Genomic DNA, 57,653 nt, shown 5'->3' with positions numbered 1-57,653 from the left:
ACCGGATACCGCGCAAAGGTAGGCTTGCAGGTAGGTATCCTCGGGATTCAAAGCCCAAGGTCAGACGTGCAGCTTCCCGCACCGAGAGGTGATGGAACAGCGCCGGTCGAAAAGCTTGCACCAAGCCTCGATGCCGCACGTCCCAAGGACGTGCGGCTATCGGCGCGTGCTTATGAGGACGCCGTCGGCATCGACAGCATCAGGTAAGCGAGCTTCGCCTGTGCCGGCGTCGGCTTGAGCATATTGACCCGGCTCTGCTCGATCGAGGCCAGCATCTGGCTGATATCCATGCCGCCCTGATCGGTGTTGCCGTCCGCCGAATCCGTGTCCGCCGTCGCCATGTCGCCGAAGGCCAATTGGGTCTGCGACAGGTCCGGCGCGCCGGGCAGGGACGGGACGAGGCTGCCGGGCGTAAGTCCCGACGCATTCGCCTGGATCGTCGCGTCGTTGCTGCCGTCGACCGCATTGTCGAGCTTGTGGCCCATGATCGCATAGACGTCGTCGAGCGATCGCGCGCTGCCGTCCTTGCCGTAGAAGATCGATCGGTTGGCGCGCGCTTCCTGCGGGAACATGTTCGCCGCGCACGCCTGGCCGTTGGTGCATTGCGCGCGCAGGAATTTGGTTGCGCCGCCCAGCCCCAGGAAATGGGCCATATAGAGATCGGTGCCGTTGACGTCGCGGCCGAGCGTTTGGCTCAGGCTCGATGCATTGTCGCTGGCATAGGATGCCGCCATCAGCGCCGACGGGCCGGCCTGCTGGCGCAGCGCGAACACCGCCTGGCGCATGTTCGGATCGACCGTGAAGCCGCCGCCCTTCTTCGCCGTGATCGCGTCCGCTGCCCAGCCGAGGCCATGCTCGGCGCCATGCGCCTTGACCACGCCCAGCCAGCTCTGATCGATGAACTGGAACAGGCCCGATGCGCTGGAGCTCGCTGCCTTGGCGTTGGGGTTGAGCCCGCTCTCGCTCTTGGCCTGCGCCATCAGATAGGAGAAATTGACCCCGGTCGTCTGCGCGGCCTGGCCGATCGCCGCGCGCACGTCCGCCGTCGCGCCGGAAACCGAAGAGGGCATACGAAGAAGCGTCACGGGCACTCGTCCAAACTGTGGATATGTCCCGATTATGAAGGCGAAAGGTTAATACGCCGTTATTCTGAATTGACGCGCTCTTAGGCGAGATTGACGAGGGGTTAGCCGGGCCGGATCGGTCTTACCGAAATGCGGCCTTCTCCCTCAGAAAGCGCCGTCCTTCAGAAAGGCGAGTGCCGCCGCGATGACACGGCGGTCATACACCATCAAGGTATGCGTCACCGGCAAGGTCAGATGATCGGCGAGCCCCGCGACATGCGTCGAGGCGATGCTCACCTTGCCGTCATGCGGGCGGGGCAGCAGGGGGAGGGGCAGCGGAAAGAGCGGCCGGTCGCCCGCGATAATGCCAAGTGGGTAGATTATCGATCCCAGCGCCGCCTCATCCGCCGCCATGCGGCCGGTCCGCAAGATGGGGCCCGCTCCGCCGAGGACTAGGCGCGCGAGCCGCAGACGAAACAGCAGATCCGCGAGTTCGCTGCCTTTATTGGGTGGCGCGAGCATCACCACGCGGCCCAGTCGCTGCGGGGGCCGGGCAGCGATCAACGCGCGCGCCACCAGCCCGCCGAGCGAATGCGTGATGATGTGAAGCGGCCCCGTAAACCCTGCCTCGAACGCGGCTACGCGCGGTGCCAGCCAATCCACGATGTCTTCGAGCGGACGACGATACGGATAGTTCGGCGACAAGGTCGCGTAGCCCGCGCGCCGTGCCGCTCGGGCCAGCCGCACCATCGAAGCACCCAGCCGACCGTGGCCATGCAACAGCAATATTCCGCCCCGGTCGCTCACGCCGGATCAGCCCTAATTTTCCGGGCTCGCCACGCGTCCGGTCCGCTCCAGTTTGCCCCAGCCGACCCACGGCCCGCGCACCGCCGCGACCACCGCGCGCACCACCACCGAATACATGATCTGCCGATAGACGAAGCGCTGGGCGAGCAGCAGGAACACCGGGAAGCGCTTCTCGCGCGGCTCGAGCCTGTAGGCGATCCAGCCGCAGATCGCGTCGATGCCGGTGAAGGCGATCCAATAAATCCCCATGCGGATCACGTCCGACTGGGTCTGCGCCCAGCCATGCTGCTGCACGCGCACGAAGGTCGATACGATGCTCACCGCCAACGCGAGATCGATCAGCGGCGAGATCAAGGCGAAGCCGATCTGGAACAGCCACGCCTGCGGGATGCCGACCAATGCCAGGCCGGCGGGATGGCGATCGCGCAGGATCCGGCGATGCTTCCACAGGCATTGCAGCGTGCCGAACGCCCAGCGGAAGCGCTGCTTGGCGAGCGCGCCGAACGTCTCGGGCGCTTCGGTCCACGCGACCGCGTCGACGTCATATTCGACCAGCCAGCCCTTGCGCTGGATCGCGATCGTCAGATCCTGATCCTCGGCGAGCGTATCGTGCGGATAGTCGCCGACCATATCGAGCGCCGCGCGCCGCCACGCACCGACCGCGCCCGGCACCACCATGATCGCGTCGAACCGGTCGAGCGCGCGCCGCTCCAGATTCTGCGCGGTCACATATTCCACCGACTGCCAGCGCGTGACGAGGTTGATCCGATTGCCGACCTTGGCATTGCCCGCGACCGCGCCGATCTCCGGGTCGGCGAACCAACGCGACAGCCGCGCGATCGTCATCGGCTCGAAATGGGTGTCAGCGTCGAGCGCGACGATCACGTCGCCGCTGGCAAGCTTTAGCCCCTGGTTGAGCGCGCGCGCCTTGCCGCCATTTTCGAGCGTGAGCAACTGGACGCGCGGATCGCCGTCGAAGGCCCTGGCGACGATCGCCGAAGTCTCGTCCGACGATCCGTCGTCGATCACGATCACCTCGATCGCCACGCATTCGCTCGCCAGCACGCGCCTGACCGATTCCTCGATAACGCGCGCCTCGTTGAACGCCGGGATCAGCACCGACACGAAGCGGCCTGGGTTGATCTCGGGCGGCACCGCGCGGTTGCGCGGCAGGTTGGAACGGATCGCCAGCGCCGCCAGCAAAACCGCGCGGCAGGTGCCGATGAAGATCGCGGTGAAGAACAGGAATTTCAGTGTCGCGTCGAGCCCGGCGAGGATCAGGAAGATCGACACGTCGAAGCGGACCGCGACCAGATCCGATCCGCTGATCTGCGGATTGACCTGCGCCCGCGAAAGCCCGGCCAGTTGCGATACGGGCACGAACGTATAGCCCATCGCGCGCAGCCGATCGATGATGATCGGCAATGCGGCGACGGTTTCGGACCGGTCGCCGCCGCTATCGTGCAGCAGGACGACATTGCCCGTCTTGCGCTGGCCGGGCTCGTCGTCGAGGGTGCCGTTCAGTTGCGGATCGAACGCCCGCACCTGGTCGATCGTGTTATCGATCACCGCCTGCGTGCCGGGCCGCGTCCAATCCTCGCTGTCGATATGCAGGCCGACGATGGCGTAGCCCGATTGCTGCGCGAGCAAAGCCGGCTCCAGCTCGTCGCTCGTGGTCGGTTCGGCGTCCCCGAAATAGGGCGCGCGGAACAGGCGCATCGAACGGCCAGTATAGGCTTCGACCAGCCGCTGGGTGGCGTTGATCTCGATATGCGCGCCCCGCTGCGAGACCAGAGCAAGGTTGGGGTGGGTGTAGCTGTGGTTCCCGATCTCGCTGCCCTGGTCGAGAATCCGCTTGAGCAGCAAGGGATGCGCGAGCGCATTCTCGCCGATCACGAAGAAGGTGGCGGGCACGTTCTTCGCCTTGAGGATATCGAGGATCTTGGGCGTCCACTGTCCGTCCGGCCCGTCGTCGAAGGTCAGCGCGATCTGCTTGGGCTTGTAGCCGGTGCGCGTGACCACGAACGGCGTCGGATAGCTCGTATAATGTTCGTCGCGGATCAGGTTGCGCTTGTCGGCGGTGACGGTACGCATGCCCGTCGTCGGCACGTCCGTGATGCGCAATATCTCGCCATCGCCCTCGACGTCGTTCTTGCCGACCGAGTTGAGCACGCCGAAGACGGGCGGCTTGATGCCCTGGCGGATCGCGCGGAAATCGTCCCACACGCCCGGATCCTCGCTGCCGAGGCGCCATAACGCCACGCCCGACGCCCCCGAGATCTTGACCGCGCGCAGCTGGTTCCACGCGCTCGCCGCGTCGAGCAGCCAGACGTGGCGCAGCGTGCCGTCGTCATCGTTGTAATCGAAGGTGGCATTGCCGCTGGCGGCGTCGAAGCGGGTCGTGACGTTGTTGTCGTGCGCGGTCAGCCACGCTTCCTGCATCGTGCGGATATCGGCCTCGTGGCCGCCATCGGGCCAGTCATAGGCATAATTGCCGATCGCCACGATCGCCTTGTCGCGGCCGACCTGCGCCATCGCCGAACGGAGATGCTGGACGAACCAGGGCTGCGACGCGATCGGGCCGGCATCGCCGCTGGCATAATGTTCGTCATAGTCCATCAGGATCAGTTTGTCGGCGACGCGGGCGAAGGCGCGCAGGTCCCAATCCTCGTTGTCGACCGGCGCCGCGACCGTCACCAGCAATGGCGAGAAGCGCTTATTGGCTTCGTCGATGAAGCTTTGATAGGCGCGCAGCGCGTCGGGCGGCAGCTCCTCGAAATCGAACACCACGCCATAGGCATGTTCGCCCTCGAGCATCGCCTGGATCTGGCCGAGCAGTTTCTCGCGCGCCGCCTTGTCCTTCAGCAGGCGCCCCATGTTCGCGCCGTCCCACACGCCGCCGCGCACATTCTGCACGACCGGCAGGATCGAAGGGCGATGCGCCGACGCGGCGAGGATCGCGTGCAGCGGGCGATCGTGGAACCATTGAAAGTCGTGCGTCGGGCCGACCACGGTGCCGAGCCCGGGGGCGAGCCAGTTGATCTCGTTGATATGGCGGACCAGGCTGACCCGGCTGCCGTCGTCGTCATGGACATAGAAGCCCAGCATGACCTGATCGGTCGGCACGAACTTCTTGTTGGCGCCCGGCAGCCAACCCGTCAGCGCGCGCGCCTGGCGCCGGACGGTGCGGCCGAGATGACCGACCTGGCCCGGCAGCGCGCGCGGCTGCTGGCGCTCGATGCCTAGCTTGAGCGGATCGGGCGCGGGTACGTTGAGGATGGTCGCGCCGAAGCCGAAGGCCGCGCCGACCAGCACGATGATAAGGGCGAGCAGGATGCGCTTCGACCAGCGGCGGCGTCGTCCGCTCGGATCGTAGAAGACCGGCGCTTCCATGCCTCTGTCCGACATCCTCTCTCGCCCGACGCATCATAGCGATAAGCGGGCGCGGATTGCCGGAGATACGCGCGACGTGCAAGCGGCCCGATCGCGCCTGCGACGGACGGCCTGGGCAGGCTTATTGTTCCGAGAGCGAAAAAATGCGCGGCGCCTCGGTCCATTTGGCGGCGGGATCGGCCCAGGGCAAAGGCCGCTGGACCGCATTCATCTGCGTTTCCCAAGCGATCACGGCGGGATTCGAAGCGTCGGCGGCGGCCTTGCGCGCGGGATCGAAACTGGCGTCGGTTTCCATCACCATCACCAGCCGGGGTCCGCTGCGATAGATTTCCATCGCGACGATCCCGGCATCGCGGATACTGCGCGCGATTGCGGGCGGGATCGCCCCGGCGGCGTGCCACGCTTCATAGCGCGCGATCGCTTCCGCCTCGTCGACCAGGTCGAGCAGCAGGACGTGGCGCCCCATCAGTTGATCCAGCCGCCGTCGATCACGTGGATCGCGCCGGTGGTGAAGCTGGATTCGTCGCTGGCGAGGTACAAGGCCAGCTGCGCGATCTCCTCCGCTTTGCCAAGCCGGCCCATCGGCTGGCGCGCGACGAACGCCGCACGCGCCTGATCGTAATCGCCGGTATCGTGCAGCCTTTGCTGGAGCGAGGGCGTGTCGATCGTGCCCGGGCAGATGGCGTTGCAGCGTATGCCCTGCGCGACAAAATCCGCCGCGATCGCCTTGGTCAGGCCGATCACGCCGGCCTTGGTCGCGCCATAGGCGAAGCGGTTGGGGATGCCCTTCACCGAACTCGCGATCGACGACATATTGACGATCGATCCGCCGCCTTTGGCGAGCATGCCGGGCAGGACGGTGCGGGCGGTGCGGTACATCGCGGTCAGGTTGAGCGCGAGCGACGTCTCCCACGCGGCCTCGTCGCAGTCGAGGATCGACCCCGCATGGACGTAGCCGACGACGTTGAACAAGATGTCGACCGGGCCGACCTCCTCGGCCAGCGCGGCAATGCCCTTCGCGTCGGTGACGTCGAGCGGGCGCTGCTCGCAGCCCGCCAGATCCTCCAGCAGGCGCGGCACGCGATCGGTCGCGATCACGCGCGCGCCCTCGGCCGCGAACAAGGCCGCCGACGCATGGCCGATGCCCTGGCCCGCGCCCGTAATCAGCGCGGTCTTGCCCGCCAGCCGTCCACTCATCCGACACTCTCCTCTTCGCGCAACGCGGTCCACACATCCTCGCCGATATCGGCCGCGGTGCGCGCGATCAGATCGCGCACTTCCTTTGCGTTGGCGACCCCGGCAATGACGGTCGCCACGCGCTTGTCCCGCAACGGGAATTGCAGGGCCGCCGCCGGCAGCGGCACGCCGAAGCGCGCGCACAGCGCCGCCAGCCGCCGGGCGCGCGCGACCATCTCTTCCGGAGCGCGCGCATAATTATAGTGAAGCTGTTCGGCCTGGCCGAGATCGTCCTGCGCGAGAATGCCGCTATTATAGGGTCCACCGGCGATGATCCGGATACCGCGCCGTTCGCATGCGGGCAGCAGGCGGTCGGCGGCGCTGCGGTCGAGCAGGGTGTAGCGCCCGGCGAGCAGGATCACGTCCAGTTCGACCCGCTCGATCACCTCCAGGCAGACCGCGATCTCGTTGACCCCAATCCCGATCGCATCGATCGCACCCGCGTCCCTGAGATCGCGCATCGCGCGATAGCCGCCGTCGAGGAAGGCGCGCAGGTGACGCGGGTGCTCCCCGCCATGCGTCTCGTGGCCGAGATCGTGCGCCAACAGGATATCGACCCGATCGCGCCGCAAGCGGGCGAGGCTCGATTCATGCGAGCGGCGGACCGCGTCGGCGCTATAATCGAACCGCGGTTCGAACGGATCGGCATCGACATAGCCATGGCGTTCGCCGCGCGCATCGGTCGGCTCGAGCAGGCGGCCGACCTTGGTCGAAATCCGGACCGGCACATTCCCCAACACCGCGCCGAGCCGCCGTTCGGCCAGCCCGAAGCCATAGAAAGGCGCGGTGTCGAAATAGGTGATTCCGCCATCGACCGCCGCGCGGATCGCGGCCTCGGCATCGGCATCGGAAACCGGCGCATAGAGATTGCCGATCATGGCGGTGCCGACGCCGAACCGCGGAAGCGTGATGCCGGTCATCCCGCCGGGCGATCGCGCAGATGCAGCATCGAGAAAAGGCCGACGACGGCGAAGCAGCCCGCCGGCACCAGCATCGCGGTCGCGATCGAATGGCTGCTGTCGGAGATCCAGCCCATCAGGGCGGTGAAGGCCGCGCCGCCGATGATTGCCATCACCAGCATCGCCGACGCGCTCTTGGTCAGCGGGCCCAGGCCGCGCAGCGCGAGCACGAAGATGGTCGGGAACATGATCGACATGCAGAAGCTGGTCGCGACCAAAGCCGCGACCCCGATCCCGCCTCCGATCAGCGCGCCGATCAGGCAGAGAACGGTATCGATAGCGGCGAACAGCAGCATCAGCCGGGCACCGCGCACACGCGCCAGCAAGGCGGTGCCGGTGAACCGGCCAAGCATGAACAGGACCAGCGAGAAGGTCAGCAGCCAGGCCGCATTGCGCTGGCCGAGATCGGGCAGGGCCACGCCGATATAACGGATCAGGTAGCTCCACACGCCGACCTGTGCGCCGACATAAGCGAATTGCGCGCACACCCCCGCGAGGTAGCGCGGCTTGCGCAGCAGCGCGCCGAAGTCTGACAGCGGATGCGCGCTGCGCTCCTCGGTCGCGACGGGCGGGAAAGGCGTGCGCGCCAACAGGATCGCCCACAGCAAAACCACGCCCGCAATCAGGCTGTAGGGCAGCAGGACGTTGCGCACCGTCTCCGGCCCCTCGCCGGCGGTGGCGGGCAGGATCAGCGACGCGCCGAGCGCGACACCGGTGATCGCGCCCAGCGGATTGAAGCTCTGCGCGAAATTCAGCCGCCGCTCGGCATCCTCGGGTGGGCCGAGCGTCGCCACCATCGGGTTGGCGGCGGTCTCGAGGAAGGCGAGCCCGCTCGCGAGCACGAACAAGGCGAACAGGAACATCGGATAGCTCAGCGCCAGCGCTGCAGGCCAGAACAACAGCGCGCCGGTCGCGAACAGGCCCAGGCCCGTAACGACGCCGGCCTTGTATCCGAAGCGCGTCATCGTCAGCGCGGCGGGGATCGCGAAGCAGAAATAGCCGAGATAGAAAGCCGACTGGATCAGGCCCGACTGGAAATCTGAGAGCGTGAAGACGTGCCGGAAATGCGCGATCAGGACGTCGTTCAGATTGTTGGCGACGCCCCACAGGAAGAAGAGGCCGGTGACCAGTATCAAAGCCCTTCGGCTCACCACGCGCGCAACCATATGTCTTCCCTCCCGACTTTGCTTGCCGTCTTATGCGGCTATCTGAGAGGGCACGATAACCTCGCCCTCGTCGCTTGTGAAATATAAAAGCAGTTTTCATGGGTGCATAAGCAAGGGCATACAGGCCCAAAGAACCGAAGGGACAGAGGATGATCGGGCTGACGCGGCGGAGCTTACTGGGCGTAGGTTCGGCTATGGTGCTGGCGCCGGTCGCGGCGCGCGCGGCCGAGCTGATGGCGGCGCAGGAGCATGTCCCTTTGTGGCCGGGCAAGATACCGGGCGACATCGGCACCGCGATCAAGCGGCGCGTCGATTCGCGTTCGGGCAACGACGCCAATCCCGACCGCTGGATCTACGGCGTCGCCCATCCCGAACTGATCGTCTTCCGTCCTGCCAATCCCAACGGCGCGGCGGTGTTGTGCATGCCGGGCGGCAGCTACGAATTCCTTGCCTTCGACAATGAGGGGGCCGAGCAGGCACGCTGGCTCAATGCGCGTGGCGTGACCGTGTTCATACTGATGTACCGCCTGCCCGCCGAAGGCTGGGCGCATCGCGAGGACGTGCCGCTGCAGGATGCGCAGCGGGCGATGCGCCTGATCCGGCGTGATGCTTCGAAATATGGCATCGACCCCAAGCGCGTCGCGGCGCTTGGCTTTTCGGCTGGCGGCCACCTCTGCGGTTCGCTCGCCACGCGCCATGCCGAGCAGGTCTATGCGCCGGTCGATGAGGCAGATCGGCTGTCGGCGCGGCCCGATATCGCGGGCCTGATCTATCCGGTGGTCCTGCTCGCCGGGCCCGAGGCGCACAGCGGATCGCGCGATAATCTGCTGGGCAAGAACGCGCCGGAGGCGCTGCGGCGCAGCCATTCGGTCGAGCAGCGCGTCGATGTCGATACGCCGCCGCTCTTCCTGATCCATGCGGAGGATGACGGGACCGTGCCGATCGCGAACAGCATCCATCTTTACCAGGTGATGCTCGATCATAAGCGTCCCGCCGAAATGCACCTGTTCGATCAGGGCGGCCACGGCTTTGGCGCGCGCCTGCCGGCCGACATGCCCGGCGCCGAATGGCCGCGCCTGTTCGCCCGCTTCGCCGCGCGCAAAGGCGTGTTCCCGGCCGACGCCGCATGATCGCGCTGCTGCTCGCCGCCGCGGCGGTCCCGGACCATGTTCAGAGCTCGCCCGAGCGGCAGACGATGGTCGAGCAGCGCCAGTACAACCACTGGGAAGCCGATTATCTGACCAAATTGTGGTCGGCGATGCGCCAGGATTTCGGCGAGAAATATCTCTACGCGCCCGCCGACAAGGCGCTGCCGCCGCCCCGGCCGGGCGAGAAGCGCGTCGTCTTCCTCGGCGATTCCATCACCGATCTGTGGGATCTGGCGCGCTTCTTTCCGGGCAAGCCTTACGTCAATCGCGGGATCGGCGGGCAGGTCACCGCGCAGATGGTGCTGCGCTTCCAGCAGGACGTGATCGAGCTGAGGCCGGCGGCGGTGGTGATCCTTGCCGGCATCAACGACCTCCATGGCGCGCTGCAGCGGGAAAGCGACGAAGGCATCGAAGCCAATTGGCAAGCGATGGCCGACATGGCCGAAGCGCACCACATCAAGGTCGTGTTCGGCGCGATGCTGCCGGTCAATAATTACACCGACAATGCGCGCGACATGCTGGCCGACCGCGATCCCGCGCGCATCCGCCGGCTGAACGAGTGGCTCGCGGCTTTCTGCAAACGGCGCGGTTACGCGCTTGCCGATTATTACGCGGTGACGGTGAACCATGACGGCCTGCTGCGGGCCGATCTGACGCACGATGGCCTGCACCCGCTCACCGGCGGTTATACGTTGATGGCGCCGGTGGTCAGCGCCGCGCTTCAGCGCGCGCTTCACACGCACCGCTAAATCCCTCTTTCGATCAATCCGCGCGCTTCCGGGCGCCACGGCTCGTTGCGCAATCGTCATACTTATCAGTTTGCACAGTTGAATATGATTTTCATCAGTGCTAACGAGTCGGAATGAAGGATCGCCTCAATGGCGGCGTAGGGAGGGGTTTGACATGAAGGTTGCCACGGGGATCAGGATTCACGGCAAGGGCGCGAGACGCGGGGTTTCGACCGCCGCGATCGCGATGATGCTCGCCGCGCCGGCCTGGGCTCAGACCGCGGCTGATACCCCGGCCACCGGCGATCAATCGCTGTCCGCGCAGACTGCCGGCGAAATTGTCGTCACCGGCATCAAGGGCTCGATCCAGAGCGCGACCCAGCGCAAGCGCAATGCCGAGCAGGTGATGGATTCGATCACCGCGCAGGATATCGGCGCGCTGCCCGACCGCTCCGTCGCCGAAGCGCTCCAGCGCATCGCGGGCGTCACGCTCGAGCGAACCAACGACAACCGCGATCCGGCGCGCCTGACCTCGGAAGGCGGCGGCGTGTTCATTCGCGGCCTGTCGTTCGTGCGTTCCGAACTCAATGGCCGCGACGTCTTCTCCGCCAATAACGGCCGCGCGCTGAGCTTCGAGGACGTGTCGTCCGATCTGCTCACCGGCGTCGACGTCTACAAGAACCCCTCGGCCGAACTGGTTGAAGGCGGTATCGGCGGGATCGTCAATTTGCGCACGCGCAAGCCGTTCGATGCGCCCGGCCATGTGATCGCGGTATCGGGCGATTATAACTACGCCGATCTGATGAAGAAGGGCTTCTGGTCCGGCAACGCGCTGGTAAGCGATCGCTGGAATACGGGACTGGGCGAGATCGGCGTGCTGCTGTCCTACAGCCTCAGCAACACCGGCAACCGCACCGACAGCATCAGCGACGGCAAGTTCGTCCAGGGGACGCTCACCGCGCCGCAGGACGGACTGCCCGTCGGCAGCACCGTTTATCTGCCCGCGGGCATGGGCTTCCGCCGCATCGACTGGCAGCAGCGCCGTTCCGCCTTCGACGGCTCGATCCAGTGGAAACCGAGCAGCACCCTGCTAATCACGGGCGAAGCGCTGATCAGCAAGGCGACGCCCCACGATCTCGAATATGCGATGGGCGATTACAACACGCCCGATACCGACAACAGCACCTACCAGTTCGGCAAGCAGAATCAGGTCATCTCCGGGGTGATCCAGAACCGCTTCCTCAATCCGGATACGCGTTACGGCCACCAGACCAACAAGACCCGGGATTTCTCCGGCAACGTGCGCTGGACGCCGACCGACCATTGGGCGTTCGGTGCGGACCTTCAATATGTGAAGTCCAGCGCCAAGGTCATCAGCATGACCGCCTATGATCAGACGCCAACGCTGGCGACGATCGATTTCGATCTCGACGGCAACACGCCGAAGATGGTCATCACGCCGACCAGCGGCGCCGCCGGCGCGGCCGCCTGGCAGCAGCAGAGCGACTATTACTGGTCGTCGGCGATGGACCATATCGAGGACAATGACGCGCACGAATGGGCCTATCGGGCCGACGCCGAATATACGTTTGACGACGACAGCTTCCTGAAGTCCTTCCGCCTGGGCGTGCGCGGTACCGATCGCACGGCGGTCACCCGCCAGACCGGCTACAATTGGGCTTTGCTGTCGGAGCAATATTGGGGCGCGACCGGCCATCCGGTCACGCTCGACCAGACCGGCTTCGACGCCGCCCACCAGAATGCGGGCCTGCCGCAGCAGTCGCAATATTATTCCTACAGCGACTTCTTCCGGGGCGACGTGAAGTCGGGCGGATCCTGGTGGTTTCCGAGCAAGGGGCTGGTGAGCAACGGCATCCAGAACGCCTATAATTATCTGAAGAACACCGAATCCGGCGGCTGGGGCTGGGTGCCGCTCAGCGACGATTATTCGCTCGCGGCGCCTGCGGCCGACAATATCAGCGGTGGCATCAACAACCAGAGCGAAAAGACCAAGGCCGCCTACGCCTTGCTGCGCTTCGGCCATGAAGATGGCTTCCTCGGCCATTTCGACGGCAATATCGGCCTGCGCGTCGTCGGCACCGACACCGGTGCGTCCGGATCATCGGTGCGCCTCGGCGCGCTGACCGCGCCGACGTGCGTGGTCGGTACGCCGATCACGACCGGAACGCGTGCCGGTCAGACCGTAACCCAGGCCGACTGCAATCTGATCACGCAGGCGGTGGCCTTCTCGGCCGGCAATATCGGCGGGCTGACGCAGAGCGCACACGGTTCCTATACCGACGTCTTGCCGAGCCTGAACCTGCGCTTTTACCTGACCGACAAATTGCAGTTGCGCCTGGCCGCGTCGAAGGCGGTGGTGCGGCCGACCTTCGCACAGCTCAATCCGTTCACCCAGCTCGGCTTCTCGTTCGATGCGACGACCGGCATCGCCAACGGTGTCGGTGTCAACGGCGCCACGACGGCGTTCACGGGCACGACCGGCAATCCGTACCTCAAGCCGACCCGGGCCAACCAGTTCGACGGCAGCCTCGAATGGTACTTCTCGAAGTCGAACAGCCTGACGTTCGATATCTTCTACAAGCGGATCAGCAATTATATATTCGCCGGCGTCGGTCAGCAGACCTTCACCAGCAACGGCCAGACGATCACGTTCGATGTGACCCAGCAGGAAAATGGGGCGCACGGCACGATCAAGGGCTTCGAGCTTGCCTACACCCAGTTCTTCGACATGCTTCCTGGCGCGCTCGGCGGCCTCGGTTTCCAGGGCAATTTCACCTACGTCGACAGCACAGGCGGCAAGAACACCGCGGTCAACGTGTTCGACCCCAACCAGACGACCAACGCGGCCACGCCGCTGCCGCTCGAGGGCCTGTCGAAGACCTCGTACAACGCGGCTTTGATCTACGAGAAATACGGCATCTCGGCGCGCTTGGCCTATAATTGGCGGTCGCATTACCTGCTGACCACATCGGCCGCGAACATCAACTTCCCGGTCTGGTCGGAAGCCTATGGCCAGCTCGACGGATCGATCCTCTATTCGCTCAACAAGCACTTCAAGGTGGGTGTGCAGGCGACCAACCTGCTCAACACGCGCACCTATCTCGATGTGGGCGATACCAACTTCAGGCCGCGTTACAGCTGGACCGATACCGATCGGCGCTACGCTTTCCTGATCCGGTCGATCTTCTAGTTCATCCTCCCCTCGGCGTCGCCTTCACCATGACGGCGACGCCGGTTTTTTATCGGGAGGCTTCGCGGTAGAGCGTGTCCATGACAGCAGCGCCGATCAGGAGGATCGTCATCGCCGGCGGGGGTACCGCCGGATGGATGGCGGCAGCGTTGCTCGCACGCTTCCTGCCGCCGCCGCACGCCGAAATCCTGCTGGTCGAATCCGACGAGATCGGCACGATCGGAGTCGGCGAGGCGACCGTGCCGCTGATGGCCCAGTTCAACGGCGTGCTCGGCATCGACGAGAAGGATTTCGTCGCCAGGACAGAAGGCACGTTCAAGCTCGGCATCCAGTTTCGCGACTGGGGCGAGATGGGCAATGTCCATTTCAACGGTTTCGGCGACTATGGCGACGCCATCCAGGGCGTGTCGCCGCACCATCATTGGCTCAAGCTGCATCGGCTGGGCGACGCATCCCCGATCGAGGATTGGTCGATGCCCTATGCCGCCGCCAAGCGCGACCGCTTCGCGCCGCCCGAAATGGTCCATCGCCAGGGCGACGAGGCCGCCTTCTATAAATATGCCTATCATTTCGATGCCGGCCTCTATGCCCGCTATCTGCGCGGCTATGCCGAGACGAGGGGCGTGGTTCGCGAAGAAGGCCGGATCGGCAAGGTCGAGCTCGACCCTGAAAGCGGCCATGTCGCTGCCTTGCTGATGGCGGACGGACGACGTTTCGCCGGCGATCTGTTCATCGACTGCACCGGCTTCGTCGGCCTGCTGATCAGCAAGGCGCTGGGCGTTGCCTATGTCGACTGGTCGGGTCTGCTGCCATGCGACCGTGCGATCGCGGTGCCGAGCGCGCGCCGCGATCCGCTGACGCCCTATACGCGTTCGACCGCGCGCGCCGCCGGCTGGCAATGGCGGATCCCGCTCCAGCACCGCACCGGCAATGGCCATGTCTATTCCAGCGCTTTCCTGTCGGATGACGAAGCGGTCGACCAGTTGATGGCCAATCTCGACTGCGCGCCATTAAGCGAGCCGCGCCTGCTGCGCTTCACCACTGGGCATCGCGCCAAATTCTGGGATCGGAACGTGGTCGCGCTCGGCCTTGCCGCCGGCTTCATGGAGCCGCTGGAATCGACCAGCATCCAGATCATCCAGACGGGCCTCGCGCGGCTGGTCGAATATCTGCCCGACAGGGATTTCGACCCTGCGGTCGCCGATGAATATAATCGCGTCACCGCCAACGAATATGCGCGGATCCGCGACTTCCTGATCCTCCATTATTGCCGCAGCCGCCGTTCCGAGCCGATGTGGGAGCATTGCCGGACGATGGCGATTCCCGACACGCTCGCGCACAAGATCGCGGTGTGGGAAGCGTGCGGGCGGGTGCCGTTGTTGTCCGAGGAATCCTATCAGGAGCCGAGCTGGGTCTCGATCTTCCTCGGCAACCAGGTCCTGCCCAGACGCTATGATCCGATCGTCGATCAATTGCCGATCGAGAAACTGCGCGGCGGCATGAACCAGCGGCGCGCCGCCATCGCCCAGGTCGCGGATCATATGCCGCCGCATACCTTGTTCGTCGATCGCACCTGTCCCGCACCGGTGGCGGCATGAGCAATCCCAAGGCGATCCAATCGATCGTGATCGCGGGCGGCGGCAGTGCCGGCTGGATGGCGGCCGCCGCGCTGTCGACCGCCTTCCACGGTACCGACTGCCGGATCACGCTCGTGGAATCGGAGGAAATCGGCACGGTCGGGGTGGGGGAGGCGACGATCCCGCCGATCCAGGCCTTCAACCAGATACTCGGCATCGACGAGGCCGCGTTCGTGCGCGCGACCCAGGGCACGTTCAAGCTCGGCATCGAGTTCGTGAACTGGTGGCGCGAGGGGCATCGTTATTTCCACCCGTTCGGCCGCTACGGCGACGATTTCGGGATGACGCCGTTCCATCAGCAATGGCTGCGCGCGCGCTTCCATGGCGATCCGACCCCGCTTTCGGCCTATTCGCTGAGCGACGCGGCGGCATTCAAGAACCGCTTCGATCGTCCGCTGGCCGATCCGCGATCGGTCTTCTCGACTTTTTCCTACGCTTATCATTTCGACGCGGGCCTCTATGCCCGCTTCCTGCGCGTGCATTCGGAGGCGCGGGGCGTCACGCGGATCGAAGGCAAGATCGCCGATGTCGCGCTCGACCCCGAAAGCGGCTTCGTCCGCGCATTGACGCTGGAGAACGGGCAGCGGATCGAGGGTGAACTGTTCTTCGACTGCACCGGTTTCCGCGCGTTGCTGATCGGGCAGACGCTCGAAGTGCCTTATCAGGACTGGTCGGGCTGGCTTCCCTGCGACCGCGCGATCGCGGTGCCGAGCGCGCGCATGGCCGATCTGCCGCCTTATACCCGCTCGACCGCGCACAAAGCCGGCTGGCAATGGCGCATTCCGCTCCAGCACCGCACCGGCAACGGCCATGTCTATTGCAGCGGCTTCATGGGCGACGACGAAGCGCAATCGATTCTGCTCGCCGGGCTCGACGGCGCGCCGACCGGAAGCCCACGCCAATTACGCTTCACCACCGGCATGCGCGAACAGGGCTGGGCGAAGAATGTGATCGCGCTCGGCCTCGCTTCGGGCTTCCTCGAGCCGCTGGAATCGACCAGCCTGCATCTCGTCCAGAGCGGCATTACCAAATTGCTCGCCTGGTTTCCCGACCGCGATTTCGATCCCGCCGTCACCGTCGAATATAACCGGCAGGTCGCGCGCGAGTTTGAAAGCGTGCGCGATTTCCTCGTGCTCCATTACCGCGCGACCGAACGCAGTGATTCCGATTTCTGGCGCCATTGCGCCGCGATCGAAATGCCCGAGACGCTCGCCGCCAAGCTTGCCATGTTCCGTCTCAACGGCCGGCTGATCGAACGCGACAAGGATCTGTTCCACGAAGCGAGCTGGCTGGCGGTGATGCTGGGCCAAGGCGTGACGCCGCAGGGCTATGATCCGCTCGCGGACATCGTCGATCCGCGCGAGATGCAGGCGGTGCTGGCGGGCATGCGCAACGTTATCGCGCACACTTCCGACGCGATGCCGGGCCACGCCGCTTTCATCGCGCGCCATTGCCGCGCTCCGGATCTCCGAGCTGCCTGAGGGGAATGCGCATGATCAGAACCTTGTTCGCCGCCGTCTTGATCGCCGCCATGCCGGCGTCAGCCCAGGACATGATCCGCGGCGACGCGAGCGCGGGCCTGGTTTCGAAGACCGCCAAAGCCGAGGTGCATCTGATCGCTGATCCCGCGCTCAACGACCGGCGGCTGGTGCTCAAGATCGTGATACTCAACCTGAGCGGCGCGGCGCAGCCCTTCGGGCCGGACGCGGTCACCATTGCCGCCGGCGACGCGCCGATCGCAATCGCGTCGCGTGCCGCTTTGATCGCCGATCTGTCGGGCGCCGGCAGCGCCAGCGACGAGACCGCACAATCGCACGCCACCGCCGCCTTGCCGACCAATGGCGCGGGCCAGACCGACGTGACCAGCTTCACGGGTGGGATGAATAGCGGCGTCGCGGGCATTCCCAATTCGTCGATCGACCGTGCGCAGCGCCGGCCCGATGCCAAGGCGGTGGCGCAGATCGATGCGATCCTGCTCAAGCCGATGACGATCCGGGCGAATGGCGCCGATGGCGGCCAGCTGCTGACCGAGCGGCTCAAGCGATCGAAAACGCCCGAGGTGACGGTGGCGATCGCCTTCGCCGGCGAGACCCATCATTTCGCGGTCAAGGTGCCGCGATGACGCGCCGGTTGCCGGAAGCCTCCGCCCGCCTGTATCAACCATGCGGCAAGATGATTTGCGCGAGGGGCCGCGGATAGAATGACCAGCGAGGAGGATGATCGCCGCTACAGGGCGCCCGCGCTCGAAAAGGGGCTCGATATCCTCGAGCTGCTCGCCACGACATCGTCGCCGATGACGCTGACTGCGATCGTCAACCAGCTCGCCCGTTCGCATGGTGAGTTGTTCCGCATGGTCCAGGTGCTCGAATTCCGCGGCTATATCGAACAGGATTTGTCGGCGGACGGCTACCTGCTGACCGACCGGCTGTTCTCGCTCGGCATGCAGCGTCCCAAGACGCACAGCCTGGTCGAGGTCGCCTTGCCGGTGATGCGTCAGCTTTCGCAGGAAATCGGCCAGTCTTGCCACCTCGCGCTTCACACGCTGGGAGAGATGGTGGTGGTGGCACGGATGGAATCGAGCGAGCAGCTCGGTTTCTCGGTCCGCGTGGGCTATCGCCGGCCGCTGGTGAAGGCGGCTTCGGGCGCGGTCCTCTACGCCTTTCAGCCGGAGGACGTGCGGCGCCGCTGGGAAAAGATGCTTGATCCGCCGTTGAGCCAGCAGGAGCTCGCCGACTGGCGCGCGCATGCCGACGAAATCCGTAAGCGCCAGGTCGAGTTGACCCCGAGCCGCTTCGTCGCGGGCGTCACCGATATCTCCGCGCCGGTGATGCGCGGCGGTGTCGCGGCGGCGGCTTTGACGGTGCCGTTCCTCGAGAAACTGGGTCCTCAGGTATCGCGGGAGGAGGCGGCCGATCGCGTGCGCGCCGCTGCCGCCAGCATCGCCGATCAATTGCTGGAGAGTGACAGCCGTATTTGATGGCGAAGCGCTTGCTATCGCTACCATTTACACATATGAAAATGGTACTCACCTGCGAACGAACCTTCGATCGAGGTAGTGACCGTAATAAAGGCGGCGTTCCAGCCGCCATGACGGGGGGAGAGGCTGTGGCGCATCGGTTCGAAGCTGACAGGTTGAGGCAGCGCCACGCGTGACGAAGATCACCGGCATCCGGATATTCGATCTGCGCTTCCCGACCGCGATTGCGCGCGACGGGTCGGACGCGATGAATCCCGATCCCGATTATTCGGCGGCCTATTGCATTCTCGAGACCGACAGCGGGCTGACCGGCCATGGCCTGACCTTCACCATCGGCCGGGGTAACGATATTTGCTGCGCGGCGATCCGCGCGCTCGCACCTTTGGTCGAGGGACTCGATCTCGACTGGATCCGCGCCGACGGCGCGCGTTTCTGGCGGCACATGACGGGCGACAGCCAGTTGCGCTGGATTGGGCCGGAAAAGGGCGTGATCCACCTCGCCACCGGCGCGGTCGTCAATGCGGTGTGGGATCTGCTCGCCAAGCAAGCGGGCAAGCCGCTGTGGCAATATGTCGGCGAGATGAGCCCGGCTGAGATCGTGGCGCAGATCGACTTTCGCTACATCACCGATTTCATCACGCCGGACGAAGCACTGGCCTTGCTGGAGGCGCGCGCCGCGGGCAAGGCGGCACGCGTCGCGACGCTCAAGGCCGAGGGCTATCCCTGCTATACCACCTCGGCCGGGTGGCTCGGTTATTCCGACGACAAATTGCGCACGCTCTGCGCCGAGGCGATCGCGCAGGGTTTTCGCCATGTGAAGATCAAGGTCGGCGCAGACGCGGCCGACGATCGCCGCCGGCTCGCGATCGTGCGCGAGGTGATCGGGCCCGACGTCAAGCTGATGATCGACGCCAATCAGGTGTGGGAGACGGACGAGGCGATTGCGCGCATCCGTGACCTCGCCTTCGCCGATCCCTGGTTCATCGAGGAGCCGACCAGTCCCGACGATATCGAAGGCCATCGCGCGGTGCGCGCCGCGGTCGCGCCGATCCAGGTCGCGACCGGCGAGATGTGCCAGAACCGCATCCTGTTCAAACAGTTCATCAGCCGCGAGGCGATCGACATCGTCCAGCTCGATGCCTGCCGCCTGGGCGGCGTCAACGAGGTGCTGGCGGTGCTGCTGATGGCGGCCAAGGCCGAACTCGCCGTGTGCCCGCATGCCGGCGGCGTCGGCCTGTGCGAATATGTCCAGCATCTGTCGATGATCGACTATCTCTGCTTCTCGGGCACGACCGAGGGCCGCGTCGCCGAATATGTCGACCATCTCCACGAGCATTTCGTCCACCCATGCGTGGTGGAGGATGCGGCCTATCAGGCGCCCACCGAACCGGGATTTTCGATCGAGATGAAACAGGCCACGTTGAAGCGCTATCTCCACCCCTCGCCCCGAGCGAGCGCGGCATGAAGGTCGGGCGCCGCGGCTTCCTGGCGGGCAGCGCGGCCGCCGCGATGGCGGCGCGGGCCGGGGCGGCGACCAAGCCCGACTGGGCGTCGCTCGGCGAAGTCTATCAGGCGCCCGACTGGTTCCGCGACGCCAAGTTCGGCATCTGGGCGCATTGGAGCGCGCAATGCGTGCCCGAATTCGGCGACTGGTACGGGCGGCTGATGTACGTCCAGGGCAACCCCTTCTACGATCATCACGTCAAGCATTACGGGCACCCGGCCGATCACGGCTTCCTCGAAATCGAAGGCGCGTGGAAGGCGGAGGCGTGGGATCCGGAAGCGCTGATCGCGCTCTACAAGAAAGCCGGTGCCAAATATTTCATGGCGCTCGCCTGCCACCACGACAATCTCGATACGTGGGCGAGCAGTCATCATGCGTGGAACGCGACCCGCGTCGGGCCGAAGCGCGACATCGTCGGCACGTGGGAGAAAGCGGTCCGCAAGGCGGGCCTGCGCTTCGGCGTCAGCAACCACAGTTCGCACGCCTGGCATTGGTGGCAGACCGCCTACGGCTATGATGCCGAGGGGCCGCGCGCGGGCCAGCGTTACGATGCGTTCAAGCTGACCAAGGCCGACGGCAAGGGCACATGGTGGGAAGGGCTCGATCCGCAGGCGCTTTATACCGGCGCCTGGTATGCGCCGCCCGATGGCATCAGCTCGATCAAGGCGATGAACGCCTGGCACGACGCGCATGACGGCCAGTGGCTCGAAACCGCGCCGCCCGCGCCCGCCGGCTTCGTCGCCAACTGGCTCGCGCGGCAGAACGAGCTGGTCGATAAATATCGGCCCGACATCGTCTATCTCGACGATACCGGTGTGCCGTTCGGCGATACCGGCCTGGCCGCGCTCGCCCATTATTACGACAAGTCGGTCGAGTGGCACGGCAAGGTCGACGTCGTCATCACGGGCAAGCAACTGACCGATATCCAGCGCCGTGCGCTGACCGAGGATATCGAGCGCGGCTATAGCGATCATCTGCGCGAGCAGCCGTGGCAGACCTGCACCTGCATCGGCGACTGGCATTACAACCGCCAGCGCTTCCTCGACAAAAGCTACGTCCCCGCGGTGCAGGTGATCCAGCGGTTGTGCGACACCGTCTCCAAGAACGGCAACCTGCTCCTCTCCATTCCCGTGCGCGGCAACGGCACGATCGACAGCGAGGAAGAGAAGATCGTCGCGGGCATCACCGCCTGGATGGCGATCAATGGCGCGGCGATCCACGGCTCAAGGCCGTGGCGCATCTATGGCGAAGGGCCGACCAAGCTCGGCGAGGGCATGTTCGGCGAACAGAAGTTCAAGGGCTTCCAGCCCGAGGATGTGCGCTTCCTGGTCAAGGACGGCGTGCTGCACATGGCGATGCTGTCATGGCCCGAGGGATCGGTCCGCGTGCCGGCACTTGGGCTGGGTTCGCTAAAGGGCGCCAAGATCGCCCGTGCCACCCTGCTGGGGGGCGGCACGATATCGGTGACGCAGGACGCGGACGCGGCCAACTTCACGCTGCCGGCTGCCGGGTCCGGTCAGATCGTGCCCGTGCTGCGGCTCGACGGCGTGGGGCTAGTCTAGCTCAGGCGGTGATCTTCGCCCGGGCCAGCCGCGGCGACAGCAGGTGGATCGACAGCAAGGCCAGGAAATAGGCGCCACCCGCGACCGCGAAGATCGCGGAATAGGTGCCGAGCCCGTCGAGGATCTTGCCGATATAGAGCGAGAACAGCATGCCGCCGACCGCGCCCACTGTGCCGCCGATGCCGATCACCGATCCGACCGCGTAACGCGGGAAGATGTCCGACGGCAAAGTATAGAGATTGGCGGAGAAGGCCTGGTGTCCCGCCGCCGCGACGCCGATGATCAGCACGTTGATCCATACACTGTCGATATATTGCGTGGTCACGACCGGCAGGATCGCGATCGCACAGATCAGCATCGTGATCTTGCGCGCCTTGTTGGGCGTTGCGCCCGCCTTGATCAGGCGGCCCGACAGCCAGCCGCCGGCGACGCTGCCGACATCCGACAGCAGATAGATCGCCGCGATCGGCAGGCCGAACCCGACCAGGTTCAGATGGTAGGTGTCGTGCAAATAAGGCGGCAGCCAGAACAGGTAGAACCACCAGATCGGATCGATGAAGAATTTGCCGAGCGCGAACGCCCAGGTTTCGCGCGTCGCCAGCAGCTTCCACCACAGCCCTTTGACCCGCACGGCGGGATCGGCCGGATCCTGCTGGATATGCGCCAGCTCGGCCGCGCCGATATGCTTGTGCGCGGTCGGTTCGCGATACAGCGAAAGCCACGCGATCACCCACAGAACGCCAAGCACGCCGGTGACGACGAACGCCATCCGCCAGCCATAAGCGATGGTGATGGCAGGCACGATCAGCGGGGTCAGGATCGCGCCGACATTGGAACCGGCGTTGAAGATCCCGATCGCGAGCGCGCGCTCCTTCTGCGGAAACCATTCGGTCACGGCCTTCACGCCGGCGGGGAAATTGCCGGATTCGCCGATGCCGAGCCCGAAACGCGCCATCGCGAACTGGGTGATCGAATGGACGCCGCCATGCAGCACGTGGAACAAAGTCCAGACGCCCACCGCGACGGCATAGCCCAGTCGCGCGCCGATCCAGTCGACGATCCGGCCGAAGCCGAGATAGCCGATCGCGTAAGCCAGCTGGAAATAGAAGACGAGGTGGGCATAATCGCCCGCCGTCCAGTGGAATTCGGGGCGGAGATAATCGGGCTCGAGCACGCCGATCATCTGCCGGTCGACATAATTGATCGCGGTTGCCGCGAACAGCAAAGCGCAGATCACCCAGCGGTAACGCCCGACCCTCTCCGCGGCGGCCGCTATCTCCGGCTGCTCGGTGCCGCGTGTCGCCATGGCATATATCTCCGCTGCTTATGCGGTCTGCGCCGCTTCGATTCCGCAGGTGATAGACAGATTATCGCCGAAGCGCGCCACCACATTTTGGCCGGGCCGCACTTCGTGCACGCCGGTGATCGCACCGGTCGAGACCCAAATACCGGCCGGGATCGCGATACGGCGCCTGGCGAGCAGTTCGAGCAGGAAACGCACCGCGCCGACTGCGCCGTCGAGCATCGTCTCCGTGGTCGCGCGGCCTATCTCCGCGCCGTCAATCTCCAGCGTCACCGGCCAGCGTTCGAAGCCGCTGTTGCGCCAGTCCGGAATGGCGGGCCCAACGATCAGGCCATTATTGTTGCCGAAATCGGAAATGGTGACGGCAGGGCCGTTGACGTTGATGCCGGGGAAGGGCGAGCTGGCGATCTCGATCCCGACATGGACCGCATCGACCAAAGCGGCCGCCTCGTCCATCGTGTAGCTGGTCTTGTCCGCCGGGACAGCGCCGCCAATCCGCAGCAGGAATTCCGCCTCCGCCGCGCCGAAGCCGTTGGCGAAGACGGGCATCGCGATCGGACGCCCCCGATAATCGAAAATGTGCCGCGAAAAGATCGGACCGGCGAGGCGGTCGACGTCATGATCGGCGATATCGGTCTCACCGATCCGCCCGACCTTCCAGCCGACAATGCGGTCGCCATCCTCGACAATCGCCAGGTCCTGGATTTCATAGGCGGTTTCGAGCGTGTGTGGCATCGGGCCGGGATAATCGGGCAGGGCCTTCGCCGCGCGTCGGGCGGCCACAAAGCGACGGGCAATGTTCAGCAGATCGCTGCCTTCGGCCGTCATCACCCTCCCTGTACTCCCCGTCCGCATTTTTTTGCGTCCTACGGGAAACCGGTGTCAATCGCAAGCGGCTCGCGCATCATATCGGCGCGACAGCGGCGGTGCATGCGGCTATGCTGACCGCCGAAGAGAGTGCGGGGACGGGATGGCCAAGCCTACGATCAACGATATCGCGCGCCTAGCGGGCGTATCGAAAAAGACGGTCAGCCGCGTCATCAACCGATCTCCTCTGCTCAACGACGATACGCGCGAGCGGGTCGAGGCGGTGATCAAGGATACGGGCTACGTCCCCAATCCACAGGCGCGCGCGCTGGCGCTGCGGCGCAATTTCCTGATCGGCCTCGTCCACGACAATCCCAGCGCGCAGACCGTGCTCAACGTTCAGCAGGGTATATTGCGCGCGCTGCGCGATACCGAATTCGAGATGATCGTGCGTCCGGTCGATCGCGGATCGGCGACGATGCTGGTCGACATGCGCGATTTCCTGTCGCGCCAGCGACCGTTCGGCGTGATCCTGCTGCCGCCCATTTCCGAGAATGACCAACTCGCCGACGTCTGCAAGGAACTCGGCTGCCGCTACGTCCGCATGGGATCGGCCGAACTCGACGAACCCCAGCATATGGTTGCGTCGAACGATCGCCAGGCGGTGGTGGAAGCGACGCGCTATTTGATCAAGCAGGGGCATCGCCGGATCGGCCTGATCACCGGCCCGCATGGGTTCCGCTCGGCGCGCGAACGACGAGCGGGGTTCGAGGACGCGCTCGCCGAGGCCGGGATCAAGCTGCCGCGCAGCCTGGTAGCCGACGGTAATTATACCTTCGAGAGCGGGATCGCCGCGACGCAGAGCCTGCTTGACGTCTCGCCGCGCCCGACCGCGATCTTTGCCAGCAACGACGATATGGCGGCGGGCGTGCTGCTCGCGGCGCGCCAGCGCGGGCTGTCGGTGCCCGAGCAATTGTCGATCATCGGTTTCGACGATTCCCCGCTCGCCGCGCGCTTGTGGCCGCCGCTCACCACGGTGCACTGGCCGATGGAATCTATGGCGCGATCGGCCGCGCTCAAGCTGATCGGCGACATGATCGACGAGGATAATGACGTGGAGGAGCCGTCGATGTTCATCTCGACGCTCGTCAAGCGCGGTTCGGTGGCGCCGCCCGAAAACGGATAGACGCTGCCCCTTGCACTGAATTTTGACACCGGTTACCAATCGGCCCTGGAGAGGGACTTATGTTCGAGAAAACCTATTACGCCACGCATCCCGACATGATGGAGTGCGTCGCCAATGAGGAATTGCGCGACCGCTATCTGATCGGCGGCCTGTTCCGCGAAGGCGAGTGCGTGCTCAACTACACGCACGCCGACCGGTTCGTGATCGGCGGCGTCGCCGTCGGTGCGGGCAGCGTGAAGCTGCCCGATCAGACCGAGCCGCCCGCCGCGGCGGGCGATCCCTTTCTCGAACGGCGCGAACTCGCGGTCGTCAATGTCGGCAAGGTCGACGGGACGGTTACAGTCGACGGTGAGGCCTTCACGCTCGGCAACAAGGATTGCCTCTACGTCACGATGGGCGCGAAGGACGTGCAATTCTCCGGCAACGGCGCGCGTTTCTATCTGGCGTCGTGCCCGGCGCATAAGGGCTTCCAGACGCGCAAATTGTCGATCGCCGACGCCAACAAGCTCGAGCGCGGCAGCCTCGCCGAATCCAATGAACGCACCATCTTCCAACTCGTCATTCCGGGTGTGTGCGATAGCGCGCAGCTCGTCATGGGCCTGACCGTGCTCAAGGAAGGCAGCGTGTGGAATACGATGCCGCCGCACATCCACGAGCGCCGCAGCGAGATCTATTTCTACTTCGAGCTCGACGGGCCCAACGACCGCGTCTTTCATTATATGGGTGAGGGCGAGGCGATGCGGCACATCGTGATGGCGAACGAGGAAGCGGTAATCTCACCGCCCTGGTCGGTCCATATGGGCTCGGGCACGCGCGCTTACGCCTTCATCTGGGCGATGGCGGGCGAGAACCAGGATTATACCGACATGAACGTGCTCGACATCTGCCAGCTCGCGTGAGCGCGTTCGATCTTTCGGGCAAGGTGGCGGTCGTCACCGGCGCCAATACCGGCATCGGCCAGGCGATCGCGCTGGCGCTGGCGGAAGCGGGCGCGGATATCGCCGCGGTCGGCCGCACGCCCGCCGAGGAAACGGTCGCGAGGGCGCGCGTGCTCGGGCGCAAGGCGGAGGTGGTCTCGGCCGATCTCTCGACGATCGAGCCGGTCCAGCGTGTGGTCGACGAGACGCTCGAAAAGCTTGGGCGGCTCGACATCCTCGTCAACAATGCCGGCATCATCCGTCGCGCCGACGCGGTCGATTTCACCGAAGAAGACTGGGACGCGGTGATCGACACCAATCTCAAATCGGTCTTCTTCCTGTGCCAGGCCGCAGGCCGCCACATGATCGGGCAGGGTGCAGGCAAGATCATCAACATCGCCTCGATGCTGACCTTCCAGGGCGGCATCCGCGTGCCGAGTTACACCGCGTCCAAATCCGGCGTCGGCGGGCTCACCAAATTGCTCGCCAACGAATGGGCGGGGAAGGGTGTGCAGGTCAACGCGATCGCCCCCGGCTATATCGCGACCAACAATACCACCGCTCTCCAGGCCGACCCGGTCCGCAACAAGGCGATCCTCGACCGCATCCCCGCCGGCCGCTGGGGCGATCCCAGGGATCTGGGCGGCGCGGCGGTGTTCCTCGCCTCGTCCGCGTCCGATTATGTGACCGGCCATATTCTCGCGGTCGATGGCGGCTGGCTGGCGCGATGAGCGCGATGAATGCCGCTGCCGGCTGAACGATTAAATCCGATTCGGTCCGAAGGTCCGATGGCGGTCAACCGGCGGACAATGTGCCAGTCAGAAAAATAAGTCGCTGAAAATAAGCGATAGTTTGTTCAAGCGATAGCGCTCCTGCCGACCTCTTGACATCGGTATGATAAAGGTCATCATCGTAATGACACCGGTGGCAAAGAATCCGCCGGCGATCCGGATCAATGCCGGACGGACAGGGAGGGATGAATGATCAAGGTCGCTTTGCGCGCCGGTGTAGCCACTTGCGCGCTTCTTGCCGCCGCACAGGCGCACGGTCAGAGTTCCGCATCGGCGCCGGAGACCGGTTCGGCGCCGTCCACGGTCGCTGCCGACAAGTCCGCGCCCGGCGCAAACGCCGATAGTGGGGGGGCGTCGGCCGAAGTCGTTGTCACCGGTTTCCGTCGTTCCTACGAGAACGCGCTCAACATGAAGCGCGCATCAGACCAGATCACCGATTCCATCTCGTCAGATGGCCTCGGGCGGTTCCCCGATCTGAATGTCGGCGAGGCGATCCAGCGCATCCCGGGCGTGCAGATCAACCGCGAGGCGGACTCCCGCAACGCGACGATCAGCCTGCGCGGTTTGCCGGGCACGTTCGCACGCACGACCCTCAACGGCGTCGGCTTTGCCGATCCGATCCTGTCCAGCGCCACCAACACCGCATCCACGCCGCTGGGTGCGTTCAACTCCGACATCTTCTCGGCGATCACGATCATCAAGTCGCCCGACGCGTCCGATCTGGCCGGCGGTCTGTCGGGCAATGTCGACCTGAGGATTTCACCCGCCCTGGAGCGCAAGCAGGGCGGCTTCATGAAGGCCTCCTACGAATATGACGATCTCGGCAAGCTGTGGAGCCCGCAGCTGTCGGGCGGCTACAACTGGCATGTGACCGACAATTTCGCCGTGTTCGGCGTGCTCGCCTACAAGCAGGAGAAGTTCCGCCGGGATTCGATCTCGATCAACACCTGGGCCAACAAGCTCGGTGCGGTTCAGGTCGGCAATCAGAAGGCAGCAGGTGCGAACCCGGTCTATGACGCGCTGATCGCGGCGAACCCCGGCGGCGTCTACTATCCGAGCCAGGTTCGCCAGTTCGTGCGCTTCAACAAGGGGCACCTGCTCACCGGCTCGGGCGGCTTCGAATGGCAGGCGACCGACGATCTGAAGATCGGTACGACCGGCTTCTACACCGAGCGCAACCTGTCGAACGGCACCAACCAACTTCTCTACATCGACACGTCGGCGGGCAATGCCACCAACACGGCGCTGAGCGCGACGTCCGCAGTGGCGCATTTCACCAGCCTCGGCACGCCCTATGTCGTGGATACGCCCACCGGGAAGCGCGCTTACATCAACCAATTCTCGGCCGAGAACCTCCAGACCTACGATTCCATCCGGTCCGAGCCAGCCAAGCAGAAAACCTGGGCAATCACGCCGACCGTCGATTTCAAGAACGACCAGTGGCACTTCAACGTCCAGGGCACGATCTCCCGGGCGGAAGTGCTTGCGAACCAGATCGAACTCGACGCGATCGAGAATCCCTATCGCAATCTGGGGCCGGCGGGGCTGAACGGCATCACGACTTCGGTGTTCACCGGCGGTGCGAACCTCGATCAGTTCGAAGCGACCCTGAACACGCCCAACACCTCGCACATCGCGGCCGGCGGCTATGGCATACCGTCCGCCGCCAACCAGGCGACGCAGGCCGGCGCGCAGATGCCGGGCCAGGCCGCGGGCGTCGCGGGCGACAAGTTCGGCGCGACCGGCACCAATGGCGATGGCAAGAACCAGCTCAACGCCATCCAGGCCGACGTGGAACGCTTCTTCACCGGATCGATCCTGTCGGGCATCCAGGTCGGGGCGCGCTACGAGCGGGACAAGTATATCTCGACCGGCTCACGCAACACCTCGCTCGGCGCGAACACGCAGAACATCACCGCCGCGATGTCGTCGCCCAATCCGTACATCTCGGACTTCTTCGGCAACCATGCCGATGGTTACACGCAGGCTTGGCGTACCCTGGATATCCAGCAGATCCTGGGCGCGATCACGCCGGTCAACACGGCACCGAGGACGACGGCCAACCCGAACGGCTTGCCCGGTCAATTCGTCTTCGATGCGAAAAACGGCGTGTTCCTGACCCCCTATGGTTTGGTGAACAATTATTGGGATCCGAACTACTGGAACAACAACTTCACCAACAAGAACGACGTCCTGTCGGTCTACGGCATGGCGAAGTTCAATGGCGAGATTCTCGGCATTCACGTCCGCGGCAATGCCGGCGTCCGCTACGAGCACACGAACAACACGATCAACGCGCTCGACTGTCAGAACTGCGCGAGCGGGCTTTCGACGATCGTCGGCCCGGTCAATCACACGATGGCGGAACGGACGTACAAGAACACCTATAATTACTGGCTGCCGTCCGCCATGATCACGGCGGACCTGACCGACAAGCTGCTGCTCCGCGGCGCCTATTACAAGACGTACGTCCGGCCGCAGCCGCGCGATACGATCCCGATCACCTTCGTCCAGGTGCCCGAGGCCCAGACGCCGCCGGTCGATCCGGTCTACACCGTCCAGATCGGCGCGACCAACCTCAAGCCCTATTCGGCGGACTCGTTCGACGTCTCGCTCGAATGGTATAACCGCCCGGGCGGCTCGTTCGCGGTCGCGATCTATCAGAAGAACGTGAAGGACTATATCGGGCCGATCACCGACCAGAATGTCCTGTGTCCCGCAAACGGCCAGATCAACGGCGTCGACTACGGTCTGGGCAACCTCACGATTTCCGGGCCGAACTGCATCAGCTCCAACACGTTCCCGGGCGCCGCCGGTACCGCGGTGCCGGCCAGGGTGCTGATCAGCGGCCAGACCAACCAGCAGCCGATGCGCGTGCGCGGCGTCGAGCTCTCCGTGCAGCAGAATTTCGACTTCCTGCCCGGTATCCTCAAATATCTGGGTGGGGCCGCCAACTACACGTACACGACGATCCGCGGGCACGATAATGCGGGCAACCCGATCACGCTGCCCAGCGTCTCGCGCGACAACGTCAACGTCATCGGCTATTTCGAGACGAAGAAGCTGGGCTTTCGCCTGGTCTACAATTGGCGCGGCAAATACGATCTCGCGGCCGGCAACAGTTTCGTCGGCGATGCCCGCACGGTAAAGGCGCGCAGCCAGCTCGACGCGTCCACATCCTACAACATCACCGACAGTATCACGGTCGCCGTCGATGCGTTCAATCTGACCAACGCGACGCGCGCCGAATATGAAAATGATCCGATGCTGCCGCGGCGTATCGATTATGACGGCCGGACGTATCAGCTCACGATGCGGGCCAGCTTCTAAGGGCTTCTCCCCTGGCGGAGCAGTTATGCCCGATCGGGCGGAGCTGCTCCGCTCATTTGTGCATTGGCCCTGACAGCATCACCGCGGACCGGCGTCGCCGGATCATTCGGGGCGGTAGCTGATCGTCCACCCCAACTTGATCGGCGCTTCCGACGGCACGCTCTCGCGTTCGCAGCGGACGACGCTGGCGAAAGGGCCGGTCGGCGACCGATAGGCAGGATCGGTCGGGGCAGCGGCGACACAGCGGCCGAGGCCATGCGTGGCGAAGCCGCGCACTTCGCCCGAACGATAGGCGATCGTCGCAGGCCCATTCGCGATCGGCGCGCTTGAGAAGGTCGCGAATTCGAGTTCGATGCGCGCGATCGTCACCGGCCGTTTCGCGATCAGCACATCGTCGCGCGTGATCCGGCCGGGCGCCAGGACATAATGAGTGACAATCGACAGGCTGTCGTCCGTCTTGGCATCCTTTCCGCCCATCAGGTCGAGTGCGTCCTGGCGCCACTCGACCTCGGTGACGGCGCCGTGCCGGGACACTTTCACATCCTTGAACCAAGCCAGCGGCATCAGCACCCGGCCGTCCTGCAAGGTGATGCGCGGCACCAGATTGGGATAAGACGCATCCGCCGAGCCCTGCAGCATCCCCGCCGAAAACGGCACCGGGAAATACGGATTGTGCATATGCTGGCCGTCGGCGCCGTTGATGATCGGCAAGCCGATGACGCGGCCCCGGTCGCGGACGGTGACGAGCGCGCGATCATTTTGCCCGCGTGCGAACCAGGTGATGGTCGAAGCCGGTAGCGTATCGAGCCAATGCGGGTAACCGGGATCGGGCGCGCGGCCCCGATAGCCCAGCCCATTCCAGATCGCGTTGGTGTAGAGGAACTGGCGCGCGAGGCTCAGATTCTCGCCGAAGATACGATGCTTGCCGCGATAGGCGTCGGTCCGGCGGCCATGATCCCACATGTCGACCGAGCCGGTCCCGGAATCGATCCAGAAGTCGGCGTAGCGGGCGGCGATGCGGCAGGAAAAGGCATAGGCCATACGCTGCTCCTGCGGCGTCAGCACGCCCAGCCGCGCCGCGGCGGTCAGCACCTCCAGAAAGGCGGTTTCGCCATAGGTGCCGATGCTGCGGCCATATTCGAAACCCTCGCCGTTCAAATTGAAGCGCGGCAGCATCAGATCGACCGAGCGCCGGAGCCAGATCTTGACCTCAGGCGGCGCGGTCATGCCGGTCTCGACCAGGCGCTGGGCGATCTCGCCGATCAGCAGCACGCTGTAGCGGTCGAACCGGCCTTCGCCCTCGGTTTCGTCGGCGAAGCCATAGGTGCCCGAATAGCGGCGATAATGGTCGAGCATGCGCGCGAACAACGCGCCGCTGCCGGTCGCATCCTCCCAGCCGAGCAGATAGCGCAGACGCGCGATGCTGAACGCCACGCCGGTATAGTTGTTGGGCAGATCGATCAGCGTGAGATCGGGGCGAACGAACGCTCGCCAGTCGAGTTGTGCGCGGAGTTTTTCCAGCGTCGGGGGGCGAACCGCGCGCTCCAGCAGGCCGGCCTGCTTCAGCCGATAGAGCGCCGATATATAATAATAGATGCCCCAGCTGTCATTATGCTCCCCGACCGTGAGGTCGGCGATGTCGGCGAAATCCTGGAGCCGTTGCGCCAGTCGGGGATCGTTCGGCGCAAGATCCAATGTGCGATAGGCCATGGCGGCGGCGATCTTGCCCGGCAGGAACTTGTCGCCGCTTTCGAATATCTTGATGCCGCCCAGCGTCAGATCGCGGCGGTCCTTAAGAAGCTTGTCCAGCAAAGCGTTAGTTTGCGGCGCGATCCGGTTTTCCACCGTCGCGTCCATCGGTGGCGCGGTCCGATATTCGGGCCCGTGCGGATCAGCGCTCCAATCCGGCGGAGAAACGGCCGCAACTGCAGCGGATGCGGGAACCTGCGACGTCATCGCCAGCAAGAAAGCCGCCGACGCTGGAAATCTGCTCCGGATCATCCCCGCCTCTCACCATCTATTTATGACACCGGTATCAATAGCATGCCGCGCGACCGCCGCAAAGCACTGCGCACGGGAGCTTCATGAAGCAGTTTGTTGACAGAAGCAGCCCGTCGGGCGCCAAAAGCGTGCGCGAGGGCAGGCGGTGTGAAGTTCGTTCGGGATCCAGATGGCATGAACTGGCTCGGCGAGGTGGTGGTCACGCTCGCCGCGATCGGCTTCGCCGTAATCGGGCGGGCGGTGATCGACATGTTCGCGCCGGGCGTACTGCCGTTCGCGCTGACCTTTCCCGCGGTGATTTTCGCGAGCCTTCTGGCGGGCGCGCGCGCCGGCGCGGCGGCGCTGATCGTCTGCCAGTTGCTCGTCTGGTTTTTCGTCTTCCCGCCGCGTGGTTCGTTCGCGATCAGCTCCGCGCAGGCGGTGAGCCTGTTCTTCTCGTCCTTTTCGCTCGGCCTGACCGTTTGGATCATCGCTGCCTATCGTGCCGCGCAAACCCGCCTGCAGCAGGAGACGCGCAGTCGGGTCGACCTGCTCTCGCTCGCGCTGCGGGAAGTCGATCATCGCACCAAGAACAATTTCCAGATCGCGGCCTCTTTGCTGCAATCTCAGGCGGCCGCGCAGAGCGATCCAGCGCTGGCCCACGAACTGCGCAGCGCCGCCAGCCGGCTGATCTCGATCGCGACCGTCTATGCCGATCTCGCACTCAGCAGCGCCGACCTCAACCGGGTGATGCTGCAGGATTATCTGCGCGAATTGTGCGCGCGCTTCCGCGAAACCATGCTGCCGCCGACCGTATCGCTCGCGTTCGAGGGCGATGCGGTCGAGGTGTCGACGCAGTCGGCGACGACGATCGGGCTGATCGTCAACGAATGCCTGACCAACGCGGCCAAACATGCCTTTCCGCGCGGCATCGGCGCGATCGACGTTTCGGTGCGGCGCGACGGCGACGCGATCCTGATCGAAGTGCGCGACGATGGCGTCGGCAATGCCGGGGCAGGGACGCCGGGTACCGGCTCGACATTGATCGGAACACTCGCCCGATCGATTCGGGCGACGTTTGCCGCGAGCGAGGACCGGGGCCGTGTCTGCACTTTGCGCGTGCCGTTCTGATCGCGCCGCCCGCTTCCGCCTAGGAAGCGGTTTCCAGTTCGACCACCATCGCCTCGATCGGCTTGTCGCCGACATTGATGTCCTGGTGCATCGTGCCGGGCGCATTGGCCGGGGGCCAATAGGCGTTGCCGGTCTGCCAGTCATGGATTTCGCTGCGCCCATCCTGCTCGCGTATCTCCATCCGCCCGCCCGAAAGCGCGACGATCACGCGCGGATGTTCGTGGCGATGGAGCGGCAGCGGGCTGTTCGGAAGGATCGGTGACTTCCAGACCTTGACCTGATCGTTGGCGAATTGCGGCTCACGGCCGGTCTGGGACCTGACCTCAGCCACCGCGAAGCCCATCGCGAAGGGGACGCGTCAGCGCGCCGAACATGAGGATGCGGATGGATTTGCGGGTCATGCGATTGTGAGTCTCGTCCGGGGGGCAGGGAAACCGAGACAGGTCGGAAAGTGATCGTTGAGCACGGCGCGGCAAGAGAACAAATTTGATCGTCAGAGCCGCGCTAGGTCGTTACTGCGCCGTATCGGTTGCGTTTCGGGGGAGACGATGGACAAGCCAAGTCACGGCTGGACCTATAGCGCGCTCGATCCGACCGCCAACGCGATCCGTTTGATGGAACATCCCCAGTTCGCCGCCGCCGCGCGCGCCTTGGCCGTCGCCACATTGGACGGGGGCGACCGCGATCCGGCGCTCGGGACGGTGTTCAAGGATGCGGGCCGCTACGTCGCGGCGATGTGGGCGCTTTATCTCCATGCCTCGGGCGGGATGACGCTGCCGCAATTGAAGCAGGTCTGCGCGAGTTCCGGCTTTGTCAGCCCCGGCCGGGCGCGGTTGCTGCTGCAGGTGCTCGAACATATCGGCTTCGTCGTGGCGGTGGCACCGCCTCCTGGGCAGCGGGCCAGGGCCTATCTCCCGACGCCGGCCTTCATCGCGGCCTGGTCTGCGCACCTGATCGCGGCGATCCGCGCAGCGGCGCTAATCGACCCGACGATCGCGAAATTGGCCGATCGCCTGGACGAGCCCGCCACCCTTCACCTCTTCCTGCGGATCCAGGCGGCGCGGCTGCACCAGATCGCCGCCGGAATGGTCGAGGCGCCGCCCTTCCAGCGGATCTTCATGCATCGTTATGCCGGCACCCAAATCATATCCTTGCTGGTCTCGGGTGGCGTCGGCGAAGAATTCCCGCCGTCGGGCGCGATGCCGATCACGCTCAACAAGGTCGCGGCGCGGTTCGGCGTGTCGCATCTGCATGTCCGCCGCATGCTGGGCGACGCGATGCGCGACGGCCTGCTCGACCATGCGCCGAACGGTACGGTCACCTTGTCCGAAGAGATGCGGACGACGCTCGGCTTCTTCTTCGCGACGCAACTGGTCGAACTGATCGCCAGCGCGACCCTCGCGCTCGCCGCACTGGAGGGCCGGACCTAACCACCTTTTCGGCCGCTGGCGGTGCAACTGATTCAACTTGGCTGAGTTTCCCTCTGCGCGGCGTCCTTTCCCTGGGACGCCACGCGTCGTCGCGCATGGTGCGCTTCAGATGCCGGCATAAAGCCAATCAACTCGTCGTAAGAATCTCACGCTTCACCGCTAGACGGCGACGTGATTTGCGCGCAGATTGTGCGCAAAGGGAGAGTCGGATGCGCAGGAGTCTGGCGTGGGTTTTCGTCGTTCTGGCTCTTGTGCTGATCGCGTCGCCGCGTGTGTTCGGAGATTCGCCGACCAGCGTCACTAGCGCGATCGTCGGCCGCGATCCGGCCGGCATCACCCGCTTCACCGTGCGCTTTTCGGCCGCGATGGCGCCGCTCGGTCAGGGCACGCCGCCGCTCGCGATGACCTGCCCGGTGCCCGGCGCCGGGCGCTGGATCGATCCGCAGACCTATGTCTGGGAATATGCGCGCCCCTTGCCCGCGGGCCTGTCGTGCAAGGCCACGCTCAATGACGATCTGAAGGATGCGGCGGGCGCCGCTATCGGCGGCACCAAGCGCTTCCCGATCGACAGCGGCGGGCCCGTGGTGCTGGCGATCCTTCCCGATGGCGGCACCGGCGGCGGCGAAGACGACGAGGATGGCGGATCGGTTCAGATCGAGGAGGAGCAGGCCTTCCTGGTTGCGGCCAACGGGCCGGTCGATCGCGCCTCGATCGCGGCGGGGGCCTATTGCGCGGTAGATGGCATCGGCGAGCGCATTCCGGTCGATCTGCTTCCGCCGCAGACGGCCGAACAGGTGCTGACCGCGATCAAGAGCGGCTGGCTCACCCAGAGTTTTCTGCAGAGCGCGGGCCTGCCCCAGCCTTTGCCCGCATCGGCCAAGTTGCGTGCCGCCGCGCTGGCCAATGTCGTCGCGCTCAAATGCCGCCGGCCGCTCCCGCCCGGGCGCGACATGGCGTTGGTGTGGGGCGCGTCGATCCGGTCCCCCAGCGGGCACAAGGTCGGCGAGGACCACCGCTACGACTTCAAGGTGCGCAAGGAATTTTCGGCGCGGCTGACCTGCTCGCGCGCCAACGCCAATGCCGGCTGCGATCCGATCGAAGCGATCGCGGTCGAATTCTCCGCGCCCGTCGCGCGCGCTGACGCGATGAAGCTGCGGCTGGAGGTCGCGCCCGGACGCGCGCTCGCGCCCAAGCAGGATGCCACCGACCACAGCGCCACGGTCAGCCAGATCAGCTTCGTCGCGCCATTCCCGCCCGCGATCACCGCGCATCTGCTGATGCCCGCCGGCCTGCGCGACGAAAGCGGCCGCACGCTCGCCAACGCGCGACGCTTCCCGCTCGATGTCGACATCGCCGACGCGCCGCCGTTGGTGAAGTTCGCCGCCCCCTTCGGCATTCTCGAGGCGCGCGAAGGCGGGGTGCTGCCGGTGACGGTGCGTAGCGTCGAGCCGCGCCTGATGGGCCAGGTCGCCGCCATTTCGGGCGTCAAGGCACGGATCGACAATGACGACGATGCGACCATCGCCGACTGGCTGCGGCGCGTTGCCAAGTCGCAGGCCGACGACATGCGCGACGAGAAAAATGGCGGGAAGACCGTCACGATCAACCATACCGGCGATCGGCCCGTGCTCGGCGGCGAGGACGGTGGCACGCGGATGAATCTCGGGCTTCCCGGCGGCGGCCACAAGATGGAAGTGGTCGGCATCCCGCTCGAGAAACCCGGTTTCTATGTCGTCGAACTCGCCAGCCCCCGGCTCGGCCGCGCTTTGCTGGGACGGCCCGCGACGCGCTACGTCGCGGCCTCGGCTCTCGTCACCAACATGGCGGTCCATTTCAAATGGGGGCGCGGCGCCTCGCTCGCCTGGGTGACCGCGCTCGACAGCGGCAAGCCGGTTGGCGACGCGCTGGTCGCCGTGACCGATAGCTGTTCCGGTCACAAGATCACCTCGGGCCGGACCGATGCGAGCGGGCGGCTCACGCTTCGCGGCCTGCCCGATCCGTCGAACATCGACGGGTGCGAATCGAGCGGGGCGGATTCGCCGCCGTTGATCGTCTCGGCGCGCAAGGATGGCGACATGTCGTTCGTGCTGACGAGCTGGGGCGAGGGCATCCAGCCGTGGAATTTCGACCTGCCTTATGGCTGGCAGGCGCCCGAGCCGATCTTCCACACGATCTTCGACCGCACGTTGCTGCGCGCGGGCGAGACCGTTCACATGACCCACGTCTATCGCCGGCCGGTGCTCACGGGTTTCCGCTCGGGCGGGGCGCTCAAGGGCGTGCTCCAGTTCAAGCATCGCGGATCGGACATGGAGTTCGACGTGCCGGTCACGATCGACCGCGCCGGCATGGGCGAGAGCAGCTGGACGCCGCCCAAGGGTGCGCCGACCGGCGACTATGATCTGACGCTCCAGGTCGGCGACAAGACCCAGATGACCGGCCAGTCGATCCGCGTCGACGAATATCGCCTGCCGACGATGCGCGCGAGCGTGAGCGGGCCGCGCGAGCCTGCGGTTCGGCCCAAGCGGCTGCCGCTCGATCTCTATGTCGGCTATCTGTCCGGCGGCGGTGCGGGTCATGCGCCGGTCCGGTTGCGCGCGGCTTTCGCGCCCCTCAGCAGCGTCCCTTCTGGCTGGGAAGGCTGGACCTTTGGCGGCGCGGCGGTGCGCGAAGGCACCGTCCCGCTCGACGAGGATCAGAACGACCTGACCGCGGCGGCGCCCCCGCCCGCAATCACGCTGCCGGTCGCGCTCGATGCGCATGGCGCGCTCCGCACCGCGCTCGACATGCCCGCGCTCGCGGATGCGGCGCAGATGACGGTCGAGATGGATTATGACGACGCCAATGGCGAGACGCTGACCGCATCGACCGCGATCCCGATCTACACCTCGGCGGTCCGGCTCGGCCTCAAGCCCGACGGCTGGATGCAGCGTGCGGGCGCGATGCGGCTCAAGGTTGCCGCACTCACCGCCGACGGCAAGATCATCGCCCGCCAGCGCGTTTCGGTCGCGCTCTACACACGCGAAATCCTGTCGGCGCGGCGGCGGCTGATCGGCGGTTTCTATGCCTTCGACAACAGCGCGAAGACGACGCGCATCGCCGCCCATTGCAGCACGAGCACCGACTCGCACGGCATGGCCGATTGCGATCTCGATCCGGGCGTGTCGGGCGAAGTGATTGCGGTCGCGACCACCAAGGACGCCGACGGCAACGAGGCGCGCGCGGTGACTTCGGTCTGGCTCGCGGGCGACGACGATTGGTGGTTCGGCGGCGACAATGGCGACCGGATGGACATCGTCCCCGACGCCAAGACCTATCGCGCGGGCGATGTCGCCCATGTCCAGGTGCGGATGCCGTTCCGCAGCGCGACCGCTTTGGTGACGGTTGAGCGCGAGGGCGTGCTGTCGTCCTTCGTCACCACGATCTCGGGTAAGGACCCGGTCGTCAACGTGCCCTTGCCGGGCGCCTATGCGCCCGACGTCTTCATCTCGGTGATGGCGGTGCGCGGCCGGATCGCGGGCTGGCGGCTGTGGCTCGCCGATTTCGCGCGGCGCTGGCATCTGCCTTTCTTCAGCCAGGACGGCGCTTACCCGACCGCTTTGGTCGATCTCGCCAAGCCCGCTTACCGGATCGGCATCGCCAAGGTCGCGGTCGGGTGGGAGGCGCACCAGCTCAAGGTCGCGGTCCAGACCGACCATCAGCATTACCCGGTGCGCGGTCATGCGCGTGTCGGCGTGCGCGTGCTCGGACCCGACGGCAAGGCGCCGCGCCAGGCCGAGATCGCCTTCGCCGCGGTCGACGAGGCTTTGCTCCAACTCTCGCCCAACGACAGCTGGGATATCCTCGACAAGATGATGGGCGAACGGCCCTTGTCGGTGCTGACCTCGACCGCGCAAATGCAGGTCGTCGGCAAGCGCCATTACGGCCTCAAGGCGGTCGCGAGCGGCGGCGGCGGGGGCGGCGATCTATCCTCGCTCACGCGATCCGATTTTCGGCCGGTCCTGCTGTGGCGCGGACGCGTCAAGCTCGATGCGCAGGGCAGGGCCATGCTCGACGTGCCGCTGGCGGATTCGCTGTCGGCTTACCGGCTGGTCGCGATCGCGACCGCGGGCGGCGATCTGTTCGGAACCGGCAGCGCATCGATCCGCACCGTCCAGGATCTGACGATCTATGCCGGCGTGCCGCCGCTCGTGCGCTCGGGCGATTTCTATGGCGCGACCTTCACTTTGCGCAATGGCACTGACCGGCCGATGAAGGTCACTGCCAATGTCACGCTTGCGCCTGCCATCGCGCGCGGCGCATCGCTGACGGTGACGATCCCGGCGGGCGGCGCGGCGCCGGTCACATGGCGGCTAACCGCGCCGCTCGGCCTGGACAAGCTCCATTGGACCGTGACCGCACGCTCGGCCGACGGCCACGCCAGCGACCGGATGGCGATCGACGAGCAAGTCGTGCCGGCCGTACCCGAACAGGTGTGGGCGGCGACTTTGCTGCATGTCGGGCCCAGCAGCAGTATTCCGGTCGGCCCGCCGCCGGGCGCGCTGCCGGGCCGGGGCGGGATCGACGTGGCGCTGATGGCCTCGCCCGCGCCGCCACTGACCGGCGTACGCGCATATATGCTTGCCTACCCTTATGGTTGCTTCGAACAGCGCCTGTCGAAGGCGGTCGCGCTCGACGATCGCGCCGCCTGGGCGAAGCAGATGGACGCGCTGCCGACCTATGTCGCGGCTAACGGCCTGCTCCATTACTGGCCGATGCCCGACGAGCCCGGCTCGATCGCGCTCACCGCTTATGCCTTGTCGCTCACCGCCGACGCCAGCCTGCCCTGGCCCGACACCGCCAAGGCCGGCCTGATCGAGGCGCTGCGTGGCGTGGTCGATGGCCGCATCACCGAGGAGGGCAATGGCCCCGGCGATGCGCGGCTGCTGCGGCTGGCCGCGCTGGCGGCGCTCGCCCGCAATGGCGCGGCAACCCCGGCGATGGTTGATCAGCTTGCCATGCCGCTCGGCGATATGCCGACCGTGACGTTGGCCGACTGGCTGATCACGCTCGATCATGTCGCGGGCGTCGATCCGCGCCGGATCCAGGCGGCCGAAGCGGCCTTGCGCAGCCGGATCGTCTATGAAGGCACGCGGCTCGACCTCACCGACAATCGCAACGCGCCGTGGTGGATGATGGTCAGCGACGACGAGATGGCGTTGAAGGCCTTGCTCGCCGTGTCGGGCCGTCCCGGCTGGCAGGCGGACGCGCCGCGAATGATGGTCGGTATCGCGCTCCGGCAGATGCAGGGCCATTGGGATACGACGCCCGCCAATGCCTGGGGCACGCTCGCGGTGCGCCGCTTCGCCGCCGCTTATCCCGGCAGCGCGACCGGTCTCACCACGGCAACCCTGGGTGGGAAGACCATGACCAGCAACGCACTCCAGCCGCCCGTGCTGCATCTGCCCTTGCCACGTGTCCCGGGCGCCTTGCTGTTGAAGCATGATGGCGATGCCGGGCCGTGGGCGACCGTGTCGGTGCGCGCCGCCGTGCCGCTGACCGCGCCGGCTTTCGCGGGCTATCGCATTAGCCGCGAGGTCTCCTTCCTCCAGCGGCAACGGCCCGATCGGATCAGCCGTGGCGATGTGGTGCGCGTGCGGATCACGGTCGATGCGCCGGTCGACCGGACCTGGGTCGTGATCGACGATCCGATCCCGGCGGGCGCCTCGATCCTCGGCGCGGGCGGCGGGCAGTCGGCTCTGCTCGCGGCGCAGGCCGGGGGCGGCAACGGCTGGCCATCTTATGTCGAGCAGGGGCTCGACGCGTGGCGCGGCTATTTCCGCTGGATGCCCAAGGGCAAGACGACGGTCGAATATGCGGTGCGCCTCAACGGCACCGGCCGGCTGCAATTGCCGCCGACGCGGGTCGAGGCGATGTACTCGCCCGAAATCCACGCCGCTCTGCCCAACGGCACGCTGACGATCGTCCCGTGACCGATCGCTTGCGGACCTGGCTGGGCTGGCTGCGCCGTCGGCCGACTTTGTGGCTGGTGGCGCCGCTGCTGGCGGTGGTTGCGCTCGCCTTGTGGACGGCGCCGCCGGCGATGCCGGATTACGCGAAGGCGCGGGGCGACTGGCGATCGAGCGAAGCGTGGCTGCGCGACCGCGACGGGCGGTTGCTCGATATGGTGCGCGTCGATTATTCGGTGCGGCGGCTCGACTGGGTGCCGCTCGACCAGATCGCGCCCGCGCTGCGCGACGCGGTGATCGCGGGCGAGGACAAGCGCTTCCGTTCACACAATGGCGTCGACTGGACGGGGCTGGCGGGATCGGCCTGGGCAGGGCTGCATGGCCGCCATGCGCGCGGCGCAAGCACGCTGACGATGCAGCTCGCCGGCTTCCTCGCGCCGGAACTGGGCGATCCGGGCACACGCGGCCTGCGCGGCAAGCTTCGCCAGATGCGCGCGGCGTGGACGATCGAAGATCGTTGGTCGAAGGATCAGATCCTTGAAGCCTATCTCAACCTCGCCGCCTTCCGTGGCGAAAGCCAGGGCGTGGGCGCCGCGTCGCGCGCTTTGTTCGGCAAGAAACCCGACATGCTCGACCGCGATCAGGCGTTGCTGCTCGCGGCTCTGCTGCCGTCGCCGCAAGCCGATCCCGGCCCGGTCGCGCGGCGCGCCTGCCGCATCGGCCGGCTGCCCGATTGCACGATGATGCTGGCAGAGGCGGAGGCGATGACCGCGCCCGCGCAGGCCCTGGCCGACGATCCCGATCTGGCGCCGCATCTCGCCGTGCGCCTGCTGACGCAGCCCGGCCAGACTGTAACGACCACGCTCGACGTACGCGTCCAGACGATCGCCGCGACCGCGCTCCGCCATCAATTGCTCGGCCTCGGTGCCGAGCGCGCACGCGACGGCGCGGTGGTGATCGTCGATAATGCGACTGGCGACGTACTCGCTTATGTCGGCGGGGTCGGCGGCGCGTCGACCGCGTCGCACGTCGACAATGCCGATGCGCCGCGTCAGGCCGGATCGACGCTCAAACCCTTCCTCTACGGCCAGGCGATCGAGCGCGGTTACCTCACCGCCGCCTCGATCCTCGACGACTCGCCCGTCGAGCTCGACACCGCCTCGGGCCTCTATGTGCCCAAGGATTACGACCATGATTATAAAGGGCCGGTCAGCGTGCGGACCGCGCTCGCGGGCTCGCTCAACGTGCCGGCGGTGCGCGCCTTGCTGGTCGATGGCGTCGAGGATTTCCGCGATCGGCTGTGGGACATGGGCTATCGCGGCCTGACCGAAGACGGCGACTATTACGGCTTCAGCCTCGCGCTCGGGTCGGCCGAGGTGACCTTGCTGCAGCAGGCGGCGGCCTATCGCGCTCTGTCCGACGGCGGGCGCTATCTGCCGCTGCGTCTGCGTGCCGACGACCCGATCGGACAACGTCGCGCCGTAATGGCGCCGGGCGCGGCCTGGATCGTGGACGATATTCTCGCGGATGCCGATGCGCGCGCAGTCACGTTCGGGCTCGATTCCGCGTTGCGCCTGCCTTTCTGGGCCGCAGCCAAAACCGGCACGTCCAAGGCGATGCGCGACAATTGGTGCGTCGGCTTCGCCGACCGCTTCACCGTCGCAATATGGGTCGGCAATGCGGAGGGCGACAGCATGACGCGTGTCTCCGGGACGAGCGGCGCTGCGCCGGTATGGCGCGAGATCATGCTCGCGCTCCACCGCGACCGGCCCGGCCGCGCGCCCCCGCGCCTGCCGCAGGTCGAGGCGCACGGCGTTCGCTTCGTCGGCAATGTCGAGCCGCCCCGCATTGAACACTTCCTCGCCGGCACCGGCCAGGCGATGCTCGAACAGGCGCCGGCGGCGGCGCGGCGGCCGCATATTGTCAGTCCCGTTTCAGGCAGCGTCTATGCGCTCGATCCGGATATCCCGCCCGCACGCCAGCTGATCCGCTTCGCTGCGATCGGCGCGACCGCGGGCGAACGCTGGCGGCTGGACGCGCGCGATCTGGGCGATGCGGGCTCCAGTCCCGCGATCCTGCCGCCGCCCGGCGCGCACCGCCTTGCCCTGGTCGGGAGCGACGGCCGCGCCGAGGATCAGATATTGTTCACGGTGAAGTGAGGCCGCCGGACTTGCCGATTCGCGCAAATCGCCGTAGAGGCGCCCACCCGCCGGGCGAGTCTCGCCCGGCCAAGGAGACGATCATTGCTGGACTATACCGCCATCACGGGATGTCTGTCCCGCGGCGTCCGGCCCCAGTCGTAACGCGCTACCCGTAGCGCTGCGGCCGGGTCCGAACCCGCCCGCAGAATTCCCAGAAGAGATTTGAAGATCGGCCGCGCGCCGTGGCTTTGCCGCGCTTGCGCCGCGTCCGACGGGATACGGGACTATCATGGACGAATTTTCGATCGTCCGGAGCAGCTTGCTCCGGATCGGACATGGCGTGCGGCCGTCGTCGCCGCTGGCCGAGGCATTGCTCGAATGGGCTTTGCCGCATCAGGAGTGGCTGACCGGCACACCGCCTGGTGAGGCCGCGCCGGTGCTCGCGGATTTGCTCGCGGCGGTCGCATCTGCGCCGGCGCGGGACGAGCCGCGCCCGCATGTGCTGCAGCTTGCCGATGCGCTCGGCGAGGTGCTGGCGCTCGCGCCGGACGATCTGGCGTTGCTGGTCGTCATGATCGCGGCCGACCGCTTCTCGCGCCTGAACACGTTGTTGCGGGTCGCGACCGGGCACGGCTTCGATCTGCCCGAGCTGCTGGGTGAGCTTGCCGGCTTCGCGCCGCACGAGGCGGTGCGCCTCGTCCGGCGCAGTGCAGCCTTGCGCCTGGGGCTGGTCGGCTTCCATGCCAATCGCCAGGGCCAGATCGAGCTGGACATCCGCTGGACGCTTGAGCGCTTTCTCGATCGCGCGCCGACGGTTGGGGACGATATCGTCGATTTGCTGGTCGGGCCGCGCCAGGAAGCACGGCTGGGGCTGGACGATTTCCCGGCGGCGGCGGATGTGGATTTCCTGGTGCGCCTGCTCAAGGGTGCGCTCGGTGATGGCGCGCAGGGCGTCAATATCCTGATCCACGGACCACCGGGCACCGGCAAGACCGAGCTTGCGCGCACGCTGGCGGCAGCGGTTGGCGCGCCGCTCCATGCGGTCGGCGAGGTAGACGAGGACGGCGACGAGCCGACCCGCTGGGAACGGGTCGCGGCACTGCAATTGGCGCAACGAATCCTTGCCGGCCGCGGCCAGACGATCCTGCTGTTCGACGAGATGGAGGATCTGATCGGCGAGGCGCGGCCCAGCGGCGGCGACTGGTTCGCCAAGCGCGACGGGAGCAAGATCTTCGTCAATCGCCTGATCGAGAATAATGCCGTCCCGATCATCTGGACCAGCAATGCGATCGGTAATGTCGATCCCGCGATCCTGCGGCGGATGAGCTTCGTGCTGAAGCTCGATCTGCCGACGCCGGCGGCCGCGCGCCGCATGCTGGATCGGATCGCAACCGACGAAGGCGTCGTGCCGGGTGCGGCGTTCGATACGTTGCTGGCGGCCGCGCCCGAGACCGCGACCGTGCTGCGCGTCGCCGCCCGCGCGGCGCGGCTGGCGGGCGATGCGGATGCAGGCGCACGATCGGCGGGAGCACTGGTGCGCGCCTTGCGCGATGGAGAGGTACGCCTCGATCCGATCGAGCCATTCGATTCCGATCTGTTTGAAAGCGACCTGCCGCTGCAGCCTTTGCTCGATTCGATCGTGGACAGCGGCGTGCATGACGTGTCGCTGTTGCTGTCGGGGCCGCCGGGCACGGGCAAGACCGCGCTCGCGCATCATCTGGCGCGCGCGCTCGATCGGCCGCTGGTGGTGAAGCGCGGATCGGACCTGTTGTCGCGATGGGTCGGCGGCACCGAGGCGGCGATTGCCGACGCCTTTTACGAGGCGCGGCAGCGCGGTGGCGTATTGCTGTTCGAAGAAGCGGATTCGCTGCTGTTCGACCGCGCCACCGCGCAGACGAGCTGGGAGGTGGGTCAGGTCAACGAGCTGCTCACCTGGCTCGACCGCCATCCCTTGCCGGTGGTGGCGGCGACCAACTATGCGCGGCGGCTCGATCCCGCCACCTTGCGCCGGTTCGTGTTCAAGCTGGAATTGCGGGCACTCGGCCCCGCCAAGACGGCACGCGCGTTCGAACGCTTCTTCCACATGCCGGCGCCGTCGGATTTGCGGGGGCTGCTCAATCTGACGCCGGGCGATTTCGCGCTGGTGGCGCGCCAGCTACGCCATCGTCCCGCGGCCAACGCGCAGGTGATCGTCGATCGGCTTTACGTTGAATCGCAGGCGAAGCCGGAAGGGGGCGGCACGATCGGGTTCGCCATAGCGGGATAAGGGCGGATGGTCGGGGAGACAGGATTCGAACCTGCGGCCCCCTGGTCCCAAACCAGGTGCGCTACCAGACTGCGCCACTCCCCGACGCCGTTCGCGCTCTAGAGCCTGATCGCGGGAGGGGGAAGCGCTTTGCGCATGTCGGCGTGACGCTCGTTCACGGCGAGAGAGTTCGAATAAGTTAAAGTAATGACCGTTGGATATATATCCAAAGATTGTTAATTATAGTTAATTGTAACTTCCATTTGACTATTTACCGGGTTTGCTAAGACTCAATTGACCTAGGCAACACGAAAAAAATCCAGTAACGCAAATTCATGGCCGATAAGGCTGTGGGGTTTGTGGGGATCGACTATGTTGCGTTTTGCTTGGGTTGCGTGTGCTGCGCTTGCTGCTTTTTCTGTTCCGGCGCAGGCGGTTACCTATACCACGGCGGGGCCGTGGTTGACGGATTGGGCAACAATGTCGATCCCGGCCTTGGCGCGGGCGAGGTGCTGGTTACCGGCTTCGACGGCCATGACATCCTCAGCTATGATCCGGCGCAGTCGTCGGGCTTCGGTCTTTATACCGGCAGCTATTCGGGCGTCGCGGCAGCGCCTGCGGGCGACACCAGCCAATATATGGCGATCAGCACCGGCGGCAGCGTGCTGTTCGATTTGCGCAGCCTCGGCTCGATCCACAGCGCGAGCGTCTATCTGGGCTCGATCGATACCTACAATTTCATCGACGTGATCGGCCGCGATGGCGCCGGCAATCTCGATTTCTCGCATGCGCTGCTGACGATCGGTGGTGCGGATCTGCCGCCCAGCAATGGCGACTGGTATGACGCGCAGACCAATCGCCGGCTGACGCTGAACTTCGGCGCCTCCGACAATGTCGGCGCTTTGGTGTTCCGCTCGAACGGGGTCGCCTTCGAATTCGATTCGCTGGGCGTGGCCAGCCATCACGATGTGCCGGGCAATCACAGCACGGCCGCCGTGCCGGAGCCGGCAAGCTGGGCGATGATGGTCGGCGGTTTCGGCCTGGTCGGCGCTGCGATGCGCAGCCGCCGCAGCAAGCTTTCGTTCGCGCGTTCCTGAGCCGGGGGGCTTCCCCGTCGCGCGAGGTTTTGATCTACCGCATTTTCCGAGTCGTCCGGTGACTTCACCGGACTAGAAAATGCTCAGTGGAAATCGCGCGATGGGGGCAGGATACGCACGTTGCGGGGATGGCTGCCGCGCGGCACCGCATGGCGCGGCATTTGCGGATGTTCGAACACGTCGGCGCGGCTGAGCTGCACGCGCGTTGGATGATCCTCCGACAGGCGTTCGAGTTCGGCGGTGCGGTCGACGACATGCGCGCCCATCAGATGGACGACGCCCTCGTCGCTCTTCTGGATGATGCCGTGCACCTCCATCAGCCGCGACGCCATCACCGGACGGCGATATTTCTCGAAGTCGCGCGCCCATAGCAAAACGTTGGTGACGCCGGTCTCGTCCTCCAGCGTGATGAAGATCGCCTTGCCCTCGCCCGGCCGCTGACGGACCAGCACCACGCCCGCCACCTTGGCGCGCGTACCGTCCTTCGCCTCGCGCACCTGCTTCGAATTCAGGACGCCTTCCGTCGCGAACAGGGTGCGCAGGAAGGACATCGGATGCGCCTTCAACGACAGGCGCGTCGTCTGGTAATCGGCCGCGACATGTTCGCTGAGCGGCATGGCGGGAAGCTGGGGATCCTCTTCCTGGCCCAGCTCGCGCGCATCGGCGGCGGCGAACAAAGGCAGCGCATCGGCGGGCGTACGGCGCACCTCCCACAGGGCCTCGCGCCGGTCGTGGCCGAACGACCGGAAGGCATCCGCGTCGGCGAGCAAGCGTAGCGCACGCGAGGGCAGCGTGCCCGCCCGGGCAAGCGCCTCGATCCGCTGGCCGGCATTGCCCGGTGCGACCGCACCGCGCGTCGCCATGATCTTTTCAGCCCACTCCTCCTTGAACCCGTCGATCTGGCGGAAGCCGAGCCGCACCGCCGGCGCGCCGTCGCCCGGTTCGAGCTTGTTGTCCCAATCGCTGAACGCGGCGTCGATCTCGCGCACCTCGACGTCATGATCGCGCGCGCAGCCCACGATCTGCGCGGGCGCGTAGAAACCCATCGGCTGTGAATTGAGCAGGGCCGCGCAAAAGGCGGCCGGGTGGCGCTTCTTGAGGAAGGCCGAGACATAGACCAGCAAGGCGAAACTCAACGCATGGCTTTCGGGAAAACCGTAGCTGCCGAACCCCTTGATCTGATCGAAGCAGCGCCGCGCGAACTCCTCGGAATAGCCGCGTGCCGTCATCCCGCCGACCATCTTCTTCTCGAATTTCGGCATCGTGCCGACATTGCGGAAGGTCGCCATCGCGCGGCGCAGCTGGTTGGCCTCGCCCGGCGTGAACGCGGCCGCCACGATGGCGAGCTTCATCGCCTGTTCCTGAAACAACGGCACGCCCAGCGTCTTGCCGAGAATGCCGCGCAGTTCGTTGGGATCGTGCGGGGGAGCAGGGGAGGGATAGTCGACCTTCTCGATCTTCTGGCGCCGCCGCAGATAGGGATGGACCATATTGCCCTGGATCGGTCCGGGCCGGACGATCGCGACCTGAACGACAAGGTCGTAGAGATTTTCGGGCCTGAGGCGCGGCAGCATGTTGATCTGCGCGCGGCTTTCGACCTGGAAGACGCCGACGCTGTCGCCTTTCTGGAGCATCGCGTACACGTCCGCCTGATCCTCCGGCAGGCTGCGCAATTCGTAATCGGTGCCGTCAAAATCGCGGATCAGGTCGAACGCCTTGCGGATGCAGGTGAGCATGCCAAGCGCGAGCACGTCGACCTTCATGAGGCCGATCGCGTCGATATCGTCCTTGTCCCATTCGATGAAGGTGCGGTCCTCCATCGCGGCGTGATGGATCGGCACGGTCTCGTCGAGCCGATGCTCGGTCAGCACATAGCCGCCGACATGCTGCGACAGATGGCGCGGAAAGGGCGCCTCCAGCAATTTGGCGACGAAATGGTTGAGCCGCTCGATCTCGGGATTGTGGAGGTCGAAGCCGGTCTCCTTGAACCGTTCCTCCTCCATCTGCGTCGCATAGCTGCCCCACACCGTGCTCACGAGCCGGGTGGTGACGTCCTCGGTCAGACCCAGGGCCTTGCCGACCTCGCGCACGGTCGAGCGCGAACGGTAATGGATGACGGTCGCGACGATCCCGGCACGGTGGCGGCCATAGCGGCGATAGACATATTGCATCACCTCCTCGCGCCGTTCGTGCTCGAAATCGACGTCGATATCGGGCGGCTCCTCGCGGTCGGCCGACATGAAGCGGGAGAAGAGCAGATCATGCTTGGCCGGATCGACCGCGGTGATGCCGAGCAGATAGCAGACCATCGAATTGGCCGCCGATCCGCGCCCCTGGCAGAGGATGCCCTGCGAACGGGCGAAGCGCACCAGATCGTGCACGGTCAGGAAATAATAAGGCAGGTCCGGACGCGTGCCGAGCAGCGCGAACTCTTCCTTGAGCATCGCGCGCACATTGTCGGGCAAGCCCTTGGGCCACCGCTTCGCGGCGGCTTTCCCGACAAGCTGCTTGAGCCATTTGAAGGGGAGTTTGCCCCTGGGCACCGGCTCGTGGGGATATTCGTATTTGAGGTGCGCGAGATCGAACTGGATACGTTGGTGGAAGCGCAGCGTCTCCTCGATCGCGCCAGGATGATCGCGGAGCAGGCGCGCCATTTCCGCAGGCGCCTTGAGGTGACGCTCGGCATTGGCTTCGAACCTTTTGCCGCCCTCCCGCACGGTGATGCCGAGCCGAATCGCGGTGAGCACATCCTGCAGCGGCCGATCTTCGGGCGCGGCGTAAAGCGCGTCGTTGATCGCGAGCAAAGGCACCTGCGTTTCGCGCGCGAGCCTCGCCAGCCTGGCAATGCGTCTGTGGTCGGCGCCCGAGCGTCGCATCGCCGCACCGAGCCAGATGCGATCGGACGCGGCGGCGCGCAGGATGGTCAGCGTGCGCGTCAGCAGGTCAGGCGCGGCCCGGGTGGGGAAGGGGATGACATTGTCGCCGCCCGCACCGTCATTCACGCGCACGCGGGAATCCCGCTTTTCTTCACCGTGGGCAGGAAGCGGGATTCCCGCTTTCGCGGGAATGACGTTGGAAAGGAGAGAAGGCTGTTCCGCCTCATCATCCGGCAGGTGGGTTTGCTTATCCTCCTTGCGCGCAATGCCTTCGCCTTCGCGGCGCGTGCTGGCGGGCAGGACGATCAGCAGCAGGCCATCGAGATGCGCGAGCAGATCGTCCAGCTTGAGCACGCAATCGCCCTTGTCGGCGCGCAGATTGCCGGTCGACAGCAGGCGGCACAGCCGGCCCCAGCCATGCCGCGTCTCGGGGTAGGCGATGATGTCGGGCGTGCCGTCGGCGAAGATCAGCCGCGCGCCGGTGACGAGCTTGAAATCGCGCAAGGGCTCGCCGGTTTCGACGAGCGCTTCCTCGCGTTTGTCCTTGAGCGCTTTCCATACGCGCACCACGCCCGCGACCGTGTTGCGGTCGGCGATTCCCAGCCCGGCGTGGCCGAGCGCCAGGGCGCGCGCGAGCATGTCGCTGCCGTGGCTCGCGCCATGCAGGAACGAGAAATTGCTGGCCGCCGCCAGCTCGACATAGGCCGCGCTCATGCGAACAGCCCGTGGATATACCAGCCAGGCTCCTCGTCGCCGGGCGTGTGCTGGCCATGGCGGAACAGCCAGAAACGGTGGCCGTCCGCATCCTCGACCCGGTAATAATCGCGCGGCTTGCCGCCGCGGTCGCGCCGGTGCCACCATTCGGCGGCGATCCGTTCGGGCCCTTCCCAACGCGCGATGCTGTAGGCCCGGCCGCACCAGGTGAAGCGCATCGGCGGTCCGTCGGGCACCTCCGACATGACCGCGCCGACCGGCTGGGGCGGATCGAGCAGGCGCACGGGGCGCATCGGCGGCTCGCCTTCCGGCGCGGCCTCCCACGATGGCGATTGCGATGGCGCGCAGGCGACGGCGGCGCATTCGGGGATATGCGTGTTCTCGGGCCGCGCGCGATAGATGCGGCGTGCGCCCAGCCGTGCAGACAGACGATCGACCAGTTCGGCCAGTTCCTCCTTATGGCGTGCGGTCGCGAGATGATCGTCCTGGCGCGCCACCAGCTTTTCGGTGCCGCCGACATCGAGCCGGATCAGGTCGAAGCCGAAACCGGGGTCGATCGGGTCTGACAGCGCATCGATCCGCTCGCGGAACAGGCGGATCAGCAGGGCCGGGTCGCGCGTCGGCTGGCCGGTGGTGACCTCGACCATGGCGACCGCGCCATCGCTGCGGAACAGGCGGGCAAGGAAGCGGCGGCCGCCTTCATGGCGTTCGAGCAGGGTTTCGGCGGCGTCCCGGCCCAGGTCCTCAAGACAGGCGAGCGCGTCCTCGACCCGGCCGATCGGCTCGGCGAAGCGGCGCAAGGCGAACACCGGCGGCAGCGGGCGCTCGGGCGTGATGTGACGATCCTGCTCGCCGAGCAGGCGGCCGAGCCGGATCGCGAGATCGCCGAACCGCGCGGCCAGCATCTTGCGCGGGCGGCGAGCAAGCGCGCCGATCGTCTTGAGCCCGGCGCGGCGCAGCGCGAGCGTGACCGGCGCTTCGGCCTCCAGCGCCTCGACCGGCAGAGCGAACAGGTCGCACTTGCCCCGCCCGAAGCGCGCAAGGGCGCGCGCCTGTTCGGGTGTGTCGCCATAGTCGAGCAAAGCGGTGACCCCGCCCTGAGCGAGGCGTGCGGCGAGATCCTGGCCGAGACCCGCTTCTCCGTCGAAAGCATGGGTGCAGCCGGTGATGTCGAGGATCGCGCCGTCGGGCGGCGCGGCCGCGGCCATCGGCGTGTATCGCGCGCAGCCCGCGACGATGCGGGCGAGCAATCGTGCCTCACCGCCATGATCGCGGTCGTGTACAACCAGCTCCGGCACCCGCGCACGGGCATCGGCAAGCGTCAGGTTGGGCATGAGCCCCAAAGCGAGCGCCGATCGCGACAAGGCGGTCAGCCGCATCGCATTGTTGATCTTCTCGACGAAGACGGTCGGCGGTTCCTGCCCGCGTGGGCGTGCCGCCGGATCAGCCAGCCGCCAGATATCCTCCGCCAGCATCGGCAGCCAGATCGCGAGATAGCGACGCGAAGCGGGCGCGGTCACGATCCCACTCCAGCCGCCAGCCGGAGGACGGCGCGCCGCCGCGCTGGCGCACCAGATCGAGCAGGAAAGCGGGGTGACCGGGCGCGTCCGCCTCCAGCGCAACCGAGAGTGCCGATGTCACCCGCCAGCGCGTGATCGCGGCCGAGGGTCCTTGCGGATCGGCGGTGCGCAGCAGGATCGCGGTGGTGCCCGATCGCTCGGCGAACAGGGTCAGCCGCCGGCTGGCGGTGAGATCGAGCGCGGACGCCGTCCCCGCCGGTTCGATCACCACGGTTCCGGCCGCGGGCGAACGCACCACATCGCCCGCCGCGCGCAGCAGGGCTTTCTCGTCGGGCGCCCGCACGAACAGGATGCGCGCCGGATCCACCCCCAGTTCGGCGAGGCCGGGCGGGTAGAGCGGGCCGCGCCGCCGCTCGCCTTTCTCCTCCGCGATCCAGACGATCGGGCTGTCCTTGCCGCTCGCCCGCAACGCCAGCATCAGCGCGAAGCCGGCCGCGCTCGCGCCGTCCGCCGCCTCCGCCGGCCACACTTCGTGCAGTCGCCCCTGGGCGAGGCCCCCGCCAAGGATCGTGTCGAGCCGCTCCACGCCCAGCGCAAAGCGCGCGGGCGGGGCCGCCGGTTCGTAGCCGGACAGGCGCTCTCGGAGCGCGGCGGGGAAAGGCGACTCGCACGTCATTCGTTCTCTTTATGTTCTTATGCCACAACACCCACAACCCGAGTCAAGCGGAGACGGTTCCCCGCTTGCGCCGCACGCGGCAGTCGCGTCAGATGCGCTCTTCGAAATTCGGGGGAGTCGCGCATGAAACGTCGGTCCTTTCTGGCGGCTATTCCCGCCGCTGCGGCGGCGGTGCCGTTATTGGCGCAGACGCGGCCGGGCGATCCGGCGCCTGCGCCGCAACCTGGTTTCCAACCCGCCGATGCGCCTTCCTTCAACCGCCCCGACGTCCACGCCGGCGACCGGCCGTTCGGCGCCAGCTTCGGGTCGCGCTCCGCCGTCTATGGCCGTTCAGGCGCGGCCGGTACCGCGCATCCGATCGCGACCCAGATCGGGATCGAGATCCTCAGGAAGGGCGGTTCGGCGGTCGACGCCGCGATCGCGATCAACGCGGCTTTGGGCTTCCTCGAACCCACATCGAGCGGGATCGGCGGCGATTGCTATGCGTTGATCTGGGACCCGAAACTCAACAAGGTCGTGGGCCTCACCGGATCGGGCCGTTCGCCGCAGGCGCTGACATTGGAAATCGCCCGGTCGCGCGCGAAGAACGGCGCGCTGCCGTCTTTGGGTGCGGTGACCGTATCGACTCCCGGTGCGCTCGATGCCTGGTGGACGCTGCACCAGCGTTACGGGAAGCTGTCCTGGGCGGACGTGCTCGCGCCCGCGATCGACATTGCCGAGAATGGCGTGCCGGTGCCGCCGATCATCGCCAATTATATCCGGCTCAACTTCGTCGCCTTCCGCCGGCCCGGCGCGGGTATCGAGGATCTCGCCAATGCGCTGCGCACCTACGCGCCCAACGGGGAGACGCCCGCCGTCGGCGCGGTGTTCCGCAATCCCGATCTCGCGCGCACCTACCGCATGATCGCGCAGGGCGGCCGCGACGCTTTCTACGAAGGCCCGATCGCACGCACGATCGACGCTTATTTCAAGCGGATCGGCGGCTGGCTGTCTTATGCCGATCTCGCGCGTCACCACAGCGAATGGGTCGAGCCGCTCTTCACCACCTATCGCGGCGTCGGCGTCCACGCGATCGGTGCCAACACGCAGGGCTTGGCGACGCTCCAGATGCTCAACATCCTGGAGAATTTCGATCTCAAGGGCGCGGGCTTCCAGTCGCCGCTGTCGATCCACCTCCAGGCCGAAGCCAAAAGGCTCGCCTATGAGGATCGCGCGCGTTTCTATGCCGATCCGCATTTCTCGAAAGTGCCGGTCGAATGGCTCGCGTCCAAGGACTATGCCGCCCAGCGCGCGAAGCTGATCCGGCCCGACCGCATCCTCGATCCGGTCTATCCCGGCCAGGCGCCGAGCCATGGTGACACGACCTATTTCACCGCCGCCGACAAGGACGGGATGATGGTGTCGATGATCCAGTCCAACTTCCGCGGCATGGGATCGGGGCTGGTGGCGGACGGACTCGGCTTCATGTTCCAGGATCGCGGCCAGCTCTTCTCGCTGCAGGACGGCCATCCCAATATCTATGCGCCGGGCAAAAGGCCGTTCCAGACGATCATCCCTGGCTTCGCGACGCGCGACGGCAAGCCCTGGCTGTCGTTCGGCGTGATGGGCGGCGACATGCAGCCGCAGGGCCAGACCCAGATATTGCTCAACCGGATCGATTACGGGCTCGATGTCCAGGCAGCCGGCGACAGCCCGCGTTACCATCATGAAGGCTCGTCGCAGAGCATGGGCGAGGATTCGCCCAGCCTGCCCAAGACCGGCCTGCTGCGGCTGGAGAGCGGCGTGCCAGATGCGACCAAGGCCGCGCTCGCCGCGATCGGCTGGACGATCGGCAAGCCCGACGGCGGGTTCGGCCGTTACGAATGCGTCGAACTTACTGCGCCCGGCGGCGAACGCGTCTATGCGGCCGCCAGCGAGATGCGCGCCGACGGATGCGCGCTGGCCTATTGAGGGAGATACCCATGTTCCGCACGCTCGACCCATCCATCTCGGTCTTCGGACAGATCGAGCCCGAGGATGTCGCCGCGGCCAAGGCGCAGGGCTTCACTACGATCGTCAACAACCGCCCGGAAGGTGAGCAGCCGGGCCAGCCGGCGGGTACGGAGATCGAGGCGGCGGCGAAGGCCGCGGGGCTCGATTATGTCGCGATCCCGGTCGATCATTCTGGCTTCGCGGACTGGCAGGTCGCGGCGATGGCCGATGCGCTGGAGACGGCGAAAGGCCCGGTGCTGGCCTTCTGCCGCTCGGGCACGCGCTCGACTTTCCTGTGGGCGCTCGCGCGCAACCGGCTGGGTGATGACGGTGAGGCGCTGATCGCGAAGGCAGCGGGTGCGGGCTACGATTTGAGCTCAATCCGTTCGGTGCTGGGGGCGTAGGCCCCGTCATTCCCGCGTTCGGGGGAATGACGGGATAGGGAGGTGCGCCCTCCCGGTCAGACGAATTGCGCGCGCTGCTTCTTGAGGGCCTCGAGCTGCTGTTCCAGCTCGGCAATACGATCCGACGATCTGTCCTCATCGCCCGCGCCCGAATAGGCGGCGGCCTGTTCGGTGAGGGTATGGAGATTGTCCTCAAGGAGGGCGATCTGGTCTTCCACTTCGGCGAGGGTCGGGTTGGTGTCGGACACGGGACGATCTCCTTGAAACGCCGATGGGCTCGGTGGGCCATAGCTTGCTTCCGGCGCCCGCGCACAAAAAAGAGGCCGGCGGATCTCTCCGCCGGCCAGTCGTTCGCAGGAGGAACCCCTGGAGGGATGGGCCTAGGCACATCCCGAACTTTGGAACTCTGGGGTGAGCCGAAGCCCACCCCGAACTTGTCAGTAGTGGTAGGCCCGCTCGCCATGCTCGGAGATGTCGAGGCCCTCGTTCTCGGCTTCGGGGGAGACGCGGAGGCCCCACACCTTGTCGATCGCGAAGTAGAGGATGAACGAGATTACGCCGGACCAGAGCAGGGTGAACCCTACTGCCTCGGCCTGCACGGTCAGCTGGTGGACCCAGTCATAGGTCGCCACGACCAAAGTGCCCGGCTTCGAGGCGTAGTCGGCGATGCCCTGGCCGCCCAGCGCCGGATTGGCGAGGATGCCGGTGCCGAGCGCGCCGGTGATGCCACCGATGCAATGGACGCCGAACACGTCGAGGCTGTCGTCATAGCCGAACTTCGACTTCACGAAGGTGACGAAGAAGAAGCAGATCGGCGAGACCGCCAGGCCGAGGATGACCGAGCCCATCGTCCCGGCATAACCCGAGGCGGGGGTGACGGCGACAAGGCCGGCGACCACGCCCGAGGCTGCACCAAGCAGCGACGGCTTGCCCTTCACGACCTGCTCGACGAGCAGCCAGGAGAGGCCGGCGGCGGCGGTGGCGATCATGGTGTTCATGAAAGCGACCGAAGCCACGCTGGAGGCTTCGAGGTTGGAGCCGGCGTTGAAGCCGAACCAGCCCACCCACAGCAGGGAAGCGCCGATCATGGTCATGGTTAGTGAGTGCGGAGGCATCGGCTCCTTGGGGTAGCCGATCCGCTTGCCGATCACGAGGCAGCCCACCAGGCCGGCGATGCCGGCATTGATGTGCACCACGGTGCCGCCGGCGAAGTCGATCGCGCCCTTGGCGAACAGCCAGCCTGCATCGGCATTGGCCGCATCGAGCGCCGCGGCACCCTTGAGAGCCGCTGCCGCGATCGAGTCCGGACCTTCCCAATACCACACCATGTGCGCGATCGGGAAATAGACCAAGGTCACCCACAGCGCGATGAACAGCATCAGCGGCGAGAATTTAACCCGCTCGGCGAAGCTGCCGACGATCAGCGCAGGCGTGATCATCGCGAACGTCATCTGGAAGAGGACGTAGGTCAGCTCGGGGATATAGACCCCGTTCGAGAAGGTCGCCGCCAACGCGTTGGCGTCCACACCCTTCAGGAAAAGCTTGGTGAGAGGATTGCCGAAGAACTGGGTCGGGCCGGCGGTGAACGCCTCCGAATAGCCCCAGCACACCCAGATCACGCCGACCATGCAGACGATCATCAGCACCTGGGTAAGCACCGACAGCATGTTCTTGGTGCGGACGAGGCCGCCATAGAACAGGGCCAGGCCCGGGATCGACATCATCAGAACGAGCAAGGTCGACACCAGCATCCAGGTGTTGTCGCCCTTGTTCATCGTCTGCGGCGGAATCGGAGAAGCGGCCGCGGCCGCCTGCGCAAGCGCGGGATGGGCAAGGAGGGCGGTTACGCCCACCGTGCCGAGCCCGGCCAATATCTTGGTCGAAAGCTTCATGTTTCCCCCTTGAATCTTAGAGAGCCGTCTCGTCGGTCTCGCCGGTGCGGATCCGCACGACTTGACCGAGATCGAGCACGAAGATCTTGCCGTCGCCGATCGCGCCGGTGTTGGCGGATTGCTGCACCGCCTCCACGACACGCGGCGCCAGATCGGTGCTGCACGCGACCTCGACCTTGATCTTCGGCACCATGTTCGTGCTGTATTCAGCACCACGGTAGATCTCGGTCTGGCCCTTTTGGCGGCCGAAGCCTTTGACTTCGGTGACCGTCATGCCCTGAACGCCGAGCGCGGACAGAGCCTCGCGCACGTCGTCGAGCTTAAACGGCTTTATGATAGCTATGACGAGTTTCATTCCACCTCCCTGTTCAGCGCCCGCTGCTGCATCGCAAAAAGCGTGCCAGTGGAACCAAAGAGCGGAGAGGACGTTGCGGCGGCGTTTCTTTCGCCCGCCGCTTAGGCAATTATGAGCTTATGCCTTCTTTTTAGGCAAGCTTTGCGGCAAATTGGCCTCTTTACCAGCTCGCACTTGCAGCGATGGCCTTGGTTTCGCCGGAGCGGTCGGGCCGGCCGAGCGCGGCGTTGCGCGCCGGAAAGCGGCCATAGTGCGCGATCATGTCACGATGCTTATGCGCATAGTCGATCTGCTCGGCCCGACCGAGTGCCTCGAACAGGGCGACCGCGCGATCCTGCATCGCCAGATACTCGCTGTGCTGGAACGGCATGTAGAGGAACATGCGTTCGTCCGGACTCAGCCGTGCGTCGAAGCCGCGATCGATCGCGTCCTGGGCAATAGCAAGCGCCAGAGGGTCGGTCGCGAAAGCGCGCCCCTCACCGCGGAACATGTTGCGTGAGAATTGATCGAACAGCACGACCGCCGCCAGCGCCTTGCCCGCCGTGCCGAGGAAATGATCGGCCGGCCGGCTCCGCCACTCCTCCCACAAAAGAAGGAAGCGATCGCGGATCGCGGCGTCGGTTTCAGTGGAGTGTGTCCACCATCCGTTCGGCCCGACTTCCCGAAACCAGAAGTCGATTATGGCGCGCGCGCCATCGGCGCTCGCGGTCATGCAAAGGACTCCAGCACGCGGCGGGCTTCGGCTTCGTCCTCGTCGAGAACCATGATCCGCGCGGGCACGAACAACACGGTCTCCCGGTCGAACATGACGCTTTCGATGCCTTCCTCGGCGAGCGCGGACTGGACGATGGAGGCCAAAGCGCGATCGTAATAGCGCTCCAGTTCCACCAACGGCATCAGGCGGCGGTTCCGCCCACGGTAAGGCCGTCGATCAGCAGGGTCGGCTGGCCGACGCCGGCGGGGACCGATTGGCCGCCCTTGCCGCAAATGCCGACGCCTTCGTCGAGCGCCATATCGTTGCCGATCGCGGCGACCTTGGTCAGCACGGTCGGGCCGTCGCCGATCAAAGTCGCGCCCTTGATCGGCGCGCCGAGCTTGCCGTTCTCGATCTTGTAGGCCTCGGTGCAGCTGAAGACGAACTTGCCGCTGGTGATGTCGACCTGCCCGCCGCCGAACGACTTGGCGTAGATGCCGTTCTTGACGCGGCTGAGGATCTCGTCGGGATCGTCGTTGCCGCCATACATGAAGGTGTTGGTCATGCGCGGCATCGGCGCATGCGCGAAGCTTTCGCGGCGGCCGTTGCCGGTCGGAGCGACGCCCATCAGGCGCGCGTTCAATCGATCCTGGATATAGCCCTTGAGGATGCCGTCCTCGATCAGGACGTTGGTCTGGGTCGGCGTGCCCTCGTCGTCGATGGTGAGACTGCCGCGGCGGCCCTCGATCGATCCGTCGTCGACCACGGTCACGCCCGGGGCGGCGACGCGCTCGCCGATCCGGCCGGCAAACGCGCTCGTTCCCTTGCGGTTGAAATCGCCTTCAAGGCCATGGCC

The 57,653-nt window shown here is 65.9% G+C and carries 42 protein-coding genes and 1 tRNA gene; 22 read left to right on the top strand and 21 right to left on the bottom strand.

The annotated features are described in order from the left end of the window. Positions 1-207 (top strand): hypothetical protein (locus VK533_RS04880; RefSeq protein WP_324375533.1); only part of this gene is annotated, 207 nt, incomplete at its 5' end. On the opposite strand, the gene VK533_RS04875 is transcribed toward VK533_RS04880, so the two are convergent. The 7 genes from VK533_RS04875 to fucP form a co-directional block, all read right to left on the bottom strand. Further along, positions 171-1,085 (bottom strand): transglycosylase SLT domain-containing protein, encoded by a 915-nt coding sequence (locus VK533_RS04875; RefSeq protein WP_324375531.1) that lies wholly within the window; start codon positions 1,083-1,085, stop codon positions 171-173. The genes VK533_RS04880 and VK533_RS04875 overlap by 37 nt on opposite strands. A 144-nt stretch (positions 1,086-1,229) precedes the next feature. Further along, positions 1,230-1,871 (bottom strand): esterase/lipase family protein, encoded by a 642-nt coding sequence (locus tag VK533_RS04870; RefSeq protein WP_324375529.1) that lies wholly within the window; start codon positions 1,869-1,871, stop codon positions 1,230-1,232. Between the two features lie 12 nt (positions 1,872-1,883). Beyond that, on the bottom strand, positions 1,884-5,264 hold the full coding sequence (locus tag VK533_RS04865; RefSeq protein WP_324375538.1) for a polysaccharide deacetylase family protein: 3,381 nt from the start codon (positions 5,262-5,264) through the stop codon (positions 1,884-1,886). Between the two features lie 121 nt (positions 5,265-5,385). After that, positions 5,386-5,730 carry an L-rhamnose mutarotase gene (locus tag VK533_RS04860; RefSeq protein WP_324375527.1) on the bottom strand — a complete coding sequence of 115 codons (345 nt, stop codon included), beginning with the start codon at positions 5,728-5,730 and terminating at the stop codon, positions 5,386-5,388. Further along, positions 5,730-6,461, bottom strand: coding sequence for an SDR family oxidoreductase (locus VK533_RS04855; protein ID WP_324375525.1), 732 nt, complete (start codon positions 6,459-6,461; stop codon positions 5,730-5,732). The genes VK533_RS04860 and VK533_RS04855 overlap by 1 nt, the downstream gene beginning before the upstream one ends. Beyond that, positions 6,458-7,420, bottom strand: a complete 963-nt coding sequence (locus VK533_RS04850; RefSeq protein ID WP_324375523.1) for an aldo/keto reductase — start codon at positions 7,418-7,420, stop codon at positions 6,458-6,460. Before VK533_RS04850 ends, VK533_RS04855 begins: the two co-directional genes overlap by 4 nt. Then, positions 7,417-8,595: an L-fucose:H+ symporter permease gene (fucP, locus tag VK533_RS04845; RefSeq protein WP_324375521.1), complete on the bottom strand. Its 1,179-nt coding sequence runs from the start codon at positions 8,593-8,595 to the stop codon at positions 7,417-7,419. Before fucP ends, VK533_RS04850 begins: the two co-directional genes overlap by 4 nt. Before the next feature lie 179 nt (positions 8,596-8,774). Here fucP and VK533_RS04840 point away from each other — a divergent pair, with 179 nt between their 5' ends. The 9 genes from VK533_RS04840 (at position 8,775) to VK533_RS04800 (ending at position 21,392) form a co-directional block, all read left to right on the top strand. Then, positions 8,775-9,755: an alpha/beta hydrolase gene (locus VK533_RS04840; protein ID WP_324375519.1), complete on the top strand. Its 981-nt coding sequence runs from the start codon at positions 8,775-8,777 to the stop codon at positions 9,753-9,755. Continuing rightward, positions 9,752-10,522: a GDSL-type esterase/lipase family protein gene (locus VK533_RS04835; protein WP_324375517.1), complete on the top strand. Its 771-nt coding sequence runs from the start codon at positions 9,752-9,754 to the stop codon at positions 10,520-10,522. Before VK533_RS04840 ends, VK533_RS04835 begins: the two co-directional genes overlap by 4 nt. A gap of 154 nt (positions 10,523-10,676) precedes the next feature. Then, entirely contained in the window at positions 10,677-13,712 is a 3,036-nt protein-coding gene (locus tag VK533_RS04830; protein ID WP_324375515.1) for a TonB-dependent receptor, read from the top strand. A gap of 80 nt (positions 13,713-13,792) precedes the next feature. Then, entirely contained in the window at positions 13,793-15,310 is a 1,518-nt protein-coding gene (locus VK533_RS04825; RefSeq protein WP_324375513.1) for a tryptophan halogenase family protein, read from the top strand. After that, complete coding sequence (locus VK533_RS04820) at positions 15,307-16,830, top strand: tryptophan halogenase family protein (RefSeq protein WP_324375511.1); 1,524 nt, start codon at positions 15,307-15,309, stop codon at positions 16,828-16,830. Before VK533_RS04825 ends, VK533_RS04820 begins: the two co-directional genes overlap by 4 nt. A gap of 11 nt (positions 16,831-16,841) precedes the next feature. Then, positions 16,842-17,471: a hypothetical protein gene (locus VK533_RS04815; protein ID WP_324375510.1), complete on the top strand. Its 630-nt coding sequence runs from the start codon at positions 16,842-16,844 to the stop codon at positions 17,469-17,471. A gap of 78 nt (positions 17,472-17,549) precedes the next feature. Next, complete coding sequence (locus VK533_RS04810) at positions 17,550-18,326, top strand: IclR family transcriptional regulator (protein WP_324375508.1); 777 nt, start codon at positions 17,550-17,552, stop codon at positions 18,324-18,326. Positions 18,327-18,498: 172 nt separating this feature from the next. After that, positions 18,499-19,791: an L-fuconate dehydratase gene (locus VK533_RS04805; RefSeq protein WP_324375507.1), complete on the top strand. Its 1,293-nt coding sequence runs from the start codon at positions 18,499-18,501 to the stop codon at positions 19,789-19,791. Further along, a complete protein-coding gene (locus VK533_RS04800) occupies positions 19,788-21,392 on the top strand; it encodes an alpha-L-fucosidase (RefSeq protein ID WP_324375506.1) in 1,605 nt (534 codons plus the stop codon). The genes VK533_RS04805 and VK533_RS04800 overlap by 4 nt, the downstream gene beginning before the upstream one ends. A gap of 1 nt (position 21,393) precedes the next feature. On the opposite strand, the gene VK533_RS04795 is transcribed toward VK533_RS04800, so the two are convergent. Both VK533_RS04795 and VK533_RS04790 read right to left on the bottom strand, forming a co-directional pair. Continuing rightward, positions 21,394-22,698, bottom strand: coding sequence for an MFS transporter (locus VK533_RS04795; protein WP_324375505.1), 1,305 nt, complete (start codon positions 22,696-22,698; stop codon positions 21,394-21,396). Between the two features lie 18 nt (positions 22,699-22,716). Further along, positions 22,717-23,523 carry a 2-keto-4-pentenoate hydratase gene (locus VK533_RS04790; protein ID WP_324375504.1) on the bottom strand — a complete coding sequence of 269 codons (807 nt, stop codon included), beginning with the start codon at positions 23,521-23,523 and terminating at the stop codon, positions 22,717-22,719. A gap of 142 nt (positions 23,524-23,665) precedes the next feature. Between VK533_RS04790 and VK533_RS04785 the strand changes: the two genes are divergently transcribed. The 4 genes from VK533_RS04785 to VK533_RS04770 all read left to right on the top strand — a co-directional run bounded on the left by VK533_RS04785 (position 23,666) and on the right by VK533_RS04770 (position 29,726). After that, entirely contained in the window at positions 23,666-24,688 is a 1,023-nt protein-coding gene (locus tag VK533_RS04785) for a LacI family DNA-binding transcriptional regulator (protein ID WP_324375503.1), read from the top strand. A 59-nt stretch (positions 24,689-24,747) separates the two neighbouring features. After that, positions 24,748-25,587: a 5-dehydro-4-deoxy-D-glucuronate isomerase gene (kduI, locus tag VK533_RS04780; protein ID WP_324375502.1), complete on the top strand. Its 840-nt coding sequence runs from the start codon at positions 24,748-24,750 to the stop codon at positions 25,585-25,587. Further along, positions 25,584-26,336 carry a 2-dehydro-3-deoxy-D-gluconate 5-dehydrogenase KduD gene (gene kduD / locus VK533_RS04775; protein ID WP_324375501.1) on the top strand — a complete coding sequence of 251 codons (753 nt, stop codon included), beginning with the start codon at positions 25,584-25,586 and terminating at the stop codon, positions 26,334-26,336. The genes kduI and kduD overlap by 4 nt, the downstream gene beginning before the upstream one ends. A 249-nt stretch (positions 26,337-26,585) precedes the next feature. Then, complete coding sequence (locus tag VK533_RS04770) at positions 26,586-29,726, top strand: TonB-dependent receptor (protein ID WP_324375500.1); 3,141 nt, start codon at positions 26,586-26,588, stop codon at positions 29,724-29,726. 102 nt (positions 29,727-29,828) lie between these two features. On the opposite strand, the gene VK533_RS04765 is transcribed toward VK533_RS04770, so the two are convergent. Continuing rightward, positions 29,829-31,583 (bottom strand): hypothetical protein, encoded by a 1,755-nt coding sequence (locus VK533_RS04765; protein WP_324375499.1) that lies wholly within the window; start codon positions 31,581-31,583, stop codon positions 29,829-29,831. Positions 31,584-31,874: 291 nt separating this feature from the next. Between VK533_RS04765 and VK533_RS04760 the strand changes: the two genes are divergently transcribed. After that, entirely contained in the window at positions 31,875-32,837 is a 963-nt protein-coding gene (locus VK533_RS04760) for a sensor histidine kinase (protein ID WP_324375498.1), read from the top strand. Between the two features lie 19 nt (positions 32,838-32,856). On the opposite strand, the gene VK533_RS04755 is transcribed toward VK533_RS04760, so the two are convergent. After that, on the bottom strand, positions 32,857-33,168 hold the full coding sequence (locus tag VK533_RS04755; RefSeq protein WP_324375497.1) for a hypothetical protein: 312 nt from the start codon (positions 33,166-33,168) through the stop codon (positions 32,857-32,859). 217 nt (positions 33,169-33,385) lie between these two features. Between VK533_RS04755 and VK533_RS04750 the strand changes: the two genes are divergently transcribed. The 4 genes from VK533_RS04750 (at position 33,386) to VK533_RS04735 (ending at position 44,619) form a co-directional block, all read left to right on the top strand. Further along, complete coding sequence (locus tag VK533_RS04750) at positions 33,386-34,267, top strand: hypothetical protein (protein ID WP_324375496.1); 882 nt, start codon at positions 33,386-33,388, stop codon at positions 34,265-34,267. A 209-nt stretch (positions 34,268-34,476) separates the two neighbouring features. Then, complete coding sequence (locus VK533_RS04745; RefSeq protein WP_324375495.1) at positions 34,477-40,236, top strand: alpha-2-macroglobulin family protein; 5,760 nt, start codon at positions 34,477-34,479, stop codon at positions 40,234-40,236. Further along, a complete protein-coding gene (pbpC, locus tag VK533_RS04740; RefSeq protein ID WP_414712280.1) occupies positions 40,233-42,371 on the top strand; it encodes a penicillin-binding protein 1C in 2,139 nt (712 codons plus the stop codon). Before VK533_RS04745 ends, pbpC begins: the two co-directional genes overlap by 4 nt. A 271-nt stretch (positions 42,372-42,642) precedes the next feature. Beyond that, positions 42,643-44,619, top strand: a complete 1,977-nt coding sequence (locus VK533_RS04735; RefSeq protein ID WP_324375494.1) for an AAA family ATPase — start codon at positions 42,643-42,645, stop codon at positions 44,617-44,619. Positions 44,620-44,626: 7 nt separating this feature from the next. On the opposite strand, the gene VK533_RS04730 is transcribed toward VK533_RS04735, so the two are convergent. Continuing rightward, positions 44,627-44,703: transfer RNA gene (locus VK533_RS04730), tRNA-Pro, on the bottom strand. 353 nt (positions 44,704-45,056) lie between these two features. Here VK533_RS04730 and VK533_RS04725 point away from each other — a divergent pair. Beyond that, positions 45,057-45,695 (top strand): PEPxxWA-CTERM sorting domain-containing protein, encoded by a 639-nt coding sequence (locus VK533_RS04725; protein ID WP_324375493.1) that lies wholly within the window; start codon positions 45,057-45,059, stop codon positions 45,693-45,695. Positions 45,696-45,778: 83 nt separating this feature from the next. On the opposite strand, the gene VK533_RS04720 is transcribed toward VK533_RS04725, so the two are convergent. From VK533_RS04720 to VK533_RS04710, 3 genes are read right to left on the bottom strand one after another with little or no spacing between them, the layout of a single operon-like run. Further along, positions 45,779-49,285 (bottom strand): error-prone DNA polymerase, encoded by a 3,507-nt coding sequence (locus VK533_RS04720; RefSeq protein ID WP_324375492.1) that lies wholly within the window; start codon positions 49,283-49,285, stop codon positions 45,779-45,781. Beyond that, positions 49,282-50,805: a DNA polymerase Y family protein gene (locus tag VK533_RS04715; protein ID WP_324375491.1), complete on the bottom strand. Its 1,524-nt coding sequence runs from the start codon at positions 50,803-50,805 to the stop codon at positions 49,282-49,284. The genes VK533_RS04720 and VK533_RS04715 overlap by 4 nt, the downstream gene beginning before the upstream one ends. Next, a complete protein-coding gene (locus VK533_RS04710; protein ID WP_324375490.1) occupies positions 50,729-51,481 on the bottom strand; it encodes a hypothetical protein in 753 nt (250 codons plus the stop codon). Before VK533_RS04710 ends, VK533_RS04715 begins: the two co-directional genes overlap by 77 nt. A gap of 123 nt (positions 51,482-51,604) precedes the next feature. On the opposite strand from VK533_RS04710, the gene VK533_RS04705 reads away from it, so the two are divergent. After that, the gene (locus VK533_RS04705; protein ID WP_324375489.1) at positions 51,605-53,431 is read left to right on the top strand and encodes a gamma-glutamyltransferase family protein; all 1,827 of its coding nucleotides are present in this window, start codon (positions 51,605-51,607) and stop codon (positions 53,429-53,431) included. An 11-nt stretch (positions 53,432-53,442) separates the two neighbouring features. After that, on the top strand, positions 53,443-53,856 hold the full coding sequence (locus tag VK533_RS04700) for a TIGR01244 family sulfur transferase (protein ID WP_324375487.1): 414 nt from the start codon (positions 53,443-53,445) through the stop codon (positions 53,854-53,856). A 56-nt stretch (positions 53,857-53,912) separates the two neighbouring features. Here VK533_RS04700 and VK533_RS04695 read toward each other — a convergent pair whose 3' ends face one another. From VK533_RS04695 to VK533_RS04670, 6 genes are all read right to left on the bottom strand, one after another. Then, the gene (locus tag VK533_RS04695) at positions 53,913-54,104 is read right to left on the bottom strand and encodes a hypothetical protein (protein ID WP_324375485.1); all 192 of its coding nucleotides are present in this window, start codon (positions 54,102-54,104) and stop codon (positions 53,913-53,915) included. 189 nt (positions 54,105-54,293) lie between these two features. Continuing rightward, a complete protein-coding gene (locus VK533_RS04690; RefSeq protein WP_324375483.1) occupies positions 54,294-55,748 on the bottom strand; it encodes an ammonium transporter in 1,455 nt (484 codons plus the stop codon). A gap of 16 nt (positions 55,749-55,764) precedes the next feature. After that, positions 55,765-56,103, bottom strand: coding sequence for a P-II family nitrogen regulator (locus VK533_RS04685; RefSeq protein ID WP_324375482.1), 339 nt, complete (start codon positions 56,101-56,103; stop codon positions 55,765-55,767). A gap of 160 nt (positions 56,104-56,263) precedes the next feature. Continuing rightward, on the bottom strand, positions 56,264-56,815 hold the full coding sequence (locus VK533_RS04680; protein ID WP_324375480.1) for a DUF924 family protein: 552 nt from the start codon (positions 56,813-56,815) through the stop codon (positions 56,264-56,266). Next, on the bottom strand, positions 56,812-57,000 hold the full coding sequence (locus tag VK533_RS04675) for a DUF2007 domain-containing protein (protein WP_324375479.1): 189 nt from the start codon (positions 56,998-57,000) through the stop codon (positions 56,812-56,814). The genes VK533_RS04680 and VK533_RS04675 overlap by 4 nt, the downstream gene beginning before the upstream one ends. Next, on the bottom strand, positions 57,000-57,653 hold a 654-nt coding region (locus tag VK533_RS04670; RefSeq protein ID WP_324375478.1), incomplete at its 5' end, for a metallopeptidase TldD-related protein. The genes VK533_RS04670 and VK533_RS04675, both read right to left, overlap by 1 nt.

The sequence above is a fragment of the Sphingomonas sp. genome, assembly GCF_035317925.1.
In the GTDB taxonomy this organism is placed as follows: domain Bacteria; phylum Pseudomonadota; class Alphaproteobacteria; order Sphingomonadales; family Sphingomonadaceae; genus Sphingomonas_I.
The sequence above is the reverse complement of the archived record's forward strand: the minus strand, read 5'-3'. Positions and strand labels throughout refer to the sequence as shown.

What these genes read in the sequence shown, in the direction of transcription:
- VK533_RS04815 (WP_324375510.1), top strand. Translation starts at nt 16,842, where the DNA reads ATGATCAGAACCTTGTTCGCCGCCGTCTTGATCGCCGCCATGCCGGCG.
- VK533_RS04770 (WP_324375500.1), top strand. Translation starts at nt 26,586, where the DNA reads ATGATCAAGGTCGCTTTGCGCGCCGGTGTAGCCACTTGCGCGCTTCTT.
- VK533_RS04830 (WP_324375515.1), top strand. Translation starts at nt 10,677, where the DNA reads ATGAAGGTTGCCACGGGGATCAGGATTCACGGCAAGGGCGCGAGACGC.
- VK533_RS04820 (WP_324375511.1), top strand. Translation starts at nt 15,307, where the DNA reads ATGAGCAATCCCAAGGCGATCCAATCGATCGTGATCGCGGGCGGCGGC.
- VK533_RS04685 (WP_324375482.1), bottom strand. Translation starts at nt 56,103, where the DNA reads ATGAAACTCGTCATAGCTATCATAAAGCCGTTTAAGCTCGACGACGTG.
- VK533_RS04840 (WP_324375519.1), top strand. Translation starts at nt 8,775, where the DNA reads ATGATCGGGCTGACGCGGCGGAGCTTACTGGGCGTAGGTTCGGCTATG.
- VK533_RS04790 (WP_324375504.1), bottom strand. Translation starts at nt 23,523, where the DNA reads ATGACGGCCGAAGGCAGCGATCTGCTGAACATTGCCCGTCGCTTTGTG.
- VK533_RS04680 (WP_324375480.1), bottom strand. Translation starts at nt 56,815, where the DNA reads ATGACCGCGAGCGCCGATGGCGCGCGCGCCATAATCGACTTCTGGTTT.
- VK533_RS04735 (WP_324375494.1), top strand. Translation starts at nt 42,643, where the DNA reads ATGGACGAATTTTCGATCGTCCGGAGCAGCTTGCTCCGGATCGGACAT.
- VK533_RS04850 (WP_324375523.1), bottom strand. Translation starts at nt 7,420, where the DNA reads ATGACCGGCATCACGCTTCCGCGGTTCGGCGTCGGCACCGCCATGATC.
- VK533_RS04855 (WP_324375525.1), bottom strand. Translation starts at nt 6,461, where the DNA reads ATGAGTGGACGGCTGGCGGGCAAGACCGCGCTGATTACGGGCGCGGGC.
- VK533_RS04835 (WP_324375517.1), top strand. Translation starts at nt 9,752, where the DNA reads ATGATCGCGCTGCTGCTCGCCGCCGCGGCGGTCCCGGACCATGTTCAG.
- VK533_RS04795 (WP_324375505.1), bottom strand. Translation starts at nt 22,698, where the DNA reads ATGGCGACACGCGGCACCGAGCAGCCGGAGATAGCGGCCGCCGCGGAG.
- VK533_RS04675 (WP_324375479.1), bottom strand. Translation starts at nt 57,000, where the DNA reads ATGCCGTTGGTGGAACTGGAGCGCTATTACGATCGCGCTTTGGCCTCC.
- VK533_RS04765 (WP_324375499.1), bottom strand. Translation starts at nt 31,583, where the DNA reads ATGGACGCGACGGTGGAAAACCGGATCGCGCCGCAAACTAACGCTTTG.
- VK533_RS04720 (WP_324375492.1), bottom strand. Translation starts at nt 49,285, where the DNA reads ATGAGCGCGGCCTATGTCGAGCTGGCGGCGGCCAGCAATTTCTCGTTC.
- VK533_RS04700 (WP_324375487.1), top strand. Translation starts at nt 53,443, where the DNA reads ATGTTCCGCACGCTCGACCCATCCATCTCGGTCTTCGGACAGATCGAG.
- VK533_RS04750 (WP_324375496.1), top strand. Translation starts at nt 33,386, where the DNA reads ATGGACAAGCCAAGTCACGGCTGGACCTATAGCGCGCTCGATCCGACC.
- VK533_RS04860 (WP_324375527.1), bottom strand. Translation starts at nt 5,730, where the DNA reads ATGGGGCGCCACGTCCTGCTGCTCGACCTGGTCGACGAGGCGGAAGCG.
- VK533_RS04865 (WP_324375538.1), bottom strand. Translation starts at nt 5,264, where the DNA reads ATGGAAGCGCCGGTCTTCTACGATCCGAGCGGACGACGCCGCCGCTGG.
- kduI (WP_324375502.1), top strand. Translation starts at nt 24,748, where the DNA reads ATGTTCGAGAAAACCTATTACGCCACGCATCCCGACATGATGGAGTGC.
- VK533_RS04825 (WP_324375513.1), top strand. Translation starts at nt 13,793, where the DNA reads ATGACAGCAGCGCCGATCAGGAGGATCGTCATCGCCGGCGGGGGTACC.
- VK533_RS04705 (WP_324375489.1), top strand. Translation starts at nt 51,605, where the DNA reads ATGAAACGTCGGTCCTTTCTGGCGGCTATTCCCGCCGCTGCGGCGGCG.
- VK533_RS04690 (WP_324375483.1), bottom strand. Translation starts at nt 55,748, where the DNA reads ATGAAGCTTTCGACCAAGATATTGGCCGGGCTCGGCACGGTGGGCGTA.
- VK533_RS04745 (WP_324375495.1), top strand. Translation starts at nt 34,477, where the DNA reads ATGCGCAGGAGTCTGGCGTGGGTTTTCGTCGTTCTGGCTCTTGTGCTG.
- VK533_RS04800 (WP_324375506.1), top strand. Translation starts at nt 19,788, where the DNA reads ATGAAGGTCGGGCGCCGCGGCTTCCTGGCGGGCAGCGCGGCCGCCGCG.
- VK533_RS04710 (WP_324375490.1), bottom strand. Translation starts at nt 51,481, where the DNA reads ATGACGTGCGAGTCGCCTTTCCCCGCCGCGCTCCGAGAGCGCCTGTCC.
- VK533_RS04810 (WP_324375508.1), top strand. Translation starts at nt 17,550, where the DNA reads ATGACCAGCGAGGAGGATGATCGCCGCTACAGGGCGCCCGCGCTCGAA.
- VK533_RS04785 (WP_324375503.1), top strand. Translation starts at nt 23,666, where the DNA reads ATGGCCAAGCCTACGATCAACGATATCGCGCGCCTAGCGGGCGTATCG.